Genomic DNA, 57671 nt, shown 5'->3' with positions numbered 1-57671 from the left:
GGGGCTCCGGCCAGGGCGATCGGCGGGCAGACCCGGTCCTGACGACCGGGCCTGCGCCGTACGGCCCGCGCGCGGAACTCGGAGAAGAGAACCGGCCTTCGTCCTATCCGGGGATGAGCCCCTCGTCGCCGAGCATCTCCCGGACCTCCTCCATGGAGGCGTCGGCCGGGGGCAGGATCAGCTCGGACGGCTCCAGGCTCTCGTCGGGAAGCGCCTTTCCGACGTGGCGGACCTGGTCCAGCAGGGCGTGCAGGCGGGTCCTGAACGTCTCCTCGTCCCCGGCCTCGATCGCCGCCTCCAGCTGCCCGTCCAGATCGTTGAGCACGGCCAGGTCGCCGGGCGCGATCTCGATCTGCCCCTCGCCCATGATTCGAACGATCACTGTCCCTCCCCGGGCTGGCGGTACTGCTGGGTCGGCGGCTGCTGGTAGGAGTCGTCCTGGACCGGCTGCTGCTGGTACGGCTGCGCCTGCTGCTGGTACTGCTGCTGCGGTTGCTGCGCCTGCTGCGGCGGCCCGGACTCGATCGCGCTCTTGGGTGCCGGTCCCTGGCCCAGCTCGGCCTTCATCCGGGCGATCTCCAGCTCGATGTCGGCGCTGCCGCCCATGCGGTCCAGCTCCGCCTGGATGTCGTCGCCGCGCGACCCGCTGAAGTCGTCGAGCGCACCGCTGGCCAGCAACTCGTCGATGGCGCCGGCCCGCGCCTGCATCTGCGCGGTCTTGTCCTCGGCCCGCTGGATGGCCAGACCGACGTCGCCCATCTCCTCGGAGATGCCGGAGAAAGCCTCGTTGATGCGCGTCTGCGCCTCGGCGGCGGTGTAGGTGGCCTTGATGGTCTCCTTCCGGGTGCGGAAGGAGTCAACCTTGGCCTGCAGGCGGTGCGAGGCGGTGGTGAGCTTCTCCTCCTCGGCCTGCAGGTTGTCGTGCTGCACCTTCAGGTCGGCGATCTGCGTCTGCAGGCTGCTGCGACGGGTCAGCGCCTCCCGCGCCAGGTCCTCACGGCCCACCCCGAGGGCCTTGCGCCCCTGATCCTCAAGCTTGCGCGCCTGCGCCTCGATCTGGTTGATCTGCAGCTCGACCCGCTTACGCGAGGTCGCGACGTCGGCCACACCCCGGCGCACCTTCTGCAGCAGCTCCAGCTGCCGCTGATAGGAATAGTCCAGGGTCTCGCGCGGATCCTCCAGCTTGTCCAAGGCGTTGTTCGCCTTGGACTTGAAGATCATGGAAAGTCTCTTCATCACGCTCATGCGCGTCGGCCGTCCCCTTCTTCAAATGCGCTTCGGGTCACCCCTGTGATTCCGACCCCCCGTAAGAAAAGCGGCGGAGCCACATAGGTTCACCCTACGCATAACGCACGGGGGCGTCACTAAGTTGCAGTCCCGGTAGGCTGGCATTGTGTTCCGACGTACCCAGACCACCGGGGACGACTCCCCGACGCCCGTCACCGAGTCCAAGCCCGAGGGCAAGGGACGCCCCACCCCCAAGCGCCGGGACGCCGAAGGCCGCCGCCGCCAGCCGGTGAACGCCCCGCGTGACCGCAAGGAGGCCTACCGGCAGCTGCGCGAGCGCCAGGCCTCCGACCGGGCCAAGGCGCGCCAGGGCATGGCGCGCGGCGACGAGCGCTACTTCCCGGCCCGCGACCGCGGCCCGGTCCGCAAGTTCGCCCGCGACTGGGTCGACTCCCGCCGCCTCGTCAGCCAGTACTTCCTGCCGTTCTCGCTGGTGATCCTGCTGCTGACCTGGGTCCCCTTCCCCGGCTCCGTCCGCAACTACGTCTACGCGGCGGTGATCACCATCGCCTGGCCGATCATGATGGTCGGCGTCGTGCTCACCTCGGTCTGGGTGTCCTGGAAGGTCAAGAAGCTCGCCGCCGAGAAGTTCCCCGGCGAGAGCCTCAAGGGCGTCGGCTTCTACGCGGCGATGCGCGCCCTGCAGATCCGCAAGCTGCGCTTCCCGCCGCCCCAGCTCCTGCCCGGCGGCAAGCCCGTCCCGCCGAAGAAGTGAAGTAACGACCGACAGCGCCCGGGCCCCGCCGTCCCGTCACGGGACGGCGGGGCCCTTCTCATGCGCGGGACCGCCCCGTCCGGGCTGCGCTCCAGCCCTTCCGGGCCGCCACCTGTTTCGCGTGCGCGGGACCGCCTCAGTCCTCGACGATCTCCCAGTCCAGCCAGCCGTCGACGGCGACGGGCTTCCAGTGGCCCACGGTCCCGCCCGTCTCCAGAGCGTCGGCCGTCAGCTTCAGCAGGGCGTGGTAGGAGCGGATCCGGACGCCCCCGGGCGCGAAGACCATGGTCCCCTCGTGGTCGGTCTCCCCGACGTCGCGCCGGACCGAGTCGACCACCAGGTGGTTGCCGAGCCCGTCCTCGCCGACCGGGATCATCCGCCCGTCCCACCAGTCGCCGCGCGGATCGCCGTAGTCCTGGGAGTCGACCCCGCACAGCATGCGCCAGGCGTCGCGGATGCCGCGGACGTCCATGCCCTGGTACAGGAAGAACCGGAAGGTCCTCCCGGAGGCGATCCCGTCGTGCCGCAGCAGGGAGGCCCGCAGGTCGTCGGGGAAGAGCAGGCCCATCTGCATCTCGGCGACCGCGATCGTCCCGGCGCGGGCGGGCGGGGGGAGCGCGCGACGGCTCTCGGGCGCGTTGGCCTCGAGCCACCGCTCGATCCGCCTCCACTGCCGGTTCACCGCCCGGGTCACCCGCGGGTCGATTCCCCGCACCGCCGCGCGCCCGGTCCCCGGACGGCAGTCGTCGTCGGGCGCCGCGCCTCCGGGCCCGGTCCCGGACCACTGCGGATCACCGCCGGAGGAGTCCTCGTCCGGGGGCGGCGTCTCAGCCGGGCCGTCGCCCCCGTCCGGCGGCCGCCCGAACGTCACCGTCGTGCAGAACACGTGCGACGTGCCGTCCGGTCGCACCTCGGACGGGCCGCAGCTGCGGTCGCCGGGAAGGTTCTCGACGCCGATGCCGTAGATCCCCTCGTGCTCCGTCTCCGAGAAGGGATGGGGCTTGGAGAAGACCGCCGTCTCCAGGGCCTGGGCGGCGAAGACCAGCAGGCACAGCGCGATCGCGGCGCCGCCCCAGCGGACCAGCCGGCGGCGGGCGGTCTCGCCCAGCGGCGGGCGCGGCACGCGCGGCGGGAGCGGTTCCGGCTGGTACCGCTCGGTGGCGTAGCGGGCCAGGTCGGCCGCCGTGGGAACGCCGAGGATCGGGACGGGCGGCCACGGCGCCGGGGGCTGCGACACGGCCCCCGCCTCCGCACCCGCACCCGCACCCGCACCCGCACCCGCACCCGCGAGCGTCCCCGGCGAGGCTCCGGCGTCCGCCGGGCCCCTCCCGCCCCGGGCGACTCCGCCGGACGTCCGCGGGGTCCCGCCGGACGTCCGCGGATCCCGGTCCGCCGGGACGCGGCGGAACCCGCGCAGGCGCAGGACCGCCGCCACGACCACCGCCGTCACGACGGCCGCGAGCGCGAGCCGTACCCATCGAGAAGTGACCATCCGCAGCACGCCGGGCAGGGTATCCCGAATCAGATCACCGGCGAGTGCCCATTAGGGTCGAAGCATGGAATTCCGTCACCTTGGCCGTAGCGGTCTCATGGTCAGCGAGATCAGCTACGGCAACTGGATCACGCACGGCTCCCAGGTCGAGGAGGACGCCGCCCGGGAGTGCGTGAAGGCGGCGCTCGACGAGGGGATCACCACCTTCGACACCGCCGACGTCTATGCGGGGACCAGGGCGGAGGAGGTGCTCGGCCGCGCGCTCAAGGGCGTCCGCCGCGAGTCTCTGGAGATCTTCACCAAGGTCTACTGGCCCACCGGCCCCGGCCCCAACGACCGCGGCCTGTCCCGCAAGCACATCACCGAGTCCGTCCACGGCTCCCTGCGCCGCCTGCAGACCGACTACGTCGATCTCTACCAGGCCCACCGGTTCGACAGCGAGACTCCGCTCGAGGAGACCCTCAAGACCTTCGACGACCTCGTACGGCAGGGCAAGGTCCTCTACGTCGGCGTCAGCGAGTGGAACGCCGAGCAGATCGCCGCCGCCCTGAAGATCGCCGACGAGATGGGCTTCGACCGCCTGGTCTCCAACCAGCCGCAGTACTCCATGCTGTGGCGGGTCATCGAGGCCGAGGTCGTGCCCCTGTGCGAGAAGGAGGGCCTCGGCCAGATCGTCTGGTCCCCCATCGCGCAGGGCGTGCTCACCGGCAAGTACCTGCCGGGCCAGCCGCCGCCCGCCGGCTCCCGGGCCACCGACCCGACCGGCGGCAACTTCATCTCCCGCATGCTGACCGACGACGTCCTCACCCGCGTCCAGGAGCTCAAGCCGATCGCCGCCGACCTCGGCCTGACCATGGCCCAGCTCGCGGTGGCGTGGGTGCTGCAGAACCCGAACGTGTCCTCCGCGATCGTCGGCGCCACCCGGCCGGAGCAGGTCCGCGACAACGTCAAGGCCGCCGGCGTGAAGCTGGACGCCGAGGTGATGAAGCGGATCGACGCCGCCCTGGACCCGATCGTCGAGCGGGACCCGGCCAAGACCGTCAGCCCCGCCAAGCGCCCGTAGCGGCGCCGACGGCGTGAGCCCCTCCGCGCGGCCTCTACGGGGCTGCGCGGCCCGGGGGTTCGCGCCGCCGGACGCCCGCCCGGAGCGGTCCGTTCAGAGACCCGCCCGGCGGATTCGTCCATCCGGCCTGCCCGGCGGATTCACCCGTCCGGAACCCCCGGCGGGCTCGCCTGTCCGAAACTTCCGGTGGGCTCGTCGACCGGGGACGCCCGGCGGGTTCACTCGGGGCGCAGCGACATCCCCTCGTACTCGGGCCGGCCGTCCTCCAGCAGGGAGACCTGCTCGACCCCGGCCTCCAGCAGGCTGCGCCAGTTCTCGCCGAGCCATGACTCCGCGTCGGCCTGGTTCGGGAACGTGTCGTCCGGCAGGCCGCCACCGGTCAGCTCGCCACCGCCCGCGTTCTCGTAACGCCAGCGCCACGCCATGCCATACGCCCCTTCTCGCGGGTTCCCGCCATCGACCCCGGCGGCTCAGCGAACCCTACTATTCCGCATGCCCGAGGGATCATGCCGTGTGCGCCACGCCTCGGATCAGACGATCACATCAGTCCCCCGGCCCCGTGTCACCCTTACGGGGTGAAAATCCTGTTCGAGGGGACGGCCGGGCCGGAGGGGCGGCCCGCTCCCGGCTGCGGCTGCGCCTCCTGCGCCCGCCCGGCCACCGTCCGCCGCCGGCCCGCCCGGATCCTCGTCGACGGGCGCCCGCTCCCCCCGGAGGGCTGCGTCGTCACCGCCTCCGGCGGTGAGCGCCTCCTGTACGCGGTCGCCGGTTCCGTCCCGGAGGACGGCCCGGACGCCGGCGGAGGCTTCGCCGTGGTGCTGATCGACCTGCTGGACCGGCCGGAGCGCCTGGGCGAGCTGCGCCGCCGCGGCCTGATCGGGGAGGGCGCCCATGTCGTGGCCGTGGGAATCGATCACCGAGCGCCGTCCGAGGCCGAGCTGGAGCGGCGGCTCGCGCTGTGGGGGGCGCGGGCCGTACCCGACGGGACGGTGCTCGACGCCCGCGAGCCCGCGCCCGCCCGGCCCCCGCAGCCGCGCCGGACTCTCCTGCTGGGCGGGTCGCGCTCGGGCAAGTCGGCCGAGGCCGAGCTCCGGCTGCTGGCCGAGCCCGAAGTCGTCTACGTGGCGACCGGGCCCTCCGGCGGCGGCGACCCGGAGTGGCTGGCGCGGATCCGCGGCCATCGCGACCGCCGCCCCGCCCACTGGGACACGGTCGAGACCACGGACCTGGCCGGGCTGCTGGGGACCGCGCGGACGCCGTTGCTGATCGACGGGCTCGGCACCTGGATCACCGCCGTCTTCGACGAGTGCGGGGCGTGGGAGGGCGGCGCGGCGGCCCGCGAGCGGGTGGACGCCCGGTGCGACGAGCTGGTGGCCGCGTGGCGGCGGACGCGCTCGCGCGTGGTGGCCGTCTCCGACGAGGTCGGCCTGGGCGTGGTCCCCGCCACCTCCAGCGGCCGGGCGTTCCGCGACGCCCTGGGCCGGCTGAACCAGCGCCTGGCCGCCGAGTCCGAGGACGTCTCCCTCGTCGTCGCCGGCCGCCTCCTGCCCCTCCCGATCTGACGCCTCCCGGCGCGACGTTACGATCACCGCCTATGCCCGAGACACCGCCCCCGGAGAACACCGGGAACACCGAAGAACCGGACGGCCCGCCGCGGCCGTCCACGGTCGCCGACGGGTTCCGGCTGGCGGTCGGGACGCTGAGCGTCTTCCCGGTCCGGCCGGGGGTGGTGGACCGCCGGGCGGGGGGCCGGGCGATGGTGCTCGCCCCGCTGGTGGGGGCGGTGCTCGGCGGGGTCGCGGCGGCCGTGCTGACGGCGGCGCTGTGGCTGGAGGTCTCCCCCCTGCTCTCCTCGGTGCTGGCCGTGGGCACGCTGGCGCTGCTCACCCGGGCGCTGCACCTGGACGGGCTGGCCGACCTGGCCGACGGGCTGGGCAGCGGACGGCCCGCGGAGCGGGCGCTGGACATCATGAAGCGCTCCGACATCGGCCCCTTCGGCGTCGTGACGCTGCTCCTCACCCTGCTGGCCCAGGTGGCGGCGCTCACGGAGGCGGCGTCGGCGGGGTACGGACCGCCCGCACTGGCGGCGGCCTGCGTCGCGGGGCGGCTGGCGCTCACCTGGGCCTGCCGTGAGGGCGTGCCCACGGCCCGGCCCGGCGGGCTCGGCGCGACGGTCGCCGGGACGGTACGGCGCGGCCCCGCCCTGGCCGTCACCGCGCTCTCCCTCGCGGGCGTGGCCGCCGTGACATTCGTGTTCTGCCTCTTCGCCCCCGGCCTGTTCTCCTCTTCCGCCGGCGCCTTCGAGCACCTCTCCACGGCCTCCTCCCCGGCGGAACCCGGCGTCTTCTACGAAGGCTCCTACGCGCCGCTCCTGGGGGTGGAGATGAGCGAGACCTACGGGGGGATGTTGGAGGCACCCCCCACCTTCACCGAAGGCGTACTTCGCCTGCCGCCGGGCCCGTTCATCTCCTTCCCCGCCCTTCCCGCGGTGGTGGCGGCGTGCCTGCTCGCGATGGTGGCGGGGCTAGTGGCGGCGTCGGCGCTGCGGCGCAGGGCGGTGCGGCGGCTGGGCGGGATCACCGGGGACGTGCTCGGCGCGCTCGTGGAGACCGCCGCGGCCGCCACCCTGGTGGTGTGCGTGATCTTGGTGTGACCCGCCGCTCAGGGCCGACACGAACTGCGCCGTGGCCAGGACCGCCGGGTCGGCCAGGACGCCGAACGCCGGGGTGGACATCATCGCCACGCTGATCGCGGCGGGGCGGTCCGGCGGGCCCGCGGCGGCGGATCATGAGCCGCTGGTCTCGGCGATGTAGGCGTTCAGCAGGGCGGCGCCGCGCTCGGCGTCGTCGGCGGAGACGGCGAACTCCCCTCCCCCCGCGCGGCGGATGACCAGGTGGTCGCCTCCGCGCAGCATGAGGGTGATCCGCCCGCTGCCGGGCATGGTGCGGACGCCCCAGCCGCCGACCTCCGTGGGACTGCGCAGCTCCGCCCAGGCCGACTCGATCGCGCCGGCGGGGGTGCGGCGGGCGGGCCGGCCCCACGGGCCGAACCCGACGCGCAGGCCCTCCGCGTCGACCCTGGTCTGGACCGTGGAGGTGGCGATCCCCAGCAGGCCGATGGGGACGGAGACGGCCAGGGCGATCCAGGCGGCGGTGGCCTCCAGCACGCCCAGCGCCGCGAGCGCGGTGACGATCACCGCCGTCAGCAGGGACGCGCTGGTCAGAGCGATCAGCCAGGGGTTGGAGACCCGGCTCACCCAGACCGCGCGCTGCCCGGGCCGGAGCCGCATGATCGGCTTGTCGGCCGGCGGCCGGACCGGGGCGCGGTCCGGCTCTCCTCTGCCGAGGTAGCCCGCGAGCGCTCCCGCCGCGGCGCTCACGGCGATCACGGCGGCGACGTGCCATCCGGGCAGCAGCGCCTCGCGCCAGGTGGCGGCGTCGAGGTTGGCGTTGAGGGTGACGCCCTCCATGCCGAGTGCGAACCCCGCCCCGCCGAACAGGAAACCCCACCAGTGCACGCGGGGCAGCCGTCCGCGCAGGACCGCGCCGTGCAGGGCGAGACCGAGCAGGGTGGCCCAGATGACGGCCCAGAGGGCCACGGCGACGACGAGGTTGCCGGTGAAGGACATGTTGCCGTCGGGAACGGATCCGCCGCTCCAGTGGGTGGCCATCGGGTCGGGGAGGCGGTCGCGGAGGGCGAGCGGAACGGCGGCCAGGGTCGCGGTGACGAGCACGCCCCAGACTGCCGCGACGGCGACCGCGCGTCCTCGGGAGACGGAGCTGGGCGGGCTCTGGACGGGGGTGGGCGAGGTCATGAGATCTCCCTGATGATGTGGATCACTTCTTCCGGGCCGTAGCCGTACCGGTCGGCCTCGGCGAGCAGCTCGCGCGCCGCCTCCACCAGCACCGCGTGGGCGTCCGGGCGGCTGAGCACGCTGACGCCGCGCCCGCGCCGGAACTCCAGCAGCCCCTCGTCCCGCAGTTCGCGCAGCGCGCGCAGCACCGTGTTGGCGTTGATGCCGAGCGCGCCCGCCAGGTCTCTGGCGGGCGGCAGGCGATCCCCGGGCGCGTAGGAGCCGTCGGCGATGGCGCGGCGGATCGCCCCGGCGACCTGTTCGTGCAGCGGGCGGGGATCGTTCAGATCCAGAGTGAGCAACATAGTGCTATCGACAGTAGCACCATGCAGGTAATAGAGCTAGTCGAAATAGCACCATTCTGCGATTACCGATAGGTAGGATGAACCCCCGTTTACGCGAACGCCCCAAGCAGGACTAGCATCTGCGTATGTGACCACTGTGCGGCTGAATCCAACTGACAACGTCGTCTCGTTTGACACCGACGCGCTGGTCGTCGGAGTCCACTCCGGACCGGACGGCCTGCGCGCCGCTCCCGGCGCGGAGGGGCTCGACCAGGCGCTCGGCGGCAAGCTGGCCGCGACTTTGAACGCGATGGGAGTCAAGGGCAAGGCGGGTGAGACCGCCAAGGTTCCGACCTTCGGCGCACTCGCCGCCCCCCTCCTGCTCGTCGTCGGCCTCGGTGACGCCCCCGAGGGCGACTACGACGCCGAGCCCCTCCGTCGCGCCGCAGGCGTCGCGACCCGCGCCCTGGCCGGGACCGCCCGCGTCGCGCTCGCCCTGCCCTCCGCCTCCGCGGAGCAGGCCGGCGCCCTCGCGCTGGGCGGCCTGCTCGGCGCCTACTCCTTCACCGCCTACCGGACCGGCGAGCAGCCCGCCCCGGTGGCCGAGCTGGCCGTGCTGAGCGACGCCGAGGGCGCCGAGGCCGCCGTCGAGCGCGCCTCCACGGTCGCCGCGTCCGTCTCCCTGGTCCGCGACCTGGTCAACACCCCGCCGTCGGGCCTGTGGCCGGCCCGGTTCGCCGAGATCGCCGAGCAGACCGCCGGCGAGGTGGGACTGTCGGTCGAGGTCCTCGACGAGACGGCCCTCAAGGAGGGCGGCTACGGCGGCATCGTCGCCGTCGGCCAGGGCTCGGCCAACCCGCCGCGCCTGGTCCGCCTGGCCTACAGCCACCCGGAGGCCGCCAAGACGGTCGCGTTCGTCGGCAAGGGCATCACCTTCGACTCCGGCGGTCTGTCCATCAAGCCGACCTCCGGAATGGACTGGATGAAGTCGGACATGGGCGGCGCGGGCGCCGTCTTCGGCGCGCTCGTCGCGGTCGCCAGGCTGGGGCTGAAGGTCAACGCGATCGGCTACCTGTGCCTGGCCGAGAACATGCCGAGCGGCACCGCCCAGCGCCCGTCCGACGTGTTCACCAGCTTCGCCGGCAAGACCGTCGAGGTGCTCGACACCGACGCCGAGGGCCGCCTGGTCCTGATCGACGGCATCGCCCGCGCCGGCCAGGACGACCCCGACCTGATCGTGGACGTCGCCACGCTCACCGGCGCGCAGATCGTCGCGCTCGGCTGGCGTACGGCGGGCGTCATGGCCAACGACGACGCGCTCCGCGAGGAGGTCGTCGCGGTGGCGGGCGAGCAGGGCGAGGCCGCCTGGGGCATGCCGCTTCCCGAGGAGCTCCGCAAGGGTCTCGACTCCCCCGTCGCCGACATCGCCAACCTGCACCCCGAGCGTTTCGGCGGCATGCTCACCGCGGGCCTGTTCCTGAAGGAGTTCGTGCCGGACGGGGTCAAGTGGGCGCACATCGACACGGCCGGGCCCGCCTTCAACAAGGGTGAGCCGCACGGCTACACGCCGAAGGGCGGGACGGGCGCGATCACCCGCACGCTCATCGGCATCGCGGAGCGCTACTCGAGCTGAGAAGCAGGCATCGGCTCGCGCAGAGACACAGCGGGCTGAGAAGTCGGCATCAGCTCGCGCAGAGACACAGCGGGCTGAGAAGTCGGCATCAGCTCGCACCGAGACACAACGGGCTGAGAACCCTGTTCCCGGCCCGTTTCCCGGCCCCTCGCCCGCGGGCGCGGGGCCGGGCGCGAAGCCCGCGTTCCGCCCCTTCCGGGCGGGGCACAAGCGACGTAGACACAAGTGAAAAGATGCGGATGCCGGGGCCGGGCCGACGGCAGGCCCCCGGCGGCGTACCAATCCGACAAGGAGCATTCCTGTGGCTGATGGCAGCGGCCCCTACGACATCGTCGTCCTGGGAGGCGGGAGCGGTGGCTACGCCTGCGCCCTGCGGGCGGCAGAGCTGGGCAAGACGGTCGCGCTGATCGAGAAGGACAAGATCGGCGGCACGTGCCTGCACCGGGGATGCATCCCCACCAAGACCCTTCTGCACTCGGCGGAGGTCGCCGACGAGACGCGCGAGAGCGCGGCGTTCGGCGTCAAGGCCCGCTTCGAGGGCATCGACATGGAAGGCGTGCACGCCTTCAAGGACAAGATCGTCACTCGCGCCTGGAAGGGCGTCCAGGGCCTGCTCAAGAGCAAGGGCATCACGATCGTCGAGGGTGAGGGCCGCCTGGTCGGGCCGACCCGCGTCGCGGTCGGCAACGACGTCTACGAGGGCCGCAACATCGTGCTGGCGACGGGCTCCGCGCCCAGGTCGCTGCCCGGCCTGGAGATCGACGGCGAGCGGATCATCAGCAGCGAGCACGCGCTCAAGCTCGACCGCGTCCCCTCCTCCGTGGTCGTCCTCGGCGGCGGCGTCATCGGCGTGGAGTTCGCCAGCGTCTGGCGGTCCTTCGGCGCCGAGGTGACGATCGTCGAGGCCCTGCCGCACCTGCTCCCGCTGGAGGAGGAGTCCAGCTCCAAGCTGCTGGAGCGGGCCTTCCGCCGCCGCGGCATCAAGCAGGAGCTGGGCGTGTTCTTCGAGGGCGTCAAGACCACCGACACCGGTGTGGTCGTCACGCTCGCCAACGGCAAGACCCTCGACGCCGAGCTGCTGCTCGTCGCCGTCGGCCGCGGCGCCGTCTCGGCCGGGATGGGCTTCGAGGAGGCCGGCATCGCCGTCGAGCGCGGCACCGTCGTCGTCAACGAGCACTGCCAGACCAGCGTGCCGGGCGTCTACGCGGTCGGCGACCTGATCCCGACCCTGCAGCTGGCCCACGCGGGCTTCGCCGAGGGCATCATGGTCGCCGAGCACATCGCCGGCCTCAACCCGCCCGCGATCGACTACGACGGCATCCCGCGGATCACCTACTCCGACCCCGAGGTCGCCTCGGTCGGCATCACCTCCGCCCAGGCGCGCGAGCGCGGTTACGAGACCGTCGAGATGACCTACGACCTCGCGGGCAACCCCAAGAGCCAGATCCTCCAGACCCAGGGCGCGGTCAAGGTCATCGCCCAGAAGGACGGCCCGGTGCTCGGCGTGCACATGGTGGGCCGCCGCATCGGCGAGCTCGTCACCGAGGGCCAGCTGATCTACAACTGGGAGGCCCTGCCCTCCGAGGTCGCCCAGCTCATCCACGCCCACCCGACTCAGTCCGAGGCCCTCGGCGAGGCGATGCTCGCCCTGGCCGGCAAGCCGCTGCACGTCCACAACTAGTCGAAGCCCTCACTCGGAAACGCGAGAGAAGACACCATGCCGAAGTCCGTACAGATGCCCCAGCTCGGCGAGAGCGTCACCGAGGGCACCGTCACCCGCTGGCTGAAGAAGGAGGGCGAGCGCGTCGAGGCCGACGAGCCGCTCCTCGAGGTCTCCACCGACAAGGTGGACACCGAGATCCCGTCCCCGGCCGCGGGCGTCCTCACGAAGATCATCGTTGCCGAGGACGAGACCGTCGAGGTCGGCACCGAGCTCGCCCTCATCGACGAGAACGGTGTCGAGGGCGCCGCCGCCCCGGCTCAGGAGGCTCCCGCCCCGGCTCCGCAGGCCGCTCCGGCTCCCGCCCCGGAGCCCGCGCCCGCCCCGGCCGCGCCGATCTCCTCGATCCCGCAGCCCGCCCCGCAGGCCCCGCCGGCTCCGGCTCCCGCCCCGGCCCCGGCTCCCGCCCCGGCCCCGGTGGCCCAGACGCCGCCCGCCCCGCCGGCTCCGGCCCCGGCTCCGCAGGCCGCCCCGGCGCAGCCCGCCGCCCCGGCCCCGGCGCCGTCCTCCGGTGAGAGCCCGTACGTCACGCCGCTGGTCCGCAAGCTCGCCGCCGAGCACAACGTGGACCTCGAGAGCCTGAACGGCACCGGCGTCGGCGGCCGCATCCGCAAGCAGGACGTGCTGGAGGCCGCCCGCTCCCAGCGCGAGCGCGCCGCCGCCCCGGCCCCGGCCCCGCAGGCCGCCCCGGCCCAGCCCGCCGCCCCGGCCCCGCAGGCCGCCGCGGCCCCCGAGCCGGTCCAGGTGGACACGACCCTGCGCGGCCGTACCGAGAAGATGTCCCGCCTGCGTCAGACCATCGCCAAGCGCATGGTCGAGTCGCTGCAGGTCTCGGCCCAGCTCACCAGCGTGGTCGAGGTCGACGTCACCCGCATCGCGCGCCTGCGCGACCAGGCCAAGGCCGAGTTCCAGCGGCGTGAGGGCGTCAAGCTCTCGTTCATGCCGTTCTTCGCGCTGGCCACCGTCGAGGCGCTCAAGCAGCACCCGAAGCTGAACGCCACGATCAACAGCGAGACCAACGAGGTGACCTACTTCGACGCCGAGCACCTCGGCTTCGCGACGGACACCGAGCGCGGCCTGCTCGTCCCGGTCATCAAGAACGCCGGCGACCTCAACATCGCCGGTCTGGCCCGTAAGATCGCCGACCTGGCCGAGCGCACCCGGGCCAACAAGGTGAGCCCGGACGAGATCACCGGCGGCACGTTCACGCTGACCAACACCGGCAGCCGCGGCGCGCTGTTCGACACGCCGATCCTCAACCAGCCGCAGGTCGGCATGCTGGGCACCGGCGCGGTCGTCAAGCGCCCGGTCGTCGTGGACACCCCCGAGGGCGAGGTCATCGCCGTGCGCTCGATGGTGTACCTCGCGCTCAGCTACGACCACCGCCTGGTCGACGGCGCCGACGCCGCCCGCTTCCTGGTGACGATCAAGCGTCGCCTGGAGGAGGGCCGCTTCGAGAACCAGCTGGGCCTCAACGCCTAGTCCTCCGTTCTCCCCGGCCGGGCCGGTCCGCCTCGCGCGGGCCGGCCCGGCCCCTTTCCCGGCCCGATCCCTTTTCGGCTCGATCCCTTTTCCGGCCCGGCTCCCCGCCCGGTCGGCTCCGGGGGTTCCGGAGGCGGCCGCCCCACCCGGCCGGTCCCGCCGGCAACCGATGCGACGCCCTCTCCGAAGACTCCGGGGGAGGTCGATTACATTGGGCGATATGTCGATCATCATGACCGGGTCCTCGGGCCTGCTCGGCACGGCCCTGACCAAGGCGCTGCGGGCGGACGGCGCCCGGGTGGTCCGGCTGGTGCGGCGGGCGCCGCAGGGCGCCGACGAGTCGTTCTGGAATCCGGCGGAGGGACTCGTCGACCCCGCCGCGCTGGAGGGCGCGGAGGCCGTGGTGCACCTCGCCGGGGCGGGCATCGGCGACCGCCGCTGGGACGGCCCCCGCAAGCGCGAGCTGCTGAGCAGCCGCGTGGAGGGCACGCGGACCCTCGCCACCGCGCTGGCGGGACTGTCGGCCAAGCCTCCGGTGCTGCTCTCCGCGTCGGCGATCGGCTACTACGGGGACACCGGCGACCGGGCGGTGGACGAGTCCGGTCCCTCCGGCGAGGGTTTCCTGGCCGGGCTGGTGCGCGCGTGGGAGGCCGAGACGGAGCACGCCGCGCGGGCGGGCATCCGGACGGCCCTGCTCCGCACCGGGCTGGTGCTCAGCCGTGACGGCGGCATGCTGCCCCGGATATCGCCGATCTTCAAACTCGGCCTGGGGGCGCCGCTGGGCTCCGGGAGGCAGTACTGGTCGTGGATCTCCATGGACGACTGGGTGCACGCCGTACGACACATCCTGAAGAATCAGGAAATAGAGGGCCCAGTGAACCTCACCGCACCGGAACCGGTCACCAACGCCGAGTTCACCGCGGCCCTGGGACGGGCGCTGCGCCGGCCCACGATGCCGCTACCCGTCCCCGGATTCGCGCTGCGCGCCGCGCTCGGCGAGTTCGCACAGGAAGGGGTGCTGATCGGACAGCGGGTGACACCGCGCAGACTCCTGGATACGGGCTACTCGTTCCGGCATATCCACCTCAACGAGGCACTGGCCGCCGTACTCTAGGGTCCCTGTTCCCACGGAGAGTCATCGGGAGATCACGCATGAGCAGGTCAGGCCAGTCCCACATCCTCGCGATCGGCGGCGGCTCGTTCCGCCCGTCCGCCCGTCACGGATTCATCGAGGCGAGCCCGCTGCTGCGCTACGGCCTCGACCTGACCGGCCAGGACCGGCCCCGGCTCGGCCTGCTCGCCACCGCCACCGGGGACGACGCGGACTGGCTGCTGAAGATGTACGGGGCGTTCCGCGACTGGGACGTCGAGGTGAGCCACCTGACCGTGTTCCCGATGCCCAACGTCGCCGACCCGCGCGAGTGGGTCCTGAGCCAGGACATGATCTACGTCAGCGGCGGCAGCGTGGCCAACCTCGCGGCGCTGTGGCGCCTGCACGGCCTGGACGAGGTGTTCGAGGAGGCATGGCAGGCGGGCGTGGTCCTGTCCGGGCAGAGCGCGGGCGCCCTCTGCTGGCACGTGGGCGGCAACACCGACTCCTTCGGCCCGCGGCTGCAGCCCTGGGCGGAGGGGCTGGCCCTGCTGCCCTACTCGTGCGGCGTGCACTACAACTCCGAACCGCAGCGCCGCGAGCTGCTGCACGCGTCGGTGGCCTCCGGGGAGCTGCCCGACGGCTACGCCGCCGACGAGGGCGTCGGCCTGCACTACGTGGGCACCGAGTTCATCCAGGCCGTCAGCGTGAGCCCGAGCGGTTACGCCTACAAGGTCGAGCACGACGGGGCGGACGGGGTCAAGGAGTTCCGCATCGAGCCCCGGCTGCTCACCGCGTGACATCCCGCCCGGCCCCGCGGGGTGAGTTGCCGGGATCATCCGCTCCGCCCCATCTCGGCTCCCCCGGGCGTGACCCCGGTACGGTCAACTACCCTTGAGCCGTGAGCGAGCTGGCGATCGTCCGACTTGGCGTGGATGTCCCCTACGAGCAGGCATGGGACCTCCAGCGGCTGATCCACACCCGGCGGGTGGCGGGCGAGATGCCCGACGCCTGCCTGATGCTCGAACACGCTCCCGTCTACACCGCGGGCAAGCGGACGGCCCCGCACGAGCGGCCCGGCGACGGCACCCCGGTCATCGACGTCGACCGGGGCGGCAGGATCACCTGGCACGGCCCCGGCCAGCTCGTCGGCTACCCGATCGTCCGCCTGGGCGGGCAGCTGGACGTGGTCGCCTATGTGCGCCTGCTGGAGGAGGTCCTCATCCAGCTCTGCTCCGACTTCGGGGTGCGCGCCGGCCGGATCGCGGGGCTCGCCGGCGTCTGGGCGCCCGGCGACCCCTCCCACGGCCTGCCCGACCGGCAGATCGGCGCGATCGGGATCCGGGTCGTGCGGGGTGTGACGATGCACGGTTACGCGCTCAACTGCGCCAACGACCCCAGCTGGTACAACCGGATCACCCCCTGCGGGATCGAGGGCGCCGGGGTCACCTCGCTGTCGGCGGAGACCGGCCGCCGGATCGTGGTCGACGACGTCATGCCGTACGCCGAGAAACGGCTGGCGGAAGCACTCGGCGCGCAGCCCTTCGACCTGCCGGAAGAGGACCTTTTCCGGCGGTGACTCAAGGGCCGCGCCGCACCCGGCGGAGACGTAGGATAACCGGGTGACCCCCTGGTCGGCCCAGGTTCCGCAGAGCGTAGGGTAATACCGTGAGCGAGCGCAGCGAGCGAAGCAATCAGCACAGCACTCTGGTCGCGCGACCGGTGAAGGAGGAGGCATGACCGTGTCCCCGGACGGCCGCAAGCTCCTGCGCCTGGAGGTCCGCAACGCCGAGACCCCCATCGAGAAGAAGCCCGAGTGGATCAAGACCCGGTTCCGGACCGGCCCCAACCACACCGAGCTGCGGGCGCTGGTCAAGCGCGAGGGGCTGCACACCGTCTGCCAGGAAGCCGGATGCCCCAACATCTCCGAGTGCTGGGAGGACCGCGAGGCGACCTTCCTCATCGGCGGTGACCAGTGCACCCGGCGCTGCGACTTCTGCCAGATCGACACCGGCAAGCCCAAGGAGTACGACACAGACGAGCCGCGCCGCGTGGCCGAGTCGGTCCGCCAGATGGGCCTCAACTACGCCACCGTGACCGGCGTCGCCCGCGACGACCTGCCCGACGGCGGCGCCTGGCTGTACGCCGAGACCGCCCGGCAGATCCACGCGCTGCTCCCGGGCTGCGGGGTCGAGCTGCTGGTCCCCGACTTCAACGGCGACCAGGCCCAGCTGGAGGAGGTCTTCTCCGCCCGGCCCGAGGTGTTCGCGCACAACGTCGAGACCGTGCCGCGGATCTTCAAGCGGATCCGCCCCGCCTTCCGCTACGAGCGCTCCCTGGAAGTGATCACCAAGGCTCGCCGGGCGGGGATGGTGACCAAGTCCAACCTGATCCTGGGCATGGGCGAGGAGCCCGAGGAGGTCGTCGCGGCCATGCGCGACCTGCACGAGGCCGGGTGCGACCTGCTGACCGTCACGCAGTACCTCCGGCCCACCCCCCGGCACCACCCGGTGGAGCGCTGGGTGAAGCCGGAGGAGTTCGTGCAGTTCCAGAAGGAGGCGGAGGCCATCGGATTCGCCGGGGTCATGTCCGGCCCGCTGGTCCGCTCCTCCTACCGGGCCGGCCGCCTCTACAAGCAGGCCATCGAGGCCCGTCAGCACGCCTGACCGCCCCGCCGGGTCCCGCTTCGGCGAGGCGCCGACCCCAGGCCCCGCCACCGCGGGACCTTCACACTCCCCCGCTCCAGGCCCCGCGCCACCCGCGGCGGCCTTCACGCTCCTCAGACTCAGGCCCCGCGCCGCGTGCGCGGGGCCTTTCGCGTTTCCGGCATACCGCGCCCGCTCTCGAATTCTCATCTGAATATAACGATATGATTACTAGACCTACTGACCACTCGGTTTCTTGGGTGAGACTGACGGGGTGGACATCGAAGAACTGATCAAGAAGCTCGACCTGAGCACCAAGGTGCGCCTGCTGACCGGCGCCGACATGTGGGCCCTGCCCGCCGTACCGGAGATCGGGCTCGAACGGCTGGTGATGAGCGACGGGCCGATCGGTGTCCGGGGCGAGCAGTGGACCTCGGCGGACCCCTCGATCGCCCTCCCCAGCCCCACTGCGCTCGCCGCGACCTGGGACGCGGAGCTGGTCCGCCGGGCCGGGCGGCTCCTCGCGCAGGAGGCTCGCCGCAAGGGCGTCCACGTGCTGCTGGCCCCGACCGTCAACCTGCACCGCAGCCCGCTCGGCGGCCGCCACTTCGAGTGCTTCTCCGAGGACCCGTACCTGACCGGCGAGATCGGCGCGGCCTACGTCGAGGGCGTGCAGGAGGGCGGCGTGGGCACCACGCCCAAGCACTTCGTGGCCAACGACTTCGAGACCGACCGGTTCACGGTGAACGTGAAGGTCTCGGACAAGGCCCTCCGCGAGGTCTACCTGGCGCCGTTCGAGCGGGTGGTCCAGGCCGGGGCGTGGGGCGTCATGGCCGCCTACAACTCGGTCAACGGAACCACGATGACCGAGCACCGCCCCCTCCAGCGCGACCTGCTGAAGGGCGAGTGGGGCTTCGACGGCTTCGTCGTCTCCGACTGGACCGCCGCCCGGTCCACCGAGGCGACCGCCGAGGGCGGCCTCGACGTCGCCATGCCCGGCCCGTCCGGCCCTTGGGGAACGAAGCTGGAGGCCGCCGTCCGCGAGGGCCGCGTCTCCGAGGAGATCGTCGACGACCAGGTCCGCCGGGTCCTCCGTCTGGCTCAGCGCGTCGGCGCCCTGAAGCCGCTCGACGCCTCTCCCGCCGCCGACTCCGCCGATTTCTCCGGTGACTCCGCCGCCGACCTCACCGCCGGCTCCGGCGCCTCCCCCGGTTCCGGTACGGCGGACGCCTCCGGCCCCGGCCGTACGGAGATCGACGGGGTGGCCCTCGCCCGGGAGATCGCCGCCCGGTCCTTCACCCTGCTCCGCAACGAGGGCGGCCTGCTGCCGTTCGAAGGCGTCCGGAGCCTGGCCCTCATCGGCTCCGCCGCCGCCGAGGCGAGGATCATGGGCGGCGGCAGCGCCCAGGTGTTCCCCGACCGGATCGTCTCCCCGCTGGAGGGCCTGAGCGCCCGCGACGGCGTCGAGATCCGCTACGCGCTCGGCACCGACCCCCGGGTACGGCTCGCGCCGCTGACCGGCCGGGTCCGCGCCCTGTTCCTGGACGCCGAGGGCGAGATCCTGGCCGAGCACCCGCTGGCCACCACCGAGGCGCGCTGGGTCGGCAGCCTGCCCGCCGACGTGGACGCCGGGCGCCTGGCCGCCGTGGAGCTCCGCACCCGCTACACCCCGGGCGCGGGCGGCGTCCACGAGTTCTCGGTCGCGGGCGTCGGCGCGTTCACCATGACGATCGACGGCGCGACGGTCTTCGACGAGGTCGTCACCCCCGAGGGCGACGACCCCGCCGCGGCGTTCCTGTCCCCGCCGGAGCGGCGGATCACGACCGCCCTGACCGAGGGCGCGCCGGTGGAGCTGAGCGTGCGCCACCCCGCCGGGGCGTTCGGCGGCATGGCGTTCGTGGCGTTCACCCTGGGCCACGCCGACCCCTCCCCCGGGGAGGACGCGCTCATCGCCGAGGCCGTCGAGGCCGCGGCGGACGCCGACGTGGCGGTCGTGATCGCCTCGACCACCCTGGAGGTGGAGAGCGAGGGCTTCGACCGGACGAGCCTGGCCCTGCCCGGCCGCCAGGACGAGCTCATCGCCCGGGTCGCCGAGGCGAACCCCCGCACGATCGTGGTCGTCAACGCCGGGTCCCCGGTGGAGATGCCGTGGCTGGAGCGGGTCCCCGCGGTCCTGCTGACCTGGTTCCCCGGTCAGGAGGCCGGCGGCGCCCTGGCCGACGTGCTGTTCGGCGACGCCGAGCCGGGCGGGCGCCTGCCCACCACGTGGCCGGTCCGCGAGGCCGACGTGCCCGTCCTGGACGTGACCCCGGCGGACGGGGAGGTCTCCTACGACGAGGGCGTCTTCATCGGCTACCGCGCCTGGGAGCGCGCGGAGCGCACCCCGGCCTTCTGGTTCGGCCACGGCCTGGGGTACACGTCCTGGTCCTACGACACGATCGCGGTGACGGGCCGGACGGTGACGGTGGCGGTGACCAACACCGGCGAGCGGCCGGGACGCGAGATCGTGCAGTTCTACCTCTCGCCCGCGGAACGGGACGCCGGACGGCCCGCCCGCCGTCTGGCCGGGTTCGACGTCGTCGACGCCGACCCCGGCCAGACGGTGATCACGACGGTCACCCTGCCCGAGCGCGCCTTCCAGGTCTGGACGGACCGCGGATGGGAGACCGTCGCGGGTGACTACGTCGTCGAGGCGGGCCGCAGCGTCGCCGACCGCCGCCTCGGCGTCACCGTGTCCGTCTGACCCGGCGCGCCCCGGCGACCCGTCCGACCCGTCTGACCCGTCTGACCCGGCGAGCCTCCGGGAGTTCACCCGGCCCGGCGTGCTTCCGAGCATCCACCCGGCCCGGCGTGCCTTTCGGAGGCTCGACCGGCCCGGCGTCGCCCGCGGGGGTACGGCCCCGCCGCATCCCCGCGCCCCGGGACGACGCGCGACCGAGGTCACGTTTTCATTTCTCCCCCCTTGGATTTGTATCCTTCGTACATGGCGAAAAAGCCCGAAGACCCGGCGCGCATGGGGCGCATGAAGCAGCTGCGCATGATCGCGCAGATCATCAAGCAGGCGAACCCCAAGGGGATGCCGATCGTCTACGCTTCGGCGTTCGGCACGCTGGTGTTGTTCATCGTTCTCGGCCTGGTCACGGGCTGGTGGCCGCTGTACGTCCTCGGCGTCATGGTGGCCCTGACCGTCGGCCTGGTCGTCTTCGGCCAGCTCGCCCAGAAGGCCCAGTACTCCATGCTGCAGGGCCAGCCCGGCGCCGCCGCCGCAGTCCTGCAGGGCATGCGCGGCAACTGGGAGGTCACCCCGGCCGTCGCGGTCAACCGCGACCAGGACATCGTGCACCGCGTCGTCGGCTACCCGGGCATCGTCCTGGTCTCCGAGGGGCCGGGCAGCCGCGTGCAGAAGATGCTCGTCGCCGAGAAGAAGCGGGTCCAGCGGATCGCGCTCGACGTGCCGGTCTACGACGTCCAGGCCGGTGACGGCGAGGGGCAGATCCCGATCGGCAAGCTGCAGCGGCACCTGATGAAGCTGCCCCGCAACCTGAAGAAGCCCGCGGTCTACGAGGTCAACAACCGCCTCAAGGCGCTTCCCCAGACGCTGCCGGTGCCCAAGGGCCCGCTGCCGCGCGGGGCGAAGATGCCCCGCCCGAAGATGCGCTGATGTCCCCGGACGGGGTCGGCCGGCAGCGGGTCGGCGCCCCCACCACCTCCCGGGCGAACCGTTCCTGGTGGGACGGCGCGGCCGACGAGTACCAGGCGGAGCACGGCGCGTTCCTGCGCGACGCGGGCTTCGTCTGGTGCCCCGAGGGGCTGGACGAGGCCGACGCCCGTCTGCTGGGCGACGTCGCGGGCCGGGACGTCCTGGAGATCGGCTGCGGCGCGGGACAGTGCGGGCGGTGGCTGGCCGGGCAGGGCGCCCGGGTCGCCGCCTTCGACCTGTCCTTCCGCCAGCTCCAGCACTCGCGCCGGATCGATTCCGGCGGCGCGGCCGGGGACGGCTCCGGCGGCGCGGAGCTCCCGGTCGTCCAGGCCGACGCCGAGGCGCTGCCCTTCGCCGACGAATCGTTCGACCTGGCCTGTTCGGCGTACGGCGCACTGCCGTTCGTGGCCGACCCGGCGGCCGTGTTCGCCGAGACCCGGCGGGTGCTGCGCCCCGGCGGCAGGTTCGTCTTCTCCGTCAGCCACCCGATCCGCTGGGCCTTCCCCGACGACCCCGGTCCCCACGGGCTCACCTCCGACCGGTCCTACTTCGACCGCGCGCCGTACGTGGAGTTCGGTCCCGACGGACAGCCGAGCTACGTCGAGCACCACCGCACGATGGCCGACTGGATCGGGCACGTCGTGGCCTCGGGACTGGCGCTGACCGCGCTGACCGAGCCCGAGTGGCCCGACGGCCACGATCGGGTGTGGGGCGGCTGGAGCCCGCTGCGGGGACGCCACCTGCCCGGCACCGCGATCTTCACCTGCGTGAAGCCCGCCCGATCGGCCGCATGAAGCCCGCCTGACCTTCGGCATGAAGCCCGCCTGACCTTCGGCATGAAGCCCGCGTGACCTCCGGCGTGAAACCCGCGTGACCTCCGGCGTGAAACCCGCCTGACCGCGCCCGGGCCCGTTCCTCCGGGCCCGCCCCCGCGCCGGGCCGTCCGCGCCACCTGATCACGTGCGCGCGTGTCACATGCGCGCCACGTCACATGCGCACGACCACGGTGTTCCCCGCCCGGTCGTGCAGGCCGCGCTGGTCGCGGTCCCAGATGAGCGCGGGCACGGCCATGCACAGCAGCAGGCTGCGCACCACGACCGGCAGGAGGCGCGGGTTGCCGCCGTCGAGGGCGGCGACCCGGATGCCGAGCAGGCGCATGCCGAAGGTCATGCCCATGGTGCCCACCAGCAGGATGTTCACCACGCCGAAGACCACGAGCGGGACCCAGCCCTGCTCGGCGGGGTTGATCCGGAGGAAGCCCTGGACGATGGCCCAGGTGCAGATCGCCCAGTCGATCAGCAGGGCGGCGATCCTGCGGCCGAACCCGGCCACCGCGCCGCTGCCCTTCTCGGGCAGCCCGAGCCGCTCCCCGGGGTGACCCAGGTCGACGCCGGCCGACCTGACGCCGCCGAGCCAGGTCTGCGTCCAACGGGGCTGCTTGCTGCTCATGACCCAACGGTATCCGCCCGGGAGGCCGCCCCCGAATCCAGCCGAGCCGGTTATCGAAATGAGGCGAAAATCCACCATCATGTGCATCAACACTCACATCATCACCTTCGCCCGGAGCACTTCCCCGTGTCAGAGCACGACATCGACAGACGCTTCAAAGAGCTCACCTCGCAGATCGACGCGGAGGAGCGGGAGCGGATGGCCAGAGCCGCCCGGCGGGAATGGGCGGCGCATCCGCGGAACAGGCGTCGCCGGAGGTGGCGGCTCACCGCGCTGGTGACGGCGGTCGCGGTCGCGGCGGCCGGAGGAGTGATCGCCTACCGGCCCGACCTGCTGGAGGGAGTGGTCACCGCCCTCTCCGAGCGCCTCGAGAAGGGCTCCCGGCCCGCTCCGGTCCCGGGACCGGTCCCCGAGGAGACGACTCCGGTGAAGGTGTCGCCGTTCGAGGGGTCTCCGGCGATCGACTACCCGGAGGGAGTCGAAGGCCTGGCGATGCCGGAGGCCAAGGCGACGGGAGGGCTGAGCGAGAAGGACGTCGCCACCGCGCTGAAGCGCACCAGGGAGCTCCTCAAGGCCTCCAACCTCGACCGCCGCGTCCTGTTCGAGGCCGGGCACAAACCCTTCAGCCGGCTCCTCCACCCCCAGATACGCGAGTGGTTCCTGAAGAACCTCGACCGCAGGAAGCCACGGGAAGACGGCTTCAACACCCGGTACTGGCTGACCTCCTTCGCCCCTGAGACCGCCGAGCCCGTCACCGACGTGATCAAGGTCCACGGGCGGACGAAGCTCTCCCCGTTCAAGAGCCGCGGGCGCACCGGAGTCCGGATCAAGGTGAACTACCTGTTCGTCTACGCCGTGCAGCGGCCCGGCCAGCCGCACACCGCCATGCGCGTCGTCGCGCACAACGTGGGCGAGATCGAGGTCCACCGCGAGAACGGCGAGCTGGTGATCTGGGTCCGCAACTGGAACAGCGAGGGCACCGCGGGCGCCAGATGCGACGTCGGCGACGGCTTCGTGCACCCCTCCTACGAGGACTCCCCCGCGGACCGGGAGGTGGCCAAGGCGACCGGCGCCCCGGTCGACCCGTACGACCTGGAGGACGAGACCAGGCAGGAGGGCTGCCGCCTCACGACCGGAACGTGAAAACCGGGCAAAATACGAGTTTTTCCGCAGGGTGCTCCGGGTTTTACGGCTAGCGTAGGGCGGCGTCCCTTAACACGAGTGAAACAAACGAGACACGGGGCGGTAACGGCGCGGGCCTACGGTCGGTCCGTTAGCCCGTGCCCCTTGGGAGGTTCGCGTGTTCAACTCCGCCGACGGCGTCCTGAAGTTCATCAAGGACGAAGGCGTACAGTTCGTCGATGTCAGGTTCACCGACCTGCCGGGGACGACGCACCACTTCACCTTCCCCGCGGAGAACTTCGGCTCCAACGTCTTCACCGACGGTCTCATGTTCGACGGCTCTTCGATCCGCGGGTTCCAGGCCATCCACGAGTCGGACATGCTGCTGCTGCCCGACCCGTCCACGGCGGTGCTGGACACCTTCCGGGACCACAAGACGCTCAACATCAACTTCTTCGTGCACGACCCGCTGACCGGTGAGGCCTACACCCGCGACCCGCGCAACGTCGCCCGCAAGGCCGAGGAGTACCTGCGGGGCACCGGCATCGCCGACACCGTCTACTTCGGCCCCGAGGCCGAGTTCTACATCTTCGACGACGTACGGTTCCAGACCAGCGCGCACGAGAGCTTCTACCACATCGACTCCATCGAGGGCGCCTGGAACACCGGCAAGGCCCAGGAGGGCGGCAACCTCGGCTACAAGCCGCGCTTCAAGGGCGGCTACTTCCCGGTGCCGCCGATGGACCACTTCACCGACCTGCGCTCGGAGATGGTCCGCCGGCTCATCGAGGCGGGCATCGAGGTCGAGATGCAGCACCACGAGGTCGGCACCGCCGGCCAGGCCGAGATCGACTTCAAGTTCGGCACGCTGCTGAAGACCGCCGACAACCTGATGCTGTACAAGTACATCATCAAGAGCACGGCCCTGGAGTACGGCCACACGGTCACCTTCATGCCCAAGCCGATCTTCGGTGACAACGGCTCCGGCATGCACTGCCACCAGTCGTTGTGGAAGGACGGCGAGCCGCTCTTCTACGACGAGGTCGGCTACGCGGGCCTGTCCGACACCGCCCGCTACTACATCGGCGGCCTGCTCAAGCACGCCCCGTCGCTGCTGGCCTTCACCAACCCGACGGTCAACTCCTACCACCGCCTGGTCCCCGGCTACGAGGCCCCGGTCAACCTGGTCTACTCCCAGCGCAACCGCTCGGCCTGCATCCGCATCCCGATCACGGGCTCCAACCCGAAGGCCAAGCGCATCGAGTTCCGCGTGCCGGACCCGTCCTGCAACCCGTACTTCGCCTTCTCGGCCATGCTCATGGCCGGCATCGACGGCATCCGAAACAAGATCGAGCCGGTCGAGCCGGTCGACAAGGACCTCTACGAGCTCCCCCCGGAGGAGGCCCGCAACATCCCGCAGGTGCCCGGCTCGCTGCCGGAGGTGCTGGCCGCGCTGGAGGCCGACCACGACTACCTGCTGGAGGGCGGCGTCTTCACGACCGACCTGATCGAGACCTGGATCTCCTACAAGCGCGAGAACGAGGTCGACCCGATCCGGCTGCGCCCGCACCCGCACGAGTTCGAGCTCTACTACGACGTCTGATCCGCCGAGGCCGTGAACTGCGGAGACCTCGGCGGATGATCCGCCGGGGCACCTGCGGGGCACTCAGACATCACGCGTGAGGCCGTCGAGCGACCGCCCGTTCAGGGCACGCCCGACGGCCTTTCGCATGCGCTCCCGCTCCCGCCCCTACTCCCGGACAAATATCTTTAAATCTGTGATAAGAGAAGTTTTCGACTTAAACATCCATTTGCCGCCTTCCCTCGCTTTCCTCGCGCCTTCATCCACCAAAGAGGAGTGGACAAACCCGAAAAATAGATAAAGTCGGCACCGGGAAACCAGCCCAGCCGTCCGATGAGGAGAGACATGCTCCCGCGCCGTTTGCTGCTCGTCCTTACGATGTCCCTTCTGGCCGCTACGGGTTGCGGCAGCGGTGAACCCGAAGGGGCGGACACGCCGCAGGAGACGTTGACGAGACTCACCGCGTTCATCACCGACGACGAGGGCGAAGAGGCCTGCAACCTGATGTCGGCGGCCGCACAGGAGTTGTTCGCTCGCGGCAACGAGATGAGCACTTGCGAGCAGGCCGTCAATTTGTTTCACGGCAAGATCACCGATCGGGACGCCTATCGGCAGATGGTTCCCACCGGTCTCAAGACGGAGGGCGACGAGGCCGAGGTCAGCGGGTACTGCGGGAAGGGGTGGACGCATCCCGATGGCGCGGACCCGTCGGAGGACCCCAACAGTCTGGGAACCCTGACCCTGCGCAAAACCGAGAACGGCTGGCTGATCCAGGATTACGTCAGCAGCAGGGAATACTCCAGCTGTGGCGGATGAGCTGCCTCGATCGGCCTCCGGCAGCCTGCCGACGGCGAACCCGATCAGGCAGGCGGACAGGACCGCGGGGCCCTGGAAGAACACCCGGAGGATGAGGATCTTCCCCAGTTCGTGCATGTGCTCGCCGATGATCGTCGCCGCGGAGCCGGCGAGGGCCCGATCGGTCCGCGCCGCCTCGGCCCCGCCCCCCGCCCGAGCACGGGGACGTGGAGATCGTCACATCGGACGTCGCCGAGGTCCAGGTGACGCGCCTCCCCCCACGGGAACGGCCCCACGGTGGAGTCGTGGGACGACGGATCTCTCACGATCGGCCTGGTCTGCGACGAAGGCTTCGTCTGCACCCCGCTGCGGGACACCCCCGACGAGCACGTCGACTACGCGCTCGTCGTCCCGCGCGGCGTCGACGTCCCCGGGACAGGACCGTTGGGCTCTGTTCGGCCATCCGGCGCCGGCTGCCCGCTGGTCTTCGAGCCGGCGGCGGACCCCGGGCACAAGATGATGCGCGTCACGCTCAGCTGGGGTGGCAGGATCCCCAAGCGGGTGTCCTGACCGGGCCCGTGCCGCCCGGCGCGAGCGTCCGCCCTACGCGTAGGCGGGCCTGGCTCCGCGCACGTTCGTCATGATGGCGTAGACGGAGGTGGAGGCGGTGATGAACAGCCAGTTGCGCTTCAGCCCGCCGAAGACCAGGTTGGAGGTCTTCTCCGGGAGCGGGAGCCTGCCGATCAGCGTGCCGTCGGGGGCCAGGCAGTGAACGCCCTCGTGGGTGGCGGCCCAGATCCGGCCGGTGTCGTCGAGCCTGATCCCGTCGTAGGAACCCGCCGCGCACTCGGAGATCACCTTGCCGCCCGAGAGCGTGCCGTCGTCGTGCGCGTCGAAGGCCCGCAGGTGCCTGCGCCGGGTGTCGACGACGTAGAGCACCCGCTCGTCCGGGGAGAAGGCCAGCCCGTTGGGGCGGACGAAGTCCCCGGCGACCAGGCGCACCTCGCCGGTGACCGGGTCGGCGCGGTAGACGTTGTCCGCGCCGATCTCGCTCTCGGCCCGGTGCCCCTCGTAGTCGCTGGTGATGCCGTAGGAGGGGTCGGTGAACCAGATCGAGCCGTCGGACTTCACCACCACGTCGTTGGGGCTGTTGAGGCGCCTGCCCTCCCACCGGTCGGCGATCACGGTGATCGAGCCGTCGTGCTCGGTACGGGTGACGCGGCGGTTGCCCTGCTCGCAGGAGATCAGGCGCCCCTGGGCGTCGAGGGTGTGGCCGTTGGTGTAGCCGGCCGGGGCGCGGAACGGGCCGACGGAGCCGGTCAGCTCGTCCCAGCGGAGCATCCGGTCGTTGGGGATGTCGCTCCACAGCAGCTGGCGGCTCGCGGGGACGTACACGGGCCCCTCGGCCCAGCGGCAGCCGTGGTGGATCCGCTCGATCCGCTCGTCGCCGCCCACCGCGGCGAAGCGGTCGTCCAGCGCGTCGAACTCGGCGGGAATGGTCTCTGTCACGAGAAGAGCCAATATCACCGAACCTCATCATGTCAAATATCGAAATGTCTTGATAATGTCCTGCTGTGGATGAGATCGACAGGATGCTGATAGGCCTGCTCCAGGAAGACGCCACCCGCTCCTATGCCGCGCTCGGGGCGGCCGTCGGCCTGTCGGGCGGCGCGGCCCACGAGCGGGTCAGGAAGTTGCGCGAGCGCGGCCTGATCCGGCGCACCACCGTGGAGGTCGATCCGGTGGCGGCGGGCCGGGGCGTGCTGGCGTACGTGATGATCGACGGGAACACCTGGATGGGCGACACCGCCGAGGCGCTCCGGGCGATTCCCGAGGTCGAGGAGGCCCACGTGATCGCGGGCCCGGCGTCGGTGCTGACCAAGATCCGCACGTCGAGCACTTCGGAGCTGCAGGCCGTACTGCGCCGGGTGTTCGAGATCGAAGGGGTGGCCAGCACCCAGACGGTCGTCGTGCTGGAGACCTTCTTCGAGCGCGGCGTCCACGTGCCCGGCCCCACCGGCGCACCGGAGCCGCCGCCCCGGTGATCCCGGACCCGGCCGGGACGGTACGGCACCGCGCCCCACCCCCATCAATTCCGGACACAAGTGACGTTTCAGCGCATTGCAAGCGGCTCCCGATAGGAATGGGGCACCGAAAGCAACCGCACCATCTGGAGAACGACCACCGTGTTCCGCACCGTCGCCACCACTGCCGGCGTCATCGCCATCGCCCTGACCACGCTCGTCGCCTGCAGCGCGGGCGACGAGGCGTGCGCCGCCTCCGCCGGCACGGCGAGCCTCTCGTTCGCCCAGGCCGGCGCCGCCGCGGACTCCTCGGGGCAGAAGCCGCCGAAGTCCAAGAAGAAGAAGGTCGACGTCGACGTCGACATCGACGACTGCCAGGAGTGACCGCGGCGTATAGGCGTATAGCAGAATAAATCTTGATATAAGCCGATAAAGCAGGCCGACAGAGCAGGGGCGGTGAGGGTGCCCGAGCGCCAGGGGAGGACCTCCGCCCGCCGGGGAACGGCCGCGGCGGGCGCGCTCGCCGCGCTCCTCCTGGCCACCGCCTCGGCCCCGATCCTGCCCGCCGCCCTGAACCGGCTGACCTCCATCGCCCACGCGATCCGCTCCGGGGCCGCCCAGCCGGGCTGGAAGGGCGGCGCCATCCCCTACTCCTGGGGCGGCGGCCACGGCGAGCGGCCGGGTCCCTCGCTGGGCACGTGCCGGGGGTACCGGGGCGCGGTCCGGCCCTGCCCGGCCACCAGAACGCTCGGCCTCGACTGCTCCGGCCTGGCCCGGTGGGTCTACCACCTGGCCTACGGCCGCGACGTCCTCGGGCCGGGGAACACCGACGACCACGTCCGGCGGCTCACCCGCGTGCCGGCCGCCAAGGCCCGCCCCGGAGATCTCGTCTTCTACGGCACGGTGAGCAAGCGCAGGATCAAGACCCACCACGTCGGCGTCTACATCGGCCAGGGCAAGATGATCAATGCGCTGGGGACCGGGACGGAGGTCCGGATCGACCCCGTCACCCGGGTCAAGGGGTTCGCCGGATACTTCCGCTATCCCTGAGCCCGGCGGGCGGCCGGGCGGACCGTCGCGGCCCCGGCGCCCCGCCCGCGCGACGGCGGTCAGCCGCGGTTGCGGAACCCGGTGATGCGGCGCAGGACGTCCCACCAGAAGGGGGCGCCGAACAGCAGGGCCACGGCGGTCAGGAGATAGCCGGGCCAGTGGCCGGGAGTGATCAGGCGGTCCCACCAGACGCCGCCGTTCCAGTTCACCGAGGGGTCGCCGCCGTCCGGGGGAACGGTGATGCTCACGATGGCGTTGTCGAAGATCTTGACCAGGGCGGGCGAGCTGAAGACCTCGGTCACGCACTCGTACGGCTTGGCGTCACCGCCGGTGGCGGTGCACTTGCCCTTCAGCTCCTCCTCCAGCGCGGCCAGGCTGCCCTCCCCGCCGCCCGCGATCGCCGCCACCCCGGCCCGGAAGGCGTTGTCGCGCAGCAGCGTCTTGCCGTACTCCAGGGCGTCCATGCTGAACAGCAGCGTCAGCACCACCCCCAGGGCGAACACCACCCACTTGACGTAGCGGCGGTAGAGCCCGGACAGACGCTGCATCTCCCCGTCGAACCAGGCCTCCACGCCGGCCCGGAACTTCTCCATGTCCGCCTCGGCGCTCTTCCACACGCCGCGCAGGTGACCGGCGAGCGGGCTGTGGATGGCCTCCAGCTTGGCGATCAGACCCTCCACCCCGCTCTCCTCGGCGGAGACCAGCTCCATGACCGCGCCGGAGAACCGCTCGGGCGGGATGTCGGAGATGGTGGTCCGCGCGCCCTTGGGGTGGTCGATCTCCTGCAGCCGGCGGTAGAGCCGCTCGGTCATGTCGACGTCGGGCACGGGCGCCTCGGCGGCCAGCACCGTGGCGGGGTCCACCGGCATCGGCGCGACCACCGGAGGGGCCGGGTCGGGGCTGTGCCGGGGCCGGGGGTCGTTCTTGGAGAAGGGCATCTTGGCGAAGACGTCCGCGATCTTGGACGGGATCCACGAGGTGCCCTCGGAGGAACCCCCGTCCAGAGTGTCGCGGAGGTAGGCCCACAGGAACTTGCTGCGGATCCCGAGCAGTCGGACGAAGGCCTCGTTGACCCCGCTCACCAGGAGGGAGAGCAGGAGGAAGGCCAGCACCAGGCCGATGGCCAGATCGGCGTAGACGGATATCAAAACGGATCACCCGGAGTCGTTGATACACGGCGGCTGTGGCGGGCGCAACAGGAACGCCGGATCCGCCAGGGCGGCATCGACCCGGACTCCGTCACCGGCCGCCGTGCGCGCGGCTCCACCCGGACGACACGGCCCGGACGACGCGGCGCGGCGGGAACCGGATGGACCCTAGTCCTCGTAGAAGACCCGCTCCACGACCTGGCGGGCGCGGCGGGTGACGCGGCGGTAGTCGTCCACGAAGTCCTCGCTGCCGTCCGGCGGGTAGCCGAGGGCGCGGGCGATGAGCGCGCGCTCACGGACGTCCTTCGGGATGGAGTCGGAGGCGCGGCCCCGGACCAGGACGATCGCGTCCCGGATGCGGGAGGCGAACCGCCAGGCGTCGGCGAGCACGTCCTCGTCGGCGGGGTCGAGCAGGTCCTCGGCGACCGCCGCGCGCAGCGCCTCCAGGGTGCGGGTGGTCCGCAGCGACGGCAGGCGTCCGGCGTGGCGGAGCTGGATGAGCTGGGCCACCCACTCCACGTCCGACAGGCCGCCCCGGCCGAGCTTGGTGTGCAGGGCGGGGTCGGCCCCGCGGGGCAGCCGCTCGGCCTCCATCCGCGCCTTGAGCTTGCGGACCTGCAGCACGGCCTCGTCGGGCACGCCCCCGGCCGGGTAGCGCAGCGGGTCGGCCAGCGCCAGCAGCTCGGCGCCGAGAGCGGCGTCCCCGGCGCAGAACCGGGCGCGCAGCAGCGCCTGTGACTCCCACGGCGACGACCAGCGCGCGTAGTAGGCCGCGTAGGAGGCCAGCGTGCGGACCAGCGGCCCCTGCCGCCCCTCGGGACGCAGGTCGGGGTCGATGGTCAGCGGCGGGTCCGGGGCGGGCAGCGCCAGCAGACGGCGAAGCTCGTTGGCGACCGCGTGCGCGGCGTCCGCCGCGTCCTTCTCCGGCACGCCGGGCAGCGGCGCGTGGACGAACATCACGTCGGCGTCGCTGCCGTAGGAGCACTCGACGCCGCCGAGACGGCCCATCGCGATCACCGCGAACCGGGTGCCCAGCGGGGTCCGCCGCTCCATCTCGACCTTGGCGATCGCGACCTCCAGGGCGGCCTGGACCGTCACGTCGTTGAGCGTGGACAGCGCCTGGCCCACCCGCTCGATGTCGATGTGCCGGGCGAGGTCGGCCACCGCCGTACGGAACAGCTCCCTGCGGCGCAGGGCGCGCACGGCGGCCACCGCGACCTCCGCGTGCTCGGGATGGCGCGCGACCGTGGCCCGGATCTCCGCCAGCAGCGACTCGGGCCGCCGCGGGTCCAGCTCCGTGTCGGAGCCGAGCATGGCGACGGCCTCGGGGGCGTGCAGCAGCAGCCCGGTCACATATCTGCTGGTGCCCAGGACGTGGGCCAGCCGCGAGGCGACGGCGGTCTCGTCGCGCAGCAGCCTCAGGTACCACGGGGTGGCGCCGAGCTTGTCGGAGACCTGCCGGAAGCCGAGCAGGCCCGCGTCGGGGTCGGGGGCGTCGGCGAACCAGCCGAGCATGACGGGCAGGAGCGTGCGCTGGATCGCCGCCCTGCGGGAGACTCCGGTGGTCAGCGCCGCGATGTGGCGCAGCGCCCCGGCCGGGTCGGCGTATCCGAGCGCCTCCAGGCGGGCCTGCGCGGCGGCGGCGGACAGGCGGTCCTCCGACTCGGGCAGCCGGGCGACGGCCTGCAGCAGCGGCCGGTAGAACAGTTTCTCGTGCAGGCGGCGGGCCTCCAGCGCGTGCCGCCGCCACCGGGCGGTGAACTCCCCCACCGGGTCGGCGGTCATGCCGAGCCCGCGCCCGAGCCTCCGCAGCTCGTCCTCCCCCTCGGGCACGACGTGGGTACGGCGGAGCCGGTGCAGCTGGATCAGATGCTCGACCCGGCGCAGGAAGGTGTACGCCTCGGCGAGGGCCCTGGCGTCCTCCCGCCCGATGTAGCCGCCCCGGGACAGGGCGGCGAGGGCGGGCAGCGTGGCGCGGCGGCGCAGCAGGGGGTCCAGGCGGCCGTGCACGAGCTGCAGGAGCTGGACGGCGAACTCGACGTCCCGCAGGCCGCCCGGGCCCAGCTTGATCTGCCGCTCGCCCTCCTCCGCCCGGACGTGGGCCTCCACCCGGCGGCGCATGGCCTGCACGTCCTCGACGAAGTTCTCGCGGGTGGCGGCCTGCCAGACCATCTCGTTCATGACGTCGACGTAACGGCCGCCGAGTTCCATGTCCCCGGCGACCGGCCGGGCCTTCAGCAGCGCCTGGAACTCCCACGTCTTGGCCCAGCGCCGGTAGTAGGCCTGGTGGCTGGCGAGGGTCCGCACCAGCGGCCCGGCCTTGCCCTCGGGACGGAGCGCCGCGTCGACCTCCCACAGCGCCCCCTCCGGGGTGGTGGCCGAGCAGGCACGCATCATCCCCTGGGCCAGGCGGGTGGCGATCTGGACGGCCCTCGTGTCGTCCACGGCCCCGTTCCCGGCGCCGGTCCCGCTCGCGGCCTCGCCGACGGCGTCCCCGGACGCGATCCCGCCGCCCGTCCGGCGGGGCTCGGCCACGAAGATCACGTCCACGTCGCTGATGTAGTTGAGCTCGCGGGCCCCGCACTTGCCCATGCCGATGACGGCCAGCCGTACCGCGCCGGACTCCGGCTGCTCGGACCGGGCGACGGCCAGGCCCGCCTCCAGCGCGGCGCCGGCCAGCGCGGACAGCTCGGCGGTCACCTCGGCGAGCGCCGCCTCCCCGGTGACGTCCCGGGCGGCCAGGTGGAGCAGGCGGCCCCGGTAGGCGACCCGGAGCGCGGACAGGATGGCGGTGGAGGCGTCCGCCGCCCTCGGCTCGGGGTCGCCGGGATCGGCGCCGACCGCCAGAAGCAGCTCGGCGCGGAGCTCCTCCCCGGTGGGACGCGCCGTGGCCCGCTCTCCCTCCAGCAGCCTCCGGTGGTCCGGGTGCCGGGCCACGTGGTCCCCGAGGGCCGCGCTGACGCCGAGGACGCCGAGCAGGCGGGTCCGCAGGGCGGGGTCGCGCCGGAGCGCCCCGAGGACGCCCGGGTCCCGCTCGGCCAGCCGGCTCAGCGAGGCGAGCGCCAGATCGGGATCCGCCGTGGCGACGAGGGACTCCAGCAGGCCGACGTCACCGGCGGCCTCGGGCCCCAGTCCGTCGAGGAGCCGCTCGGCCCCGGCTCCGTCGGCGAAGCCGAGCCTGGCCAGCCGCCCGGCCGTCGTCTGAATGCGGGGCACGGTGGTCACCGACCCTTCCTCGTCGCCGATTCCAGGCACCGTCGTCCCTCAATCCTCGCATCAGGGGGTCAGGGGATCTCACACGCACGCGCCACGCCGTCGGAGCACCGTGGCCCAGCGTATCCCCGGCGCCCCGGCGCGTCACCGGCGTCGGCCCGCGATCACCCTTCCGTCACGGGAACGGGAACGGGAACGGGAACGGCGGCGACCGGGGCGGGGACGGTTCCCGGAGTCGAGGCGGTCTCCGGGGCGGCGATCGCGGCCGCGGCCGTAGCGGAGGAGGAGGCGACGGCGGAGGAGGCGGCGGAGGTGGAGCTGGCGGAGGTGGAGCTGGCGGAGGTGGAGGTGGAGGTGGAGACGACGGCGGCGAAGCGCTCGGCGAACGGCCTCCAGACGGCGGCGAGCCGCGGCCCGGCCGCCTCGCCCCCGGCCACGAGCTCCGCGGGGGAATGCCCCAGAGCGGCCAGGTGCCCGGCGGAGCCGTCCACCCAGCCGGTGAAGATCTCCGGAGTGGCCTCCGGATGGAACTGCACCGCCCAGGCGCGCTCGCCCAGCCGGTACGCCTGGTTGGGGTAGGCGTCCCCGGTGGCCAGCGGGACCGCGCCCTCGGGCAGCCGGGTCATGGCGTCACCGTGGTACTGCACCGCGACGACGGGCTGCGGGCCGTCCAGCAGGCCGTCGAAGAGCGGGTCGCCGTCCGCGGCGGGGAGCGGGACGATCCGGCGCACCCCGACCTCCAGCCCGTCGCCGCCGCGCTCGACGCTCCCGCCGCAGGCGAGCGTCATCAGCTGGGCGCCCAGGCAGATCCCCAGGGTCGGCACGCCGCCGTCCACCGAGCGGCGGAGCAGGTCGCGGGTGGCGGGCAGCCAGGGGTAGTCCTCGTCCTCCCAGGCCGCGGCCTCGCCGCCGAGCACGATCAGCCCGTCGGCCGCGCGCTCCGGCACCGCCTCCCCCAGGTACGGCCGGGCGACCTCGCACTCCGCCCCGGCCGCGGCCAGCCAACCGGCGAAGAATCCCAGGCCGGCCCCGGCCTCGTGCTCGATGACGGTAATCCTCATGCGGCAATTATGAGCCTTACTGGCTTATAGGCCGGTCCATCATCATTTGTCCCGGCACGAATGGCGCCCTCCCCATGGCCGACCAGGCCGGCGTAGAACGGGGACCCGGCCGGCGGATCGACGGGGGTTCCGGTCAGTACGGCGGCGCCGCTCCAGCGGATGCCGGGCGGCTCACGCCATCGCGTTCACCCGGCGGGCGGCCAGGCGTTCGGTGTCCGGCCAGCGCACGTCCCAGGCCCAGCCGAAGCGCTCGAACAGCCAGATGAGCCGGGCGCTGGGGTCGATCTGACCGCGGAGCACGCCGTGCCGGGCGCAGGTGGGGTCGGCGTGGTGGAGGTTGTGCCACGCCTCGCCCAGGGAGATCAGGGCCAGCCACCACACGTTCCGGGAGCGGTCCCTGACCGTGAACTCCTCCTTGCCGAAGGTGTGGCAGATCGAGTTGATCGACCAGGTCACGTGGTGCTGGAGGAAGATCCGCACCAGGCCGCCCCAGAAGTAGGCGGTCAGGGCGGCGTGCCACGAGCCGCCCCACAGGCCGCCGACGAGCGTGGGCAGGCCGAGCGAGAGCAGCACGACCGGCACGTAGGCCAGGTTGTGGGAGAGGAACCGGATCGGCCGGTCGGCGAGCAGGTCGGGGCAGAAGCGCCGCCGCGAGGTGCGCTCCGGGCTGAACAGCCAGCCGACGTGGGCGTGGAACAGCCCCTTGCTCAGCCCGACGAAGCCGGGGCCGAACCGCCAGGGCGAGTGCGGGTCGCCCTCCCGGTCGGCGTACTTGTGGTGCCGCCGGTGGTCGGCCACCCAGCGGATGACCGGGCCCTGGAGCGACATGCCCCCGGCGATCGCCATCACGACCCGCAGCCAGGTCTTCGCCTGGAAGGAGCGGTGGGTGAAGTGCCGGTGGTAGCCGACGGTGATGCCGAACCCGGTGATCAGGTACATCACCCCGGCGATGACCACGTCCCGCCAGGTCAGGCCCCACCCCCAGGCGAAGGGGACGGCGGCCAGCACCGCGAGGAAGGGCACCACGACGAACAGGACGACGAGCAGGCGCTCGAACCACGGCACGGGAGTGGCGGCCAGGTCCGGCGGTGCGGTGGAAGAGGAGGCCATGTCCGCCGAAGATAATCGCGGATCACGACAAATTCTCCGCTCCCGGCGGCGATTCGCCGACCGGAATTTGTCACGCGCGCACAGATCGCCCCGGCCCGGAACGGTAAGCGTTCCGGGCCGGGGCGGGCAGGCGTTCCGGGCCGGGGGCTCCCCCGGCCGGGCGGGATCAGGCGGGAACGATCCAGGTGGTCTTGGCGGCGGCGACCAGGGTGCCGTCCACCTCGTAGACCGCGCTCTCGCCGAAGAGCTTGCGGCCCTCGCGGCCGGTGGCGCGGGCGACCACCGAGTAGGTGCCGCCGGGGTAGACGCGGCGGTGGACCCGGGCGGTCAGGCGGCCGAGCAGCGCGAACTCGCCGGGGGCGAAGTGGGCCCAGCCGGTGGCGCAGTCGAGCGCGGCCCAGACGACCGCGTCGGGGACGACGCCGTCCTGGTCGGTGACGGTCATCGGCACCCGCCAGCCGGCGGCGACCAGGTCGGCGCCCTCCACCGGGCCGGGGAAGATCCGCAGGCCGTCGCCGGGCTCGCGCATGCCGCAGGCGAAGCAGCCGGGGAAGGCGTGGCCGCTGAGCCCGGCGAAGCCGCGCTCGGCGTGGGCGGCGACGTTGAAGGGGACGAACGCCGGGGCGTCGAGCTCCTCGGCGACGGTGATGGCCTCGGCCAGGAGGGTCTCGCCCTGGGTCAGGGTGGCGGTGTTGGCGAGCTGGCGCAGGTCCAGCTCGGTCTCCAGCGGGGTGGGCGCGTGCAGCGTGACCTCGACGGCCGAGTCGTGCCGGGCGCCGTGCAGCGCCTCGGAAACCGTGCCCGCGATCCACCCGCCGTTCGCGGTGCCTTCGGGCCCGCGGAAACGCGCCGGAACGGTCACCACGGTCTGCAGACCAGCAGCCGTCGTCATGCCGCACCTCCTATCGCCGTGCATGGCGAGATTGATCCTGATATATAACAAGCAAAGGGACCGGCCGATTTTAGCCGAGTAATTGCACGTACAGCCAACCAGGGGTCTGTAACGTTCCTGTTGACGACCGGCGACGGGGGCATGACCGCCCGCCCGGCACGAGACTCCTCCGAAAACGCCCCTGCGGGGATAGAGTGGCGCTGCGTCATGCCGTAAGCGCACCTAAGGGGAGTAAATGGCGCCCCACCCCCCTGATTCCCCCGTATCCCCCTCTCTTCCGGCCGAGCAGGAGACGCCGGGCGGCGAGCCGGCCCTCCTGGACGAGATACGCCTGAGCCTCGCCGCTCTCGCCGTCGAGATCGGCCGTGAGCACGAGCGGGCGGCCCATCGCGAGCAGATCATCGACCGGTTGCACGCCGAGAACCAGGAACTTCGGCACGGGCTGCTCCAGGAGGCGCTCGCCCCGGTCAGGGCCGGGCTCTACCGCCTCCACGACACCGTCCGGCGGCAGTCCGCCCGCTGGCGGGAACCGGAGCCCCCGGCCGCCGAGCACGCCGGGGCGATGCTGGAGGCGATCGCCGACGAGGTGGCCGAGGTGCTCGCCAGGACGGGGGCCGAACGGCTGCCGGTCGAGCCCGGGGAGGGCTACGACCCCTCGCGTCACCGGCCGGTCAGGACCGAGACCGTGGAGGCCGGGCGCGACGGGCGGATCGTGGAGGTGCTCGCCGACGGCTTCGTGGCCGGGGACCGCGTGCTGCGCAAGGCCGGCGTGGTGGTCGGCCGCGCGCCCCGGCCGGAGCCCGCGGGGGAAGAGCGGTCCGCCGCCGGGACGGGATCCGTGTGCGAACCGGACTCCGGACGCGCGGCGGAGTCGGTGGAGCCCGCGAGGTCCGCGGAGCTCACGGAGGACGTGGAGAGCGCGGAGGGCGTAGAGCACGCGGAGGACGTGGAGAGCGGCGACGGCCGGAACGACGACGAGGGGAATCGGTAGGCGACATGGCTGTTCACGGAATCGACCTCGGAACCACCTACTCCTGCATCGCCGGCGTCGACGAGGTGGGCAGGCCCGCCGTGCTGCGCAACCAGGAGGACGCCGACACCACGCCCTCGGTGGTGTTCTTCGAGACGCCCGACAACGTCGTGGTCGGAGCGACCGCCAAGGACAGCGCGGTGATCGAGCCCGACCTGGTGGTGAGCCGGATCAAGCGGGACATGGGGCACGAGGTGCCCCGGACCATGCACGGGCGCGAATACACGCCCGAGGAGATCTCCGCCTTCGTCCTCCGGAAGCTGGCCGAGGACGCCCGCCTCGTCACCGGCGAGACCGTCCAGGACGTGGTGATCACGGTCCCCGCGTACTTCGGGGCGGCGGAACGCGACGCGACCCGCAAGGCCGGCCGGATCGCCGGGCTGAACGTGATCGACGTCCTCTCCGAGCCGATCGCCGCCGCCATCACCTACGGCGTGCTCAACCCCGGCCAGGACTGCCGGATCCTCGTCTACGACCTGGGCGGCGGCACCTTCGACACCACGGTGATCACTCTGCGCGGCGGCGACATCGAGGTCGTGTGCACCGACGGCGACCACGAACTGGGCGGGGCGGACTGGGACGACCGGCTGGTGGAGCACCTGGCCGGTCGCTTCGCGGCCGAGCACCCCGACGTGAGCGGTCCGCTGGACGACAAGCAGACCGAGCAGCAGCTGCGCCGCGACGCCGAGGACCTGAAGAAGACCCTGTCCGCCCGCACCCGGCACACGGTGCGGGTGATGCACGAGGGACGGGTCGCGAAGGTCGAGCTGACCCGCGAGGAGATGGAGGAGCTGACCCGGGACCTGCTGGACCGCACCGTCGAGATCACCCGGCGCACGGTCGAGACCGCGCGGTCGAAGGGCGTGGACGGCTTCGACCACCTGGTCCTGGTCGGCGGGTCGGCCAAGATGCCCGCGGTGGCCGAGAGGCTCCACAAGGAGCTCGGCGTCGCCCCCCGGCTGCAGGATCCGGACCTGGCGGTGGCCAAGGGCGCCGCGCTGTACGCCTTCGAGGAGACCTACCGGCGGCTGCTGGGCGCGGGCGAGGACGACCGGGCCGAGGAGATGGCCTCCCGCGCGGGCCTGTCCACCGAGCAGCGCCGGCGGATCTCCGGCCGGACGATCAAGACGGTGGCGTCCCGGAGCTTCGGGGTCGTGGCGACCGACCGGGACACCCGGCGCAGTTACGTCGCCCACCTCGTGCACGCCAACGACCCGCTCCCCGCCGACGTGACCGAGAGATTCGCCACGCTGGAGGACGACCAGTCCGGGGTCGACGTCGAGGTCATGGAACAGGCCGGCAGCGTGGAGTCCGAGGAGATCGCGGACAACAACCTGATCGGCCGGGGCCTGCTGAAGATCCCGCGCGGCAAGCCCGCCGGGTGGCCCATCGAGGTCGCCTTCGCGCTGGACTCCTCGGGCCTGCTGCACGTGACCGCCCGCGAGCTCGAGACCGGCGAACGGCTGGAGCTGCGCATCCAGATCGGCGGCATGTCCGAGGAGGAGGTCGCCGGCTCCCGATCCGCCCTCGCCCGCGTCCACGTGAGCTAGGCCGTCCCCGATGGCCTTCGACGAGAGGCGCTACGTCCGGGAGGTGCTCGAACCCGCCCGTCAGGCGGGCGGGGCCCTCTCCGACGACCTCCGGGTCCGCTACCAGCTGCGCGAGCCGATGAGCGGGGCCGAGATCGCCGAGACCGTCGCCCAGGTGCGCCAGGGCTGGCGGCGGCTGCGCGGGCGGCTGACCTTCCGCCCGCTGATCGACCGGCTCTCCGCCGATCACGAAGGCCACGCCCCCATCTTCGCCGCGGCCGCTCAGGGTGACCTCGGCCCCCTCCGCGCCGCGCTGCGGGAGGCGGACCGGCGTGCGGCCCGACGGCTCGACGACGCGCGGCGGCGCCTCGACGACGCGGCCGGGCGGCTCCGCATGCTCCCGCCCGGCATCGTCGCCGGCATCGCCAGGTCCAGCGGCGTGACCGGGCAGGACGCCGACCGGCTCACCGCCGAGCTCGGCGTCGAGGTCCGCCCGCCCGACCCGCTGCCCGAGACCCCGCCCTACGCCGGGTACGGCAGGGCGCGCGAGGCGCTCACCACGCTCGGCAGACGCCACCTGGCCGATTTCCTGTTCGGCGGGCGTTGCGCGCGGATGCGCGTCCTCGACGGTTTCTCCGTCCCCGGGGCGGGCCCGCTGGCCGAGGAGATCAGGAAGGTGGAGGCCGAGTGGGAGCGCAGGACCCGGGGCCCCTGGACCACCGGCGCCGACACGGTGCTGGCCGCGCTGCGCGGCGCCTCCGACCCGGCCGCGCTGCTCCGCTACGACGTCGTCACGCGGCTGCGCGAGCGGGTCCGCGAGCACTCCTCCGACGACACCCTGCTGCGCCACGCCGTCGACGAGCTGAACCTCGCCGAGGAGGACGCCCGGCGACTGGTCTTCGCGGTCCGCCAGGAGGGCGGGGCCCACGGCGCGTACGCGGTACCCGCGGCGCGGCTGCGGGAGCTGATCGAGGCCGGGGAGATCATGGCCGCGGTGGACCTCGCCGCCGCGCTGGAGTCCGGGACACCGGAAGCCGGGTCCCCGGAACCCGGAACACCGGAGACCGGAACACCGCGGTCCGGAGCGCTGACCGGTGAGGCCGCCGACCTCGCGGCCGAGGCCAGGGCCCGGCTCTCGGCGGCCGTGGAGCTGCGGGAACGCGCGCTGAACGCGGCCGACCCGGACGAGGCGTGGATCATGCTCCAGGACGCCCTGCTGCGCGTCCCCGGCCTGCCCGGCGCCGGGGAGCTGCTCGCCCGGCTCGCACCGCACCCGGCACGTGAGCCGCGCGCCGAGGTCCGGGACGACGCGGTCGTGCTCACCTGGCGGCCCTCCCCGTCCCGGGCCGGGGAGATCTCCTACGAGGTGCTCCGCGACGGCGTCCTCCTCGCCGCCGCGCCGCCCGGGCCGTCCGGGTTCCGCGACGGCTCCCCGCCCGTCGACGTGCCGGTGACCTACTCCGTCGTCGCCCGGCGCGGGGAGGCCGCCGCCGTCCCCGTGCCTGCCTCCCCGGTCGTGGTCCGGCCCGAGCCGCGCGACGTGCGGCTGACCGCCGGCGACGGGATCGTCACCGGCCGCTGGTCGCTCCCCCCGCAGGCGCTGAGGGTCGTGGTCACCCGGGACGGGCGCCCGGTCCCGGCGGACGCGACCGGCTTCCGCGACCGGGAGGTGACCAACGGCGCCGGGCACGTCTACGTCGTCTCCGCGGTGTACCCCGGCCCCCGCGGCCCTGACGACTCCGGCGGCTCCGGCGGCCCTGACGGCTCCCGCGGCTCCCACGACCCCGGCGGCTCCGGCGAGGTGACCACCCCGGGCGTGCGGCGGACCGTGACCCCGCACGCCCGGCCCGAGCCGGTGACGGAGTTCAGCGTGCGTCCCGACCCCTCCGCGCCCGGACGGCTCCTGGTGACCTGCGCCGAGCCCGCGGCGGGCATGGTGGAGTTCCTCGCGCTCGACGCCGTCCCGCCCTGGCCGCTCGGCGCGACGCTCTCGCTGGCTGAGGTCCGCCGGGCCGGGCGGGCGGTCCCCGCGACGCCGGTGGGAGCGGGCGGCCACCTGCTCCGGCCCCCCGCCTCCTCCGGCGTGCTGCTGGCGGTGACCGTCGCGGGGGACCTCGCGACGGTCGGCGCCCACCGGGAGCACGTCGGCCTGCCCCCGCCGGCCGGGCTCACCGCGCAGCGGCGCGGCCCCGCGATCCTCGTCGGATTCGACTGGCCGGCCGGGGTCCCCGAGATGGAGGTGAGCTGGGGCGGGCGGAGCACGACGGTCAGCGCGGCGGCCTACCGCGCGCAGGGCGGGGTCCGCCTGGAGCACCCCGAGGGCGAGCCGCTCACGATCGAGGTCGCCCCGACCGCTCGGATCCACGGCGCGCGGGTCCGCGGCCCGGCCGCCACGGTGCGCCTGGAGGCCGCCGTCCCGGTCCGCTGCCGGCTGCGTTTCCACGGGCCGCCGTGGCGGCGCTCGCTGACGGTCGAGCTCGACGCCGACCGGCCGGTCCCGGTCGCGCGGCTGATCCTGGTGCTGAAGCCGGGCTGGATCCAGCCCCTGTCCGACGACGACGGCCGGGTGCTCGCCGAGTGGACCGGCCTGCTCGCCCCCGTCACGCTCACCGTGCCCGCGCCCCGGCAGTCCAGGCCGTACTGGCTGCGCTGTTTCGCCGACGACGGGACGGACCTGGTCGACGCACCGGTCCGGGAGCGGAAGGTGGAGTGATCGTGATCACGTGTCCGTACTGCTTCGCGCGGGTGCCCCGCGACCGCGTCGCCTTCCGCTGCGTGGGCCGGGCCGGGCGGGGGGCCGGCTGCGAGCCGGTGGCCGACGAGGCCCTCGGGCGGCACCGCGGCGGCGTCCCGCCGTCGCTGCCGCCGGTGTTCCCGGTCCGGCGCCCGGGGCGGCGGGCCGACTGCCCGGCCTGCGGCGTCTCGACCGGGCGGCGGGTCTGCCCCGAGTGCCACAACCAGCTCCCGGCCGAGTACTGCGCCAACCCCGGCAAGATCGTCGCGCTGGTCGGCGCGAAGGGGTCCGGGAAGAGCACCTACATCGCGGTGCTGCTGCACGAGCTGATGAACCGGGTGGGCGCCGAGCTCGACGCCTCGCTGGTCCCGTGCGACGACCGCACGATCGAGCGCTACAAGCAGGACTTCGCCCGTCCCCTCTACGGGCGGAACATGCTGCTGAGCACCACCCAGTCGGTCGTCAACGCCCCGCTGCGCGATCCGCTGGTCTACCTGCTCACCCGTACGGTGCGCGGGCGGCTGCGCAGCCGTACCGCGTCGCTGACGCTGGTGCTGTTCGACACCGCGGGCGAGGACCTGCGCAGCCGTGACGTCACCGAGCCGCACCTGCGCTACCTCGGCGCGGCCGACGCCGTCGTCTTCCTCGTCGATCCCCTGGAGCTGCCGGGCGCCCGCTCCGCGCTGAGCGGCACGGCCCTGGCCCGCGGCGGGACCCTGGAGGGCGACCCCGACAGCGACCCGATCAACGTGATCAGCCGGGTGACCGAGCTGCTGCGCCGGCGGGACGGCGACCGCAGGCTGACGATCCCCGTGGCCGTGGCGCTCAGCAAGATCGACGCCCTGCGGCCGGCGCTGGAGCGCCAGTCCGCGCTGCACCGGGCCCGCGCCCCGCTGGGCGCCCTCGACCTGGACGACCGGGAGGCGGTGCACGAGCAGGTGCGCGCGCTGCTGGACGAGTGGCAGGCCGGGATGGTGGACCGCTACCTGCGCCAGAACTACACCGACTTCTCCCTGTTCGGTCTCTCGGCGCTCGGCGGCGTGCCCGGCCCGGAGTCGGTCGGGCCCGGCGGCATCAGGCCCTACCGGGTCGAGGACCCGCTGCTCTGGCTGCTGTACCGGTTCAAGATGCTCGACGGTGTGCGGGGGTGAGGGGCCGTGGCGTGGCAGTTGCACTACACGTCCGTGGAGGCCGGCCCCACCGGGCTCCCGGGCTTCCAGTTCGTCGCCGAGACGCCGGACCTGCCCGCGGGGCTGCACGCCCGGGTCGCGCCGTACCTGACCTACAGACCCCCGCCGGACGCGCCTCTCGCGCCGACCCCCGAGCAGATCCGCCGCCTGCCCGTCTCCCTCGCCTACGACCGGCTCGGCGCGCGGTCCGTCCTGGCGCGCTGCGTCTACCTCGGGCAGGACTACTCCGGCCGGTACGGCAACTTCCTCGGCCACGCCGTCGTCGCCGGGAGCGAGGAACTGGTCGGCCTGCGGCCGGTCGAGTTCTGGCAGGCGCCGTTCTGGTCGGAGTCCCCCGCGCCGCCCGGCGCCGCGCTGGCCGAGCTGTCCGATCTCGCCCCCGGCTCCTCGATCGACCCCGAGTCGCTGGGCGCCTGGCTGGCCGATCACGGCGAGGACGCCTACCTGCGGCTCGGGTTCCTGCTGGAGACCGTACGGCGGGCGCTGGTCCAGGGACACGGACGGGTGGTGATGATCTCCCATGACAGCGAGGAGATCGTGCGCTGGATCGGGGTGATCTCCTACTCGCTGCCGTGGGCCCTCGCCGCCCGGCTGTCGTTCGCCACCTACAGCGCCGATCCCGCCTCGGCCTCCCAGGTCCTCGTGGGCACCACCCCCGACGTCTGGGTGCCCGCGGACGTGGACGCCGCGCTCGTCCGGCTGGACGAGCCCGCCGGGCCCGCGCGGGCCGGCCGGTTCGCCGGCACCGTCGCCGACTGCTGGCGCCGGATGGACCTGGCCGGAATCGACGCCTTCGGGGAGATGGGCGACGCCGACCCGGAGACGGCCGCGGCGCTGATCGCCTTCTGCCGGGGCGACGGGCCGGTCTCCGCCGATGAGCAGGCGGCCGTCGCGCGGCTGATCACCGGAGACGTCCCCGACTGGATCTGGCCGGACCTGGCGCGGATGGCGGACCGCATGGGGCACGAACTGGCCTCGGCGGTGTGCGAGGCGGGCCCGCCGGAGGCCGCGGACCGCTGCGCCGTCCGCTGCGCCGTGCTGTCCCTGCACGATCCCCGGCTCACCCCGCCCGCCCGGCCGCTGCCCGCGGAGGCCAGGCGGAGCCTGGTGCCCGAGGCCGGTGCCGCGCTCGGCGCGACGCGCGGGCTGGCCGGACTGGTGGACGTGGTCCGGACGGTGCACGCCGTCGGGGTGCCGGTCCCCGAGGAGGAGGTCGCCCGGCTGGCCGGGGGCCTGGTGCGGGCGGGCGGCGACGGACTGGCCGAGGCGATCGGCCGGGCGCCGTTCGACTGGCGGGAGACGCTGATCGCCGCCGTGGTGGCGGGGCTGGAGCAGGCCCCGGTCCGGGTCCGGCGGGACCTCCTCACCGGCGAGATCTGCCGCCTGCTGGCCGGCCGGGACTGGACGGGCGCCCCCGCCGTCGGGGTGGACGTGCTCCACGAGCAGGTGCGGTCCGGGCGGCTCACCCGGGCCGAGGCGACGGAGCTCCTGCTGGGGTTCGCGGCCGGACCGCAGGCCGAGGAGGAGCGCGACGCGATGCTCGAGGAGCTCTGGCGTGACCCGCCGACGGTCGCCGAGTGCTCCCGCCTGCTGGAGACCGCGGGCCCCCGGCTGGCGGTCTCCGCCTGCCTGAACGACCTGCCGACGCAGGCCTTCCTCCATGCCGAGCTGACCTCCGGCGAGGTCGTACGGCTGGCCGAGCGGGTGCGGGCGACCCTGGAGGGATACCCGGCCGAGGACGCCGAGGCCGTCCTGATCGTCTCCCGGCTGCCCGGGGCCGCACGCCCCGCCGGCGCCGCCGCCGACGTGGCACGGCTGATCGCGCTGACCAGGGAGGGGAACGAGCTCCTGACGGCGCGCCTGCGCACGACGGCCGCCGCGCGGCTGGCGCCGGCGAACCCGGGCTTCCGCGCGGCCGTGGTCGGGATCCTCCCCGAGGAGGCGCGGATGTGGCTGACGTCCGCGTGGCTGGACCGGCGGATCGACCGGGACGAGCAGCTCGCCCTGGTGGAGGTGGCGATCCGGCTCCGCCTGGACGGCCTGGTGGTCCCCCCGCTGGACGAGTGGGCCAGGGCGCAGGTCAGCGGCTGGTCCCCCTTCGGATCGGTGGAGTCGCGCTTCAAGCACGACAGCGAGCTCGCGGCCGGGCTGAAGGAGCTGGCCGGTCCCAGACGGCGGCGGCTGTTCGGGCGGGGTGACGACTGATGTGGATCGCCGGTCTGCTGCTCCTGGTCGTCTGGGCGGCGGCCGTCTGGATCGGGTTCGTCGCCTTCCCGTTCGTGTTCGCCGCCCTGCTGCTGGCCACCACGGTCGCCGCGGCCTGCTTCCACTTCTACCGGGCCGGTCGGATCCTGCTGCCGGGCCGGGCCGCCGGGCCGTCCCCGGTCGAGCCTCCGCGCGCCGGACGCGGCGGTGACTCCGGAGGCGACCCCGCCTACCGGCAGTACCTGCTGGTCCAGGTCTGGAGGGACTGGCGGGCCGTCGCCGGTGACACGGTCCCGGCCATCGCCGGGACGGCCTCCGGTGTCCTGTCCAGGGCCACGACCGCGATGATGCGGGGGAGTCAGGGGCTCTTCCTGTTCCCCCTCTGGCTGGCGTTCTGCGGCGGCATCGTCGCCGCCGCCGTCCCGCTGGCCGCCGTCGCCGCGCTCGTCTCCGCCGCCCACGCCCTGACCGTGGCGGCCGGGCTGCTGGGCTGGCTGGTGTGCGCGGGCGCGCTCAGGGGCGTGGAGCGGGTGTTCATGATGACCCGCCGGATCCTGCAAGCGTGCCCGCACCCCGGCTGTTACGCCCGGTTCACCCTGCCGGAGTACGCCTGCCCGGGGTGCGGTGAGCGCCACCGCCGGCTCACCCCCGACCTGAACGGCGCGGTCTGGCACGTGTGCCGGTGCGGCGTCCGCCTGCCCACCACGGTCCCGCTGGGCCGCTTCCGGCTGCAGGCCCACTGCCCCTCGTGCCATCGCGCGCTGCCCGCCCGGATCGGCCGGGCCCGGGTGGAGCCGCTGCCCTTCGTCGGCGGGCCCGACGCGGGCAAGACGACGTTCATGGCCCTGGCCGTGGACGCCCTGCACGGCGCGGTGACCGGGGCGGGCGGCCGCGCCGTGTTCACCGACAGGAGCGACGAGGTCGCCTTCGGCAGGCTCCGGCGGGAGCTGCGGCGGGGGCGCGTCTCCAAGACGGGGACCGAACTCCCCCGGGCGGTCACGCTCGACATCGCCGTACCCGCCCCGGGACAGCCCCTGAAGCGGCCGCTGGCCCGGCAGGGCGGCAACCGCATCCTCTACCTGTTCGACCCCTCGGGCGAGCACTACACCGGCGCCGGCACGGTGGAGGCGATGGGCTACCTCGGGCACGGCGAGGCCATGATTGTGATCATCGACCCGTTCGCGCTGCCGAGCGTCCAGGACCACCTGCTCCCGTCCGAGCGCGAGGACCTCGCCGCCGCCGGCATGGCGCTCTCCCGGGAAGACCCCGCCGACACCTTCAGCCGCGTCCTGAACGAGCTGGCGAGCCGCCCGGACGGCGGCGGGCAGCGGCGGCTGGCCATCGTGATCACCAAGGCGGACCTGCTGCGGGACACCGCGGTCGGGCGGGACGCGGAGGACGACCCGGCCGGCTGGCTGACCCGGGTGGGCATGGGCAACCTGGTGCGCGAGGTGGGCCGCAGGGCCGGCGAGGTGCGCTACTTCGCCTCCGGCCTCCCGGCGGATCCCGACCGGCTCGCCCGGCTGCTCGGGTGGCTGGCGGGCCTGCGCCTCAACGGGCATCGGCGCCGGGCGGAGTCCGAGCTCACCGCGGGCGACCTGCGCGCCCCCTGGTCCGCCGGGCAGGACCGGGCCGGCCTGATCCCGGCCGGCTACCGCGTCGCCCGCTGGGCGATCTTCACGTCCACCGTGCTGCTGTCGGCGGGGGCGATCGCGGTGCTGGCCGTCGTCGCGGTGCGGATGCTCACCGGTGACGGCACGGCCGCCCTCCCCCTCCTCTGACGCGGTTATCCGGGTCACCGGCGGGCACCGCGAACCCGCCGACGTCCACTGACGGAAGGTGTCAGCCGACCGTGGTTAGCGTCCCGCCATGCGCAATGATTTCGACTTCCTCGTCGGCACCTGGACCTCCCGGCAGCGGCGGCTGCGCAAGGCTCTCGCCGGAAGCGAGGAGTGGTACGAGTTCCCCGGTTTCACCACGTGCTGGAGTGTCCTGGACGGCGCCGGCAACATCGACGAGGTCGCCTTCCCGACGCAGGGGTTCGGCGGCGTGACGCTGCGGCTGTACGACGCGGGCGCCGACCTGTGGTCGCTGTACTGGGCCAGCAGCAGGACCGGCATCTCGCTGCCGCCGGTGGTCGGCCGCTTCGGCGACGACGGGCGCGGCGTGTTCACCGCCGACGACGTGTACGACGGCCTCCCGATCAAGGTCAACTACATCTGGTCGGAGATCACCGCGGACTCCTGCCGGTGGGAGCAGGAGTTCTCCCCCGACGGGGGCGCGACCTGGGAGACGAACTGGGTCGCCGAGTTCACCCGCGCCTCCTGACGTCCGGGCCGCGGCCGTAATGCTCGCGAGCGAAGGGACTGTGGACGGGCCAGTCGGTGGACGTCATGATCTCCTCCAGGAGGCGCCGCACCTCGGGCGCGGACATACTGATCCGGCCGGATTTGCGGCGGATCATATTGGAAATTGAGGGATGATGACTGAATGAGCTGGCTCGGGGATCTGTCCATGTGGTTGGGCGGGGTGCTGTCGTGGTTGTTCTCGATGGCGGTGCTTTTCGTGGTGATCTACGGGGCGATACGGCTGGCGCTCGTACACGATCGCAGGCATCGGGCACGAGAGACTGCCGACGCGGAGCTGAAGAAGCGTGTGGCGGCGGAGAGGGCGGCTCAGAAACGCGAAACGGAAGAGCGGGCGGCTCGACGGCGCACGGCGGCGGAAGCCGGCGGGGTGTAGCGGTCCGGCGTGTCCGCCTGACGGCCCGGAAGCGGTCCGGGGCGACGGGAGGGAGGCGGACCGGCGGGTTCTCGCCGCCGCCCGCCCCTTCCGTCCTGAGAAGTGCCGGTCGGCCTGCCGTTACAGGACCGGCAGGTAGCGGCCGAGCTCGAACTCGGTGACCTGGCGGCGGTAGTCGTTCCACTCGCTGCGCTTGTTGCGCAGGAAGTAGTCGAAGACGTGCTCGCCGAGGGTCTCGGCGACCAGTTCGCTGCGCTCCATGACCGCGATGGCCTCGTCCAGCGACTGCGGGAGCGGCGCGATGCCCAGGGCGCGCCGCTCGGCGCTGGTCAGCGCCCACACGTCGTCCTCCGCGCCGGGGGGCATCTCGTAGCCCTCCTCGATGCCCTTCAGCCCGGCGGCGAGGATCAGCGCGAAGGCCAGGTAGGGGTTGCAGGCGGAGTCGAGGGAGCGGAACTCGATGCGGGTGGAGCCGCTCTTGTGCGGCTTGTACATCGGGACGCGGACCAGGGCCGAGCGGTTGTTGTGACCCCAGCAGATGTAGCTGGGGGCCTCGCCGCCCTGGCCGGCGATGGCCTCGGCCCCGCCCCACAGGCGCTTGTAGGAGTTGACCCACTGGTTGCAGACCGCGGTGATCTCGGCGGCGTGGGTCAGCAGGCCGCCGATGAAGGCGCGGCCGGTCTTGGAGAGCTGGTACTCCGCGCCGGGCTCGTGGAAGGCGTTGCGGTCGCCCTCGAACAGCGACATGTGGGTGTGCATGCCGGAGCCGGGGTACTCGGTGAAGGGCTTGGGCATGAAGCTCGCCCAGATGCCCTGCTCCAGCGCGACCTCCTTCATGACCAGGCGGAAGGTCATGATGTTGTCGGCGGTGGTGAGCGCGTCGGCGTAGCGCAGGTCGATCTCCTGCTGGCCGGGGCCGCCCTCGTGGTGGCTGTACTCGACCGAGATGCCCATCGACTCCAGCATCATGATCGCCTGACGGCGGAAGTCGTGGCCGGAGCTGTGCGGGGTGTGGTCGAAGTAGCCGCCCTCGTCGATGGGCTCGGGGCGGGCGCCGCGCTCGGGGCGGTTCTTCAGCAGGAAGAACTCGACCTCGGGGTGGGTGTAGAAGCTGAAGCCCATGTCGGAGGCCTTGGCCAGGATGCGCTTGAGCACCCAGCGCGGGTCGGCGTGCGAGGGGGAGCCGTCCGGCATGAGGATGTCGCAGAACATCCGGGCCGTGCCGGGGTTCTCGCTGCGCCAGGGCAGCATCTGGAAGGTGGCCGGGTCGGGCTTGGCGAGCATGTCCGACTCGTAGACGCGGGCGAAGCCCTCGATCGCCGAGCCGTCGAAGCCGATGCCCTCGGCGAAGGCGCCCTCCAGCTCGGCCGGGGCGACGGCCACCGACTTGAGGAACCCGAGCACGTCGGTGAACCACAGCCGGATGAACCGGATGTCGCGTTCCTCGAGGGTGCGCAGAACGAACTCCTGCTGGCGGTCCAAGGCCTCTCCTCCGTTGCCGGCGCGGTGCGACACGCCTGGTGGTCTACCAGTCTGCCCGGCGCGTGTTTCACACACGTTACGAGCCCCGGCGGCGAGACGCCCACCGGGCCCGCCGCGCCCCTCCATTCTCCTATCCCGTCTTTCCCGTCGTGCCTCCACGGAACCGGCCCGGTTCGCACCTACAGTGAACGACTCCTGACAGTGCGCGACCGGAAGGCCGCCGACGTTCCGATCCGGGGGAAGACGACGACGATGCGCTCCCAGTTCCGCGCCCCGTCCGGGGCCGCCGCGCCGCCGGGCGCGCCCGGCGTCACCGAGCGGCAGGGCGCCCTGTACGGGGTCTCCGCACCGCAGGACGTGCCCGGCGTCACCGCCTCGCAGGACGTGCCCGGCGTCACCATCCCGCCGCGTCCCCGCGCCGGCGGGTCGTGCGACGGCGCCCGCCCGTCCCGGCCTCCCCGTCCGGCCCTCTCCCCCGAGGCGCTGGCCCCGCTCACCGAGCGGCTCGCGGCGATGAGCGCGCCCTGCCCCATGCACCCCTCGGTCCACCAGATCGAGGCGGCCGTCATCACCTGGTCGCGCGAGCTCGGCCTGGACGCCGACCCCGGCGCGGGCGTGCACCGGCTGGCCGGGCGGGCGCTGGCCGGCTGCGACACTCCCTCGGTCACGCTGTTCGCGCGCTGGCTGGCCTGGGCGGGCCGTTTCCGGGAGGAGCCCGCCGCCCGCGCCGGTGTGCTCGCGACGGCCGGGGACGGCGAGCCCGGACCGCATGTGGTGGAGCGGGCCTTCGCCGACCTGTGGCGGACCTCGGCTCCCGGCATGAGCGCCGGGTGGCGGGAACGGGTCCTGTCCGGGCTGGCGGCCCAGCACGCCGCGCTGCGGCCCGCCCCGCACGCCGCCTTCGCGGCGGTCGCCCCGCGCCCCGCGCTCCACGCGGTCCGGCCCGCCGAGCCGTCCGCGGCGCGGCGGGCCGCGCATCCTGTCGCCGGGTACGACAGGGCCGCCTTCGGGACCTACCTGCTCGATCTGCTGGAGCCCTGCCTCGGGGTGGAGGTGCCCGCCTCGATCGCCGGGAGCCCGCAGTGGCGGGCGGTCACCGAGGCGTGCGGCGACGTCGCCGCCTGGTGCGAATCCCTGGCGGCCGGGCTCGTCCCCGCCGAGGAGCGGGCCCTGGCGGGGACGGTCGAGCGGATCGTGGCCCGGGTGGAGGAGCTGTGGACGGCGGCGCGCGCCGTCCCCGCGCTGGTGGAACGGCGCGGCCTCGACTTCGCCGCCTCCGCCGAGGTGACCCGGGTGACCTGCGCCTTCCTGACCGTCTCGCGCGCCAGCCTGGAACGGCTCCTGGAGGCCGGTTCCTACACCGCGCAGACCAGGGAGTCGCCGACCGGGGTCCGGCTGTAGAGGACCTCGCGGCCCATCCGCCGCCGGGTCACCAGGCCGCCGCCGGCCAGGACGGTCAGATGCTGGCTGACCGCGCCGGGGGTGAGCTCCATCCGCCGGGCCAGGCCGGAGGTGGTCGAGGGGTCGGCCAGGGCGGTGAGGATCTGCGCGCGCGTCTTGCCGACCAGCGCGGCCAGGGCCCCGGGCGCGGGCGGCGGGCCCTCGGTCCACAGGGTGCCGATCCCGGTGGCGGGGTAGACGAGCATCGGCTGGTACGGCTCGACCATCACGGCCGTGTCCGGCCACCAGAAGGCGGTCGGCACGAGCACCAGTCCGTCGCCGCCGATGGGGGCGGAGTATTCCCAGTTCCGCACGACCGCGAGCCGGTCGCCGCGCCAGCTGACGTTCGGGTGGAGGTCGGCGAAGAGCTCCCGGGCCCCGCCCGCGGCCAGCTGCCGGGCGCGGCGCGTCACCTCTCCCTCCAGCAGCCCGTGGACGCGCGGCCAGAACTCGGCGAAGGCCACCTCCCAGTAGCGCTGGAGGGTGTCGGCGACTCTCGCCACCCCGGCCTCGGGGTCGGCCTGGAACCTCTCGACGATCCGCGGGGCGGCCCCGGAGACCCAGCCCGCTTCGGCGGCGGCCCGCTCGGGCGGCGTGCGCCGTACCCGGTCCAGCTCGGCGGCGAAGTCGGGCACCGGCGTGTCGGGGGTGGGGGTCACGAAGTCGACGAGGTAGCCGCTGGTGGGGACCAGCGCGAACAGCTCGGACAGGTCCAGGCCCGCCAGGCGGGGCCGTACGGCGCGCACCCAGGGCAGGTGGAGCGAGCGCCGGGCGGGGTCGCGCAGCGTGCGCAGGCTGGCGACCAGCTCCCAGATCGGCGAGAAGGCGAAGCGGATGCGGGCCACGTCGTCGGGGGCGAAGACCCACTCCACATGGCAGGACTTCTTCTCGAACCCACCCGACTCTTTAGTCACACCTAAAAGATTCGCACTCTTCCGGAGGCCTGTCCACCCTGGTCCCCATGACGAGCTCGACCCTCACCAGACCCACGTTCCTGCAATCGAAGATCGGCGGACTCCCCCGGGCGTTCTGGGCTCTGTGGACCGGGACGCTGGTCAACCGGGTCGGCATGATGGTCGAGCCGTTCATCGGCGTCTACCTGACCCAGGCGCGGGGCATGTCCCTGGCCACGGCGGGCGCGGTGATGGCGGTCTTCGGGGTCGGCTCGCTGATCTCCCAGGTCCTGGCGGGCTGGCTGGCCGACCGGTTCGGACGGCGGATCACATTGACCGGCGGCATGGTCGCCACCGCCGTGACCATGGTCGCGCTGGGGGCGAGCACCTCGCCGGCGGCGATCGTGGCGGCGATGTTCGTGCTCGGCCTGACGATCGACGCCTACCGCCCCGCGTCCACCGCGCTGGTGGCCGACCTGGTCCCGCCCGGGGACCGGCCGCGCGCCTACGGCCTGCTGTTCTGGGCGCTGAACCTGGGCTTCGCCGTGGCGATGGTGATCGGCGGCTGGCTGGCCGAGGCGGGCCACGGCTGGATGTTCTGGTTCAACGCGGCCACCGCGCTGGTCTTCGGCCTGCTGGTGTGGCGGGCGGTCCCGGAGACCCGGCCCGAGCCCGGCGGGCGGGAGGGCGCCGCGGGCGGCGGGTTCGGCGCGGTGCTCCGGGACCGGCTGATGGTCGCCTACATCGTGATCTGCACGCTCTCCAGCGTGGTCTACACCCAGGCGTTCACGACCCTGCCGCTGGCGATGACCGGGGCGGGCTTCGGCAAGGTCGACTACGGACTGATCATGGCGGTCAACGGCATCCTGATCGTGCTGATCCAGCCGCTGACCGGCGACTGGCTCGGCAAGCGGGACCACAGCACGACGCTGGCGATCGGGTACGCGGTGATCGGCGTGGGCTTCGCGCTGAACGCCGTCGTCTCCAGCGTCGCCGGGTACGCCGCCACCGTGGTCGTCTGGACGCTGGGCGAGATCGTCACCGCGGGCATCCCCGGCGCCATCGTGGCCGCGCTCGCCCCCGCCCACCTGCGCGGCCGCTACTCGGGCATGTTCGGCCTCTCCTGGTCGGCCGGGGCCATGCTGGCGCCGCTGCTCGGCACCCGGCTCCTGGAGGCCGGCCCCACCGCCCTGTGGCTGTCCGTCGGCGTGATCGAGCTGGTGGCCGCCGGCGGCCTGCTGATGATCGGCCCGGCGCTGCGTCGCCGTACGGCGACGGCACGGGGCCTCGCGGAATCAACATCACATTGAGCGCTTGTTGATTGAACATTCGCCTATCCCGGCTAATGTCCCTCTAGCGTCTGCATACGGAGGGGTCGGGTGGCGCGCGAGCTGGGAAGACGAGGGCCGGAGAGCCCTCCGCCGGAGGCGCATGGGCGCATGCGCCTCGTCGGCGTGCTGATCGCCGTCGTCTCCGTGGCCCTGGAATGCGCCAACATCGTGGTGACGGCGAAGCTCCCGCAGCCCGACTACACCCCGCTCCCCTTCGCCCCCGAGGACATGGCGGGCACCGCCTTCCCGATCTTCGGCGCGTTGCTGATCTTCCGCCGGCCGCGGCTGCCCATCGGCTGGCTGCTGGCGGTGGGCGGCCTGGCCTGCGCGGTCAACATCCTGACGATCAACGTCGTCCGGCTGGAGGCCCCGTCCCCCCACGTCCACATCATCGAGGCCTCCCCGTCCCTGGGCCTGGTCGTCAGCCTGAGCTGGATCCTGGCCACGCTCCTGCTCGGCGTGGCGCTGCCCCTGCTCTACCCGACCGGCCGCCTCCCCTCGCCCCGGTGGCGGCCGCTGGTCGTCTTCGCCTGCCTGGTGCAGGGGCTGAACGTCGTGCGGGCACTGCTCATGGCCCTGGACGCGACCCCGTACTCCAAGCCCTTCACGCAGACCCTGCAGTGGTCGATGAACGCGGCGATGGCGCTGGCGTTCGTCTCGCTGGCGGTGCGCTTCCACCGCGGGGACCCGGTCGAGCGGCGGCGGATCGTCTGGCCCCTGTTCGCGTTCGCGGGCCTGCTCGTCCCGTGGGTGGTGGGCGGCCCGATCTGGTGGCTCGCCTCGTTCACCATCCCGCTGATCCCGGCCGCCATCGCGTTCGCGATCCTGCGGCACGGGCTCTACGACATCGACACCCTGATCACCCGCGCGCTGGTCGGCGCGGGCCTCGTCGGTGTGATCGGCGGCGTCTACGTGGCGGTGGGCGCGGCCTCCAGCCTGTTCCTGTCGGGCGTGGACCGGGTCGGCGGCCTGCTCGCCGCGCTCTGCGCCGGCGCCTTCTTCCACCCGCTCCGCCGGATCCTGCAGCGCGGCGCCGACCGGTTGCTCTACGGCAGCAAGGGCGACCCCGTGACCCTGGCCGGGGAACTGCGCCGGCGACTGCAGCGCACCGATCCCGCCGAGGGGCTGCCCGCGGCCCTGGAGGTGCTGCGCGAAGGGCTCTCCGTCACGGGGGTGGCGGTGCGCTTCCCCGACGGGCGGCCCGTCCGGACGACCGTGGGCGATCTCGGTGAGACGGCTCGCGAGATCCCCCTGGTCTGGCACGGCGAGCCGGTCGGCCACCTGCTCGTCGGCCCTCCGGGGACCCGGCGGCTGCCGGCCGCCCACAACGAGCGGGTCATCGCCGCGCTCACGCCGTACATCGCCGACTCCGCGCACGCGGTCCGGCTGGTCGCCGCGCTGCGCCACTCACGGGAGCGGATCATCGCCGCCCGCGAGGAGGAACGCCGCCGCCTCCGCCGCGACCTCCACGACGGCCTGGGCCAGTCGCTCAGCGGCATGGCCATGTCCATCAACGCGGCCCGGCACTACCTGCACGCCTCCCCGGAGAACGCCGAGCGCCTGCTCGACGGGCTCCGCTCCGGCATGGACAGCGTGACCGGCGACATCAGGCAGCTGGTGTACGGCCTGCGCCCCCCGGCCCTGGACGACCTCGGACTGGCCGGGGCGATCGCGGAGATGGCGGGACCGGGCGTCGCGGTCGAGGCGGACGGCGACCTGGCCGGCCTGCCGGCCGCCACCGAGGTGGCCGCCTACCGGATCGTCCAGGAGGCGCTCACCAACGTCCGCAAGCACGCCGCGGCCACCACCGTGCGGGTCGCGCTGGAACGGGGCGAGCATCTCGTCGTCCGGGTGAGCGACGACGGGGTGGGCGTGCCGCAGGAGCGGCGCTCCGGGGTCGGGCTGGCCTCGATGCGCGAGAGGGCGGCCGAGCTCGGCGGCACCTGCCTGATCACATCGCCGCCCGGCGGGGGCACGACGGTCGAGGCGGTGCTGCCGTTGGTCCTGGAGGGGGGACCGGCCACCGACTCCTTCGTCCCCGCCTGATGCGATACATCCGTTACAGCCTGTTTCATCACAGGGAATGAACGATGGTGAATGTTGCCGTATGTCGTTAGTCCAGGTAGCCGTACCCTTACACCTGCGATGCTGACATTTCATGCTCTAGGACCGTTCCAGGCGTGCCACGGCGAAAGAGCGCTCGACCTCGGGGGCCAGCGCCAGATGGCGGTGCTGGCCCGGCTTCTCGTGGCCCGGGGCCGCGCCGTCCCTGTGAGCGTGCTCATCGACGAGCTCTGGCCGGGCGAGCCCCCGGCCCAGGCGCTGTCCACCATCCAGGGGTACGTCTCCCGGCTGCGGCGCGCGCTGGAGCCCGGCCGCGCGCCCCGCAAGGAGGCGGAGGTCCTCGTCTCGGCCCCGCCGGGGTACGCGCTGCGCGCCGAGACCGGCCAGGTCGACTCCTGGACCTTCGAGAGCACGGTCAAGATGGAGGGCGACCCGGCCACGGTGTGGGGGCGCATGGAGGAGGCGCTCTCCCTGTGGCGGGGGCCCGCGCTGGCCGAGTTCTCCGACCTGACGTGGGCGGTGACCGAGTCGGGCCGGCTGGAGGAGCTCCGGCTGACCGCGGTCGAGCGCCGCGCCGACGCCGGGCTGGCGCTCGGTCACTCCGCGGCCCTGGTCGCGGACCTGGAGGCGCACGTGTCGGCCCACCCGCTCCGCGAGGAGGGCTGGCGGCTGCTCGCCCTCGCCCTGTACCGGGGCGGCCGGCAGGGCGACGCGCTGGGAGCGCTCCGGCGCGCCAGGACCGTGCTCCGCGACGAGCTGGGGCTGGACCTCGGCGCCACGCTCCAGCGGCTGGAGTCCGACATGCTGGCCCAGGCCCCGCATCTGGACCTGCCCAAGGAGCAGCCGGTCACCGCGCAGCGGCCCGCCCCTCCGCCCGCCGCCGCGGCCGGATCCGGCGGGACCGCCGCGAGCCCCGGGGCCGCCCTCCTGCGCGTCCTCGTGGTGGACGACCAGGCGCTGGTCCGCACCGGTCTGCGGGTCGTGCTGGAGAGCGAGCCGGGCTTCGAGCTCGCCGGTGAGGCCGGGGACGGGGAGCAGGCGATCGTGCTCGTCCGCGAGACCCGGCCCGACCTGGTGCTGATGGACATCCAGATGCCCCGGCTGGACGGTCTGACCGCCGCGCGGCGGATCCTCGCCGACGAGGACCCGCCGAAGGTGATCATGATGACCACGTTCGGCACCGACGAGAACCTCTACTCGGCGCTGCGGGCCGGGGTGAGCGGCTTCGTGCTCAAGACCTCCGCCCCCGAGCAGCTCATCACCGCGATGCGCGCCGCGCAGGCCGGTGACGCGCTGATCGACCCCGCCGTCACCACCCGGCTCATCTCGGCCTTCGCCGGGCGCACCGACCCCGCGGCCCCGCCCGCGCTCGCGGGTCTCGGCGACGCCGAGCTGGACCTGCTCAAGCTGATCGCCCGCGGTCTGACCAACCGGCAGATCTCGGCGACCCTCGCGGTGTCCGAGGAGTCCGTGGCCGTGTCGGTGGGCAAGCTCCTGGACCACCTGGGGCTGTTCGACCGGGCCCAGCTCGTCGTCGCGGCGTACGAGTCCGGTCTGGTCAACCCAGGCGACCCGGGCAGGTAAGCATGCACCTGCAGACGGGGGACCAGGAGCGCGCCGTTCCCGGCGCCCATGGCGTGGGGCACGAGCTCGCGCGGGCGGACGCCGCCGGCGCCGCGTCCCCCGGCCCGGCGACCACCCCTCCGGAGACCACCCCCGGCCCGGTGACCGTCCATCCGGAGACCGCCCCCGGCCCTGCGATCCCCGTCCCGGCGACCACCCGTCCCGAGACCGCCCCCGGTCCGGTGACCGTCCACCACCCGGAGACCGTCCCGGACTCGGTGCTCGCCGCGTTCCTGGCCTCTCCCCGGGGGCTCCTGTCCGTGGCGGTGGCCGCCGTGTCCGTCCTGCTCTCCGTCGCGGGACTCGTCCTGACCGTGAGGCTTCCCGCCGGGGCGCCGATGGAGGCCCCCGCCATGCCCGATCTCGGGGCGGGCCTGACCTTCCCCCTGGCGGGGGTGTTCCTGCTCGCCCACCGCGGGCACGCGATCACCGGCTGGCTGATGTGCCTGGGGGGACTGAGCTGCGCGATCCGCGTCTCCTTCCAGGCCATGGCCCTGTCCGCCATGGCCGCGGGGGATCTCGCCGCCGCCGGGTACCTGCGCGCGATCTGGGTCGTGGGCTGGGCCGGCGGCGGCCTGCTGCTGGCCGTCCTGCTCCCGCTCTACTCCCCCGACGGCCGCCTCCCCTCGGCGCGCTGGCGGCCGTTCGCGGCGCTGGCCGTGACCACGTCGGTCCTGGGGGCGGCGCTCATGGTCGCCCGCCCGACGTCGCCGGCGGGCCTGCCCGTGCCGCGGCCGATCCCCAGCCCGTTCGCGGTGGAGGCGCTCGCCCCCTACTACGTCATGGCGCACAAGGCCGCCCAGAATTTCCTGCTGTTCTTCGTGGTCGTGGCCATGGCCTCCCAGATCCTGCGCTTCCGCCGGGCCGACGCCGCCGGGCGCCGCCAGGTCGCCTGGCCGCTGTCCGCCTTCGCGGGCTATGTCGTCCTCCTGATCACCGGACCGGCCCTGTGGCTCCTCGCGGTGATCTGGACCGGTCTCATCCCGGTGGCCATCGTC

49 protein-coding genes and 1 pseudogene are annotated in these 57671 nt (G+C 73.2%); 35 read left to right on the top strand and 15 right to left on the bottom strand.

Annotation, left to right across the window (positions count from 1 at the left end; genetic code table 11):
* Positions 1 to 103: 103 nt before the first annotated feature.
* On the bottom strand, positions 104 to 382 hold the full coding sequence (gene pspAA, locus Plo01_RS37615) for a PspA-associated protein PspAA (protein WP_203895569.1): 279 nt from the start codon (positions 380 to 382) through the stop codon (positions 104 to 106).
* On the bottom strand, positions 379 to 1221 hold the full coding sequence (locus tag Plo01_RS37610; RefSeq protein WP_239317849.1) for a PspA/IM30 family protein: 843 nt from the start codon (positions 1219 to 1221) through the stop codon (positions 379 to 381). Before Plo01_RS37610 ends, pspAA begins: the two co-directional genes overlap by 4 nt.
* A 172-nt stretch (positions 1222 to 1393) precedes the next feature.
* Between Plo01_RS37610 and Plo01_RS37605 the strand changes: the two genes are divergently transcribed.
* On the top strand, positions 1394 to 2002 hold the full coding sequence (locus Plo01_RS37605) for a DUF3043 domain-containing protein (RefSeq protein ID WP_203895567.1): 609 nt from the start codon (positions 1394 to 1396) through the stop codon (positions 2000 to 2002).
* Between the two features lie 136 nt (positions 2003 to 2138).
* Here Plo01_RS37605 and Plo01_RS37600 read toward each other — a convergent pair whose 3' ends face one another.
* Positions 2139 to 3494: an SMI1/KNR4 family protein gene (locus Plo01_RS37600; protein WP_239317847.1), complete on the bottom strand. Its 1356-nt coding sequence runs from the start codon at positions 3492 to 3494 to the stop codon at positions 2139 to 2141.
* 64 nt (positions 3495 to 3558) lie between these two features.
* Here Plo01_RS37600 and Plo01_RS37595 point away from each other — a divergent pair, with 64 nt between their 5' ends.
* Positions 3559 to 4557 carry an aldo/keto reductase family protein gene (locus tag Plo01_RS37595; protein WP_203895565.1) on the top strand — a complete coding sequence of 333 codons (999 nt, stop codon included), beginning with the start codon at positions 3559 to 3561 and terminating at the stop codon, positions 4555 to 4557.
* Between the two features lie 218 nt (positions 4558 to 4775).
* Here Plo01_RS37595 and Plo01_RS37590 read toward each other — a convergent pair whose 3' ends face one another.
* Positions 4776 to 4982 (bottom strand): hypothetical protein, encoded by a 207-nt coding sequence (locus tag Plo01_RS37590; protein WP_203895564.1) that lies wholly within the window; start codon positions 4980 to 4982, stop codon positions 4776 to 4778.
* Between the two features lie 150 nt (positions 4983 to 5132).
* Here Plo01_RS37590 and Plo01_RS37585 point away from each other — a divergent pair, with 150 nt between their 5' ends.
* The 3 genes from Plo01_RS37585 to Plo01_RS41185 are packed head-to-tail and all read left to right on the top strand — an operon-like array spanning position 5133 to position 7370.
* Complete coding sequence (locus tag Plo01_RS37585; RefSeq protein ID WP_239317839.1) at positions 5133 to 6119, top strand: bifunctional adenosylcobinamide kinase/adenosylcobinamide-phosphate guanylyltransferase; 987 nt, start codon at positions 5133 to 5135, stop codon at positions 6117 to 6119.
* 32 nt (positions 6120 to 6151) lie between these two features.
* Positions 6152 to 7210 carry an adenosylcobinamide-GDP ribazoletransferase gene (locus Plo01_RS37580; protein WP_203895562.1) on the top strand — a complete coding sequence of 353 codons (1059 nt, stop codon included), beginning with the start codon at positions 6152 to 6154 and terminating at the stop codon, positions 7208 to 7210.
* A gap of 31 nt (positions 7211 to 7241) precedes the next feature.
* Positions 7242 to 7370, top strand: a complete 129-nt coding sequence (locus Plo01_RS41185; protein ID WP_275415456.1) for a hypothetical protein — start codon at positions 7242 to 7244, stop codon at positions 7368 to 7370.
* On the opposite strand, the gene Plo01_RS37575 is transcribed toward Plo01_RS41185, so the two are convergent.
* Entirely contained in the window at positions 7343 to 8371 is a 1029-nt protein-coding gene (locus tag Plo01_RS37575) for a hypothetical protein (protein ID WP_203895561.1), read from the bottom strand. The genes Plo01_RS41185 and Plo01_RS37575 overlap by 28 nt on opposite strands.
* Positions 8368 to 8715, bottom strand: a complete 348-nt coding sequence (locus Plo01_RS37570) for a GntR family transcriptional regulator (protein WP_203895560.1) — start codon at positions 8713 to 8715, stop codon at positions 8368 to 8370. Before Plo01_RS37570 ends, Plo01_RS37575 begins: the two co-directional genes overlap by 4 nt.
* Before the next feature lie 127 nt (positions 8716 to 8842).
* On the opposite strand from Plo01_RS37570, the gene Plo01_RS37565 reads away from it, so the two are divergent.
* From Plo01_RS37565 to Plo01_RS37520, 10 genes are all read left to right on the top strand, one after another.
* Positions 8843 to 10327 carry a leucyl aminopeptidase gene (locus tag Plo01_RS37565; RefSeq protein ID WP_239317837.1) on the top strand — a complete coding sequence of 495 codons (1485 nt, stop codon included), beginning with the start codon at positions 8843 to 8845 and terminating at the stop codon, positions 10325 to 10327.
* 301 nt (positions 10328 to 10628) lie between these two features.
* Positions 10629 to 12008 (top strand): dihydrolipoyl dehydrogenase, encoded by a 1380-nt coding sequence (gene lpdA, locus Plo01_RS37560; RefSeq protein ID WP_203895559.1) that lies wholly within the window; start codon positions 10629 to 10631, stop codon positions 12006 to 12008.
* Between the two features lie 36 nt (positions 12009 to 12044).
* Complete coding sequence (gene sucB / locus Plo01_RS37555; RefSeq protein ID WP_203895558.1) at positions 12045 to 13529, top strand: 2-oxoglutarate dehydrogenase, E2 component, dihydrolipoamide succinyltransferase; 1485 nt, start codon at positions 12045 to 12047, stop codon at positions 13527 to 13529.
* A 220-nt stretch (positions 13530 to 13749) separates the two neighbouring features.
* Positions 13750 to 14643 carry a TIGR01777 family oxidoreductase gene (locus Plo01_RS37550; protein WP_203895557.1) on the top strand — a complete coding sequence of 298 codons (894 nt, stop codon included), beginning with the start codon at positions 13750 to 13752 and terminating at the stop codon, positions 14641 to 14643.
* A gap of 38 nt (positions 14644 to 14681) precedes the next feature.
* The gene (locus Plo01_RS37545) at positions 14682 to 15419 is read left to right on the top strand and encodes a Type 1 glutamine amidotransferase-like domain-containing protein (protein WP_203895556.1); all 738 of its coding nucleotides are present in this window, start codon (positions 14682 to 14684) and stop codon (positions 15417 to 15419) included.
* A 101-nt stretch (positions 15420 to 15520) separates the two neighbouring features.
* Positions 15521 to 16198, top strand: coding sequence for a lipoyl(octanoyl) transferase LipB (lipB, locus tag Plo01_RS37540; protein ID WP_203895555.1), 678 nt, complete (start codon positions 15521 to 15523; stop codon positions 16196 to 16198).
* A 157-nt stretch (positions 16199 to 16355) separates the two neighbouring features.
* On the top strand, positions 16356 to 17285 hold the full coding sequence (lipA, locus tag Plo01_RS37535; RefSeq protein WP_203895554.1) for a lipoyl synthase: 930 nt from the start codon (positions 16356 to 16358) through the stop codon (positions 17283 to 17285).
* Between the two features lie 253 nt (positions 17286 to 17538).
* Positions 17539 to 20007, top strand: a complete 2469-nt coding sequence (locus tag Plo01_RS37530) for a beta-glucosidase family protein (protein ID WP_203895553.1) — start codon at positions 17539 to 17541, stop codon at positions 20005 to 20007.
* 240 nt (positions 20008 to 20247) lie between these two features.
* Positions 20248 to 20925, top strand: coding sequence for a DUF4191 domain-containing protein (locus tag Plo01_RS37525; protein WP_203895552.1), 678 nt, complete (start codon positions 20248 to 20250; stop codon positions 20923 to 20925).
* Complete coding sequence (locus tag Plo01_RS37520; RefSeq protein ID WP_203895551.1) at positions 20925 to 21758, top strand: class I SAM-dependent methyltransferase; 834 nt, start codon at positions 20925 to 20927, stop codon at positions 21756 to 21758. Before Plo01_RS37525 ends, Plo01_RS37520 begins: the two co-directional genes overlap by 1 nt.
* Before the next feature lie 193 nt (positions 21759 to 21951).
* Here Plo01_RS37520 and Plo01_RS37515 read toward each other — a convergent pair whose 3' ends face one another.
* Complete coding sequence (locus tag Plo01_RS37515; protein ID WP_203895550.1) at positions 21952 to 22413, bottom strand: RDD family protein; 462 nt, start codon at positions 22411 to 22413, stop codon at positions 21952 to 21954.
* 126 nt (positions 22414 to 22539) lie between these two features.
* On the opposite strand from Plo01_RS37515, the gene Plo01_RS37510 reads away from it, so the two are divergent.
* The 4 genes from Plo01_RS37510 to Plo01_RS37495 all read left to right on the top strand — a co-directional run bounded on the left by Plo01_RS37510 (position 22540) and on the right by Plo01_RS37495 (position 26482).
* Positions 22540 to 23556 (top strand): hypothetical protein, encoded by a 1017-nt coding sequence (locus Plo01_RS37510; RefSeq protein ID WP_203895549.1) that lies wholly within the window; start codon positions 22540 to 22542, stop codon positions 23554 to 23556.
* Between the two features lie 157 nt (positions 23557 to 23713).
* Positions 23714 to 25138 carry a type I glutamate--ammonia ligase gene (glnA, locus tag Plo01_RS37505; RefSeq protein ID WP_203895548.1) on the top strand — a complete coding sequence of 475 codons (1425 nt, stop codon included), beginning with the start codon at positions 23714 to 23716 and terminating at the stop codon, positions 25136 to 25138.
* Positions 25139 to 25462: 324 nt separating this feature from the next.
* Entirely contained in the window at positions 25463 to 25933 is a 471-nt protein-coding gene (locus tag Plo01_RS37500) for a hypothetical protein (protein ID WP_203895547.1), read from the top strand.
* A gap of 276 nt (positions 25934 to 26209) precedes the next feature.
* The gene (locus Plo01_RS37495; protein WP_203895546.1) at positions 26210 to 26482 is read left to right on the top strand and encodes a hypothetical protein; all 273 of its coding nucleotides are present in this window, start codon (positions 26210 to 26212) and stop codon (positions 26480 to 26482) included.
* Between the two features lie 33 nt (positions 26483 to 26515).
* Here Plo01_RS37495 and Plo01_RS37490 read toward each other — a convergent pair whose 3' ends face one another.
* Positions 26516 to 27421 carry an SMP-30/gluconolactonase/LRE family protein gene (locus tag Plo01_RS37490; protein ID WP_239317835.1) on the bottom strand — a complete coding sequence of 302 codons (906 nt, stop codon included), beginning with the start codon at positions 27419 to 27421 and terminating at the stop codon, positions 26516 to 26518.
* Between the two features lie 65 nt (positions 27422 to 27486).
* Here Plo01_RS37490 and Plo01_RS37485 point away from each other — a divergent pair, with 65 nt between their 5' ends.
* The 3 genes from Plo01_RS37485 to Plo01_RS37475 all read left to right on the top strand — a co-directional run bounded on the left by Plo01_RS37485 (position 27487) and on the right by Plo01_RS37475 (position 28986).
* Positions 27487 to 27957: an Lrp/AsnC family transcriptional regulator gene (locus Plo01_RS37485; RefSeq protein ID WP_203895545.1), complete on the top strand. Its 471-nt coding sequence runs from the start codon at positions 27487 to 27489 to the stop codon at positions 27955 to 27957.
* A 141-nt stretch (positions 27958 to 28098) separates the two neighbouring features.
* Positions 28099 to 28320, top strand: a complete 222-nt coding sequence (locus tag Plo01_RS37480; protein WP_203895544.1) for a hypothetical protein — start codon at positions 28099 to 28101, stop codon at positions 28318 to 28320.
* A gap of 72 nt (positions 28321 to 28392) precedes the next feature.
* On the top strand, positions 28393 to 28986 hold the full coding sequence (locus Plo01_RS37475; protein ID WP_203895543.1) for a C40 family peptidase: 594 nt from the start codon (positions 28393 to 28395) through the stop codon (positions 28984 to 28986).
* A 59-nt stretch (positions 28987 to 29045) separates the two neighbouring features.
* Here Plo01_RS37475 and Plo01_RS37470 read toward each other — a convergent pair whose 3' ends face one another.
* The 5 genes from Plo01_RS37470 to Plo01_RS37450 all read right to left on the bottom strand — a co-directional run bounded on the left by Plo01_RS37470 (position 29046) and on the right by Plo01_RS37450 (position 36410).
* Positions 29046 to 30134: a hypothetical protein gene (locus Plo01_RS37470; RefSeq protein ID WP_203895542.1), complete on the bottom strand. Its 1089-nt coding sequence runs from the start codon at positions 30132 to 30134 to the stop codon at positions 29046 to 29048.
* Positions 30135 to 30302: 168 nt separating this feature from the next.
* The gene (locus tag Plo01_RS37465) at positions 30303 to 33359 is read right to left on the bottom strand and encodes a bifunctional [glutamine synthetase] adenylyltransferase/[glutamine synthetase]-adenylyl-L-tyrosine phosphorylase (protein ID WP_203895541.1); all 3057 of its coding nucleotides are present in this window, start codon (positions 33357 to 33359) and stop codon (positions 30303 to 30305) included.
* A gap of 152 nt (positions 33360 to 33511) precedes the next feature.
* Positions 33512 to 34408 carry a type 1 glutamine amidotransferase gene (locus Plo01_RS37460; protein ID WP_203895540.1) on the bottom strand — a complete coding sequence of 299 codons (897 nt, stop codon included), beginning with the start codon at positions 34406 to 34408 and terminating at the stop codon, positions 33512 to 33514.
* A gap of 171 nt (positions 34409 to 34579) precedes the next feature.
* Positions 34580 to 35518, bottom strand: coding sequence for an acyl-CoA desaturase (locus Plo01_RS37455; protein WP_203895539.1), 939 nt, complete (start codon positions 35516 to 35518; stop codon positions 34580 to 34582).
* Positions 35519 to 35684: 166 nt separating this feature from the next.
* Positions 35685 to 36410 carry a PaaI family thioesterase gene (locus Plo01_RS37450; protein ID WP_203895538.1) on the bottom strand — a complete coding sequence of 242 codons (726 nt, stop codon included), beginning with the start codon at positions 36408 to 36410 and terminating at the stop codon, positions 35685 to 35687.
* Between the two features lie 235 nt (positions 36411 to 36645).
* On the opposite strand from Plo01_RS37450, the gene Plo01_RS37445 reads away from it, so the two are divergent.
* The 8 genes from Plo01_RS37445 to Plo01_RS37410 all read left to right on the top strand — a co-directional run bounded on the left by Plo01_RS37445 (position 36646) and on the right by Plo01_RS37410 (position 47840).
* Positions 36646 to 37401 carry a nucleotide exchange factor GrpE gene (locus tag Plo01_RS37445; RefSeq protein ID WP_203895537.1) on the top strand — a complete coding sequence of 252 codons (756 nt, stop codon included), beginning with the start codon at positions 36646 to 36648 and terminating at the stop codon, positions 37399 to 37401.
* Positions 37402 to 37406: 5 nt separating this feature from the next.
* Positions 37407 to 38990 (top strand): Hsp70 family protein, encoded by a 1584-nt coding sequence (locus Plo01_RS37440; protein WP_203895536.1) that lies wholly within the window; start codon positions 37407 to 37409, stop codon positions 38988 to 38990.
* A 10-nt stretch (positions 38991 to 39000) separates the two neighbouring features.
* Positions 39001 to 41682, top strand: a complete 2682-nt coding sequence (locus Plo01_RS37435; RefSeq protein ID WP_203895535.1) for a hypothetical protein — start codon at positions 39001 to 39003, stop codon at positions 41680 to 41682.
* Between the two features lie 2 nt (positions 41683 to 41684).
* Positions 41685 to 42854 carry a TRAFAC clade GTPase domain-containing protein gene (locus Plo01_RS37430; RefSeq protein WP_239317833.1) on the top strand — a complete coding sequence of 390 codons (1170 nt, stop codon included), beginning with the start codon at positions 41685 to 41687 and terminating at the stop codon, positions 42852 to 42854.
* Between the two features lie 6 nt (positions 42855 to 42860).
* The gene (locus Plo01_RS37425; RefSeq protein WP_203895533.1) at positions 42861 to 45098 is read left to right on the top strand and encodes a GAP1-N2 domain-containing protein; all 2238 of its coding nucleotides are present in this window, start codon (positions 42861 to 42863) and stop codon (positions 45096 to 45098) included.
* Positions 45098 to 46879 (top strand): TRAFAC clade GTPase domain-containing protein, encoded by a 1782-nt coding sequence (locus tag Plo01_RS37420; protein ID WP_203895532.1) that lies wholly within the window; start codon positions 45098 to 45100, stop codon positions 46877 to 46879. The genes Plo01_RS37425 and Plo01_RS37420 overlap by 1 nt, the downstream gene beginning before the upstream one ends.
* Positions 46880 to 46967: 88 nt before the next feature.
* The gene (locus Plo01_RS37415; RefSeq protein WP_203895531.1) at positions 46968 to 47426 is read left to right on the top strand and encodes a hypothetical protein; all 459 of its coding nucleotides are present in this window, start codon (positions 46968 to 46970) and stop codon (positions 47424 to 47426) included.
* Positions 47427 to 47588: 162 nt separating this feature from the next.
* Complete coding sequence (locus Plo01_RS37410) at positions 47589 to 47840, top strand: hypothetical protein (RefSeq protein ID WP_203895530.1); 252 nt, start codon at positions 47589 to 47591, stop codon at positions 47838 to 47840.
* Between the two features lie 120 nt (positions 47841 to 47960).
* Here the strand turns inward: Plo01_RS37410 and glnA2 are convergent, their stop codons facing one another.
* Positions 47961 to 49322 (bottom strand): gamma-glutamylpolyamine synthetase GlnA2, encoded by a 1362-nt coding sequence (gene glnA2 / locus Plo01_RS37405; protein WP_203895529.1) that lies wholly within the window; start codon positions 49320 to 49322, stop codon positions 47961 to 47963.
* A gap of 201 nt (positions 49323 to 49523) precedes the next feature.
* Between glnA2 and Plo01_RS37400 the strand changes: the two genes are divergently transcribed.
* The gene (locus Plo01_RS37400) at positions 49524 to 50723 is read left to right on the top strand and encodes an isoprenoid biosynthesis enzyme family protein (RefSeq protein ID WP_203895528.1); all 1200 of its coding nucleotides are present in this window, start codon (positions 49524 to 49526) and stop codon (positions 50721 to 50723) included.
* Here the strand turns inward: Plo01_RS37400 and Plo01_RS37395 are convergent.
* Complete coding sequence (locus Plo01_RS37395; protein ID WP_203895527.1) at positions 50678 to 51676, bottom strand: ArsR/SmtB family transcription factor; 999 nt, start codon at positions 51674 to 51676, stop codon at positions 50678 to 50680. The two genes, Plo01_RS37400 and Plo01_RS37395, sit on opposite strands and share 46 nt — an antisense overlap.
* Before the next feature lie 47 nt (positions 51677 to 51723).
* Here Plo01_RS37395 and Plo01_RS37390 point away from each other — a divergent pair, with 47 nt between their 5' ends.
* The 4 genes and pseudogenes from Plo01_RS37390 to Plo01_RS37375 all read left to right on the top strand — a co-directional run.
* Positions 51724 to 52965, top strand: a complete 1242-nt coding sequence (locus Plo01_RS37390) for an MDR family MFS transporter (RefSeq protein WP_203895526.1) — start codon at positions 51724 to 51726, stop codon at positions 52963 to 52965.
* 129 nt (positions 52966 to 53094) lie between these two features.
* Positions 53095 to 55032 (top strand): sensor histidine kinase, encoded by a 1938-nt coding sequence (locus Plo01_RS37385; RefSeq protein WP_203895525.1) that lies wholly within the window; start codon positions 53095 to 53097, stop codon positions 55030 to 55032.
* 99 nt (positions 55033 to 55131) lie between these two features.
* Positions 55132 to 56634, top strand: a complete 1503-nt coding sequence (locus Plo01_RS41250) for a BTAD domain-containing putative transcriptional regulator (RefSeq protein WP_203895524.1) — start codon at positions 55132 to 55134, stop codon at positions 56632 to 56634.
* A 2-nt stretch (positions 56635 to 56636) separates the two neighbouring features.
* Positions 56637 to 57671 (top strand): annotated as a pseudogene (locus Plo01_RS37375) (hypothetical protein); the annotation flags it as partial.

The sequence above is a fragment of the Planobispora longispora genome, assembly GCF_016863135.1.
GTDB lineage: Bacteria > Actinomycetota > Actinomycetes > Streptosporangiales > Streptosporangiaceae > Planobispora > Planobispora longispora.
This window is presented reverse-complemented; position numbering and strand designations above follow the sequence as displayed.

Coding starts and splice junctions, on each gene's coding strand:
- Plo01_RS37610 (WP_239317849.1), bottom strand. CDS start 1,221: ATGATCTTCAAGTCCAAGGCGAACAACGCCTTGGACAAGCTGGAGGAT.
- Plo01_RS37600 (WP_239317847.1), bottom strand. CDS start 3,494: ATGGTCACTTCTCGATGGGTACGGCTCGCGCTCGCGGCCGTCGTGACG.
- Plo01_RS37595 (WP_203895565.1), top strand. CDS start 3,559: ATGGAATTCCGTCACCTTGGCCGTAGCGGTCTCATGGTCAGCGAGATC.
- Plo01_RS37590 (WP_203895564.1), bottom strand. CDS start 4,982: ATGGCGTGGCGCTGGCGTTACGAGAACGCGGGCGGTGGCGAGCTGACC.
- Plo01_RS37580 (WP_203895562.1), top strand. CDS start 6,152: ATGCCCGAGACACCGCCCCCGGAGAACACCGGGAACACCGAAGAACCG.
- Plo01_RS37575 (WP_203895561.1), bottom strand. CDS start 8,371: ATGACCTCGCCCACCCCCGTCCAGAGCCCGCCCAGCTCCGTCTCCCGA.
- Plo01_RS37570 (WP_203895560.1), bottom strand. CDS start 8,715: ATGTTGCTCACTCTGGATCTGAACGATCCCCGCCCGCTGCACGAACAG.
- sucB (WP_203895558.1), top strand. CDS start 12,045: ATGCCGAAGTCCGTACAGATGCCCCAGCTCGGCGAGAGCGTCACCGAG.
- Plo01_RS37550 (WP_203895557.1), top strand. CDS start 13,750: ATGTCGATCATCATGACCGGGTCCTCGGGCCTGCTCGGCACGGCCCTG.
- Plo01_RS37545 (WP_203895556.1), top strand. CDS start 14,682: ATGAGCAGGTCAGGCCAGTCCCACATCCTCGCGATCGGCGGCGGCTCG.
- lipA (WP_203895554.1), top strand. CDS start 16,356: ATGACCGTGTCCCCGGACGGCCGCAAGCTCCTGCGCCTGGAGGTCCGC.
- Plo01_RS37525 (WP_203895552.1), top strand. CDS start 20,248: ATGGCGAAAAAGCCCGAAGACCCGGCGCGCATGGGGCGCATGAAGCAG.
- Plo01_RS37520 (WP_203895551.1), top strand. CDS start 20,925: ATGTCCCCGGACGGGGTCGGCCGGCAGCGGGTCGGCGCCCCCACCACC.
- Plo01_RS37515 (WP_203895550.1), bottom strand. CDS start 22,413: ATGAGCAGCAAGCAGCCCCGTTGGACGCAGACCTGGCTCGGCGGCGTC.
- Plo01_RS37500 (WP_203895547.1), top strand. CDS start 25,463: ATGCTCCCGCGCCGTTTGCTGCTCGTCCTTACGATGTCCCTTCTGGCC.
- Plo01_RS37460 (WP_203895540.1), bottom strand. CDS start 34,408: ATGAGGATTACCGTCATCGAGCACGAGGCCGGGGCCGGCCTGGGATTC.
- Plo01_RS37455 (WP_203895539.1), bottom strand. CDS start 35,518: ATGGCCTCCTCTTCCACCGCACCGCCGGACCTGGCCGCCACTCCCGTG.
- Plo01_RS37450 (WP_203895538.1), bottom strand. CDS start 36,410: ATGACGACGGCTGCTGGTCTGCAGACCGTGGTGACCGTTCCGGCGCGT.
- Plo01_RS37445 (WP_203895537.1), top strand. CDS start 36,646: ATGGCGCCCCACCCCCCTGATTCCCCCGTATCCCCCTCTCTTCCGGCC.
- Plo01_RS37440 (WP_203895536.1), top strand. CDS start 37,407: ATGGCTGTTCACGGAATCGACCTCGGAACCACCTACTCCTGCATCGCC.
- Plo01_RS37435 (WP_203895535.1), top strand. CDS start 39,001: ATGGCCTTCGACGAGAGGCGCTACGTCCGGGAGGTGCTCGAACCCGCC.
- Plo01_RS37420 (WP_203895532.1), top strand. CDS start 45,098: ATGTGGATCGCCGGTCTGCTGCTCCTGGTCGTCTGGGCGGCGGCCGTC.
- Plo01_RS37415 (WP_203895531.1), top strand. CDS start 46,968: ATGCGCAATGATTTCGACTTCCTCGTCGGCACCTGGACCTCCCGGCAG.
- Plo01_RS37410 (WP_203895530.1), top strand. CDS start 47,589: ATGAGCTGGCTCGGGGATCTGTCCATGTGGTTGGGCGGGGTGCTGTCG.
- Plo01_RS37390 (WP_203895526.1), top strand. CDS start 51,724: ATGACGAGCTCGACCCTCACCAGACCCACGTTCCTGCAATCGAAGATC.
- Plo01_RS37385 (WP_203895525.1), top strand. CDS start 53,095: ATGCGCCTCGTCGGCGTGCTGATCGCCGTCGTCTCCGTGGCCCTGGAA.
- Plo01_RS41250 (WP_203895524.1), top strand. CDS start 55,132: ATGCTGACATTTCATGCTCTAGGACCGTTCCAGGCGTGCCACGGCGAA.